32 protein-coding genes and 1 tRNA gene are annotated in these 42803 nt (G+C 48.7%); 14 read left to right on the top strand and 19 right to left on the bottom strand.

Going from position 1 to position 42803, the window contains the following annotated elements; all coding sequences use genetic code 11:
* Nucleotides 1-48: 48 nt before the first annotated feature.
* On the bottom strand, nt 49-423 hold the full coding sequence (locus OM95_RS14195) for a putative zinc-binding protein (protein WP_291516492.1): 375 nt from the start codon (nt 421-423) through the stop codon (nt 49-51).
* Nucleotides 411-1373: a PAS domain-containing protein gene (locus tag OM95_RS14190; protein ID WP_041875139.1), complete on the bottom strand. Its 963-nt coding sequence runs from the start codon at nt 1371-1373 to the stop codon at nt 411-413. Before OM95_RS14190 ends, OM95_RS14195 begins: the two co-directional genes overlap by 13 nt.
* Before the next feature lie 101 nt (nt 1374-1474).
* Here OM95_RS14190 and OM95_RS14185 point away from each other — a divergent pair, with 101 nt between their 5' ends.
* The 3 genes from OM95_RS14185 to OM95_RS14175 are packed head-to-tail and all read left to right on the top strand — an operon-like array spanning nt 1475 to nt 3248.
* Nucleotides 1475-2056, top strand: coding sequence for a cytochrome c oxidase subunit 3 (locus OM95_RS14185; RefSeq protein WP_041875137.1), 582 nt, complete (start codon nt 1475-1477; stop codon nt 2054-2056).
* A complete protein-coding gene (locus tag OM95_RS14180) occupies nt 2053-2265 on the top strand; it encodes a hypothetical protein (protein WP_041875135.1) in 213 nt (70 codons plus the stop codon). The genes OM95_RS14185 and OM95_RS14180 overlap by 4 nt, the downstream gene beginning before the upstream one ends.
* A gap of 8 nt (nt 2266-2273) precedes the next feature.
* A complete protein-coding gene (locus OM95_RS14175) occupies nt 2274-3248 on the top strand; it encodes a COX15/CtaA family protein (protein ID WP_291516490.1) in 975 nt (324 codons plus the stop codon).
* 39 nt (nt 3249-3287) lie between these two features.
* On the opposite strand, the gene OM95_RS14170 is transcribed toward OM95_RS14175, so the two are convergent.
* On the bottom strand, nt 3288-4070 hold the full coding sequence (locus OM95_RS14170) for a serine protease (protein WP_041875131.1): 783 nt from the start codon (nt 4068-4070) through the stop codon (nt 3288-3290).
* Nucleotides 4071-4297: 227 nt separating this feature from the next.
* On the opposite strand from OM95_RS14170, the gene OM95_RS14165 reads away from it, so the two are divergent.
* On the top strand, nt 4298-6973 hold the full coding sequence (locus OM95_RS14165) for a glycine-rich protein (protein ID WP_291516487.1): 2676 nt from the start codon (nt 4298-4300) through the stop codon (nt 6971-6973).
* Between the two features lie 21 nt (nt 6974-6994).
* On the opposite strand, the gene OM95_RS14160 is transcribed toward OM95_RS14165, so the two are convergent.
* The 9 genes from OM95_RS14160 to OM95_RS14120 all read right to left on the bottom strand — a co-directional run bounded on the left by OM95_RS14160 (nt 6995) and on the right by OM95_RS14120 (nt 18834).
* The gene (locus OM95_RS14160; RefSeq protein WP_041875126.1) at nt 6995-7666 is read right to left on the bottom strand and encodes an ABC transporter ATP-binding protein; all 672 of its coding nucleotides are present in this window, start codon (nt 7664-7666) and stop codon (nt 6995-6997) included.
* Nucleotides 7663-8907, bottom strand: a complete 1245-nt coding sequence (locus tag OM95_RS14155) for an FtsX-like permease family protein (RefSeq protein WP_041875124.1) — start codon at nt 8905-8907, stop codon at nt 7663-7665. The genes OM95_RS14160 and OM95_RS14155 overlap by 4 nt, the downstream gene beginning before the upstream one ends.
* Before the next feature lie 4 nt (nt 8908-8911).
* Entirely contained in the window at nt 8912-9691 is a 780-nt protein-coding gene (locus OM95_RS14150) for an efflux RND transporter periplasmic adaptor subunit (protein WP_291516485.1), read from the bottom strand.
* 159 nt (nt 9692-9850) lie between these two features.
* On the bottom strand, nt 9851-12451 hold the full coding sequence (locus tag OM95_RS14145; protein WP_041875122.1) for a delta-60 repeat domain-containing protein: 2601 nt from the start codon (nt 12449-12451) through the stop codon (nt 9851-9853).
* A 120-nt stretch (nt 12452-12571) separates the two neighbouring features.
* On the bottom strand, nt 12572-14839 hold the full coding sequence (locus OM95_RS14140; RefSeq protein WP_041875120.1) for a thiamine pyrophosphate-dependent enzyme: 2268 nt from the start codon (nt 14837-14839) through the stop codon (nt 12572-12574).
* A 3-nt stretch (nt 14840-14842) separates the two neighbouring features.
* Nucleotides 14843-15871 (bottom strand): 2-oxoacid:acceptor oxidoreductase family protein, encoded by a 1029-nt coding sequence (locus tag OM95_RS14135; protein WP_291516483.1) that lies wholly within the window; start codon nt 15869-15871, stop codon nt 14843-14845.
* Nucleotides 15872-15986: 115 nt separating this feature from the next.
* On the bottom strand, nt 15987-16898 hold the full coding sequence (locus tag OM95_RS14130) for an acyltransferase domain-containing protein (RefSeq protein ID WP_291516481.1): 912 nt from the start codon (nt 16896-16898) through the stop codon (nt 15987-15989).
* A complete protein-coding gene (locus tag OM95_RS14125; protein WP_291516479.1) occupies nt 16895-18175 on the bottom strand; it encodes a long-chain fatty aldehyde decarbonylase in 1281 nt (426 codons plus the stop codon). The genes OM95_RS14130 and OM95_RS14125 overlap by 4 nt, the downstream gene beginning before the upstream one ends.
* 254 nt (nt 18176-18429) lie before the next feature.
* Nucleotides 18430-18834, bottom strand: a complete 405-nt coding sequence (locus OM95_RS14120; protein ID WP_041875116.1) for a CBS domain-containing protein — start codon at nt 18832-18834, stop codon at nt 18430-18432.
* A gap of 414 nt (nt 18835-19248) precedes the next feature.
* Between OM95_RS14120 and OM95_RS14115 the strand changes: the two genes are divergently transcribed.
* A complete protein-coding gene (locus tag OM95_RS14115) occupies nt 19249-20247 on the top strand; it encodes a hypothetical protein (RefSeq protein WP_041875114.1) in 999 nt (332 codons plus the stop codon).
* Nucleotides 20248-20432: 185 nt separating this feature from the next.
* Entirely contained in the window at nt 20433-21662 is a 1230-nt protein-coding gene (locus tag OM95_RS17400; protein WP_291516477.1) for a PAS domain-containing protein, read from the top strand.
* Here OM95_RS17400 and OM95_RS14105 read toward each other — a convergent pair.
* From OM95_RS14105 to OM95_RS14095, 3 genes are all read right to left on the bottom strand, one after another.
* The gene (locus tag OM95_RS14105; RefSeq protein ID WP_291516475.1) at nt 21659-23089 is read right to left on the bottom strand and encodes a PQQ-binding-like beta-propeller repeat protein; all 1431 of its coding nucleotides are present in this window, start codon (nt 23087-23089) and stop codon (nt 21659-21661) included. The two genes, OM95_RS17400 and OM95_RS14105, sit on opposite strands and share 4 nt — an antisense overlap.
* The gene (locus tag OM95_RS14100; protein ID WP_041875108.1) at nt 23043-25382 is read right to left on the bottom strand and encodes a PEP/pyruvate-binding domain-containing protein; all 2340 of its coding nucleotides are present in this window, start codon (nt 25380-25382) and stop codon (nt 23043-23045) included. The genes OM95_RS14105 and OM95_RS14100 overlap by 47 nt, the downstream gene beginning before the upstream one ends.
* A gap of 90 nt (nt 25383-25472) precedes the next feature.
* Nucleotides 25473-26939 carry a methyl-accepting chemotaxis protein gene (locus tag OM95_RS14095; protein ID WP_041875105.1) on the bottom strand — a complete coding sequence of 489 codons (1467 nt, stop codon included), beginning with the start codon at nt 26937-26939 and terminating at the stop codon, nt 25473-25475.
* A 240-nt stretch (nt 26940-27179) separates the two neighbouring features.
* Here OM95_RS14095 and OM95_RS14090 point away from each other — a divergent pair, with 240 nt between their 5' ends.
* Nucleotides 27180-27617 carry a hypothetical protein gene (locus tag OM95_RS14090; protein WP_041875102.1) on the top strand — a complete coding sequence of 146 codons (438 nt, stop codon included), beginning with the start codon at nt 27180-27182 and terminating at the stop codon, nt 27615-27617.
* Between the two features lie 34 nt (nt 27618-27651).
* On the opposite strand, the gene OM95_RS14085 is transcribed toward OM95_RS14090, so the two are convergent.
* Nucleotides 27652-29388 carry a pyridoxal-dependent decarboxylase gene (locus OM95_RS14085; RefSeq protein WP_041875099.1) on the bottom strand — a complete coding sequence of 579 codons (1737 nt, stop codon included), beginning with the start codon at nt 29386-29388 and terminating at the stop codon, nt 27652-27654.
* 218 nt (nt 29389-29606) lie between these two features.
* Here OM95_RS14085 and OM95_RS14080 point away from each other — a divergent pair, with 218 nt between their 5' ends.
* From OM95_RS14080 to OM95_RS14050, 7 genes are all read left to right on the top strand, one after another.
* Nucleotides 29607-30368 carry a hypothetical protein gene (locus tag OM95_RS14080; RefSeq protein WP_041875097.1) on the top strand — a complete coding sequence of 254 codons (762 nt, stop codon included), beginning with the start codon at nt 29607-29609 and terminating at the stop codon, nt 30366-30368.
* 153 nt (nt 30369-30521) lie between these two features.
* Nucleotides 30522-32762 carry a hypothetical protein gene (locus tag OM95_RS14075; protein WP_291516473.1) on the top strand — a complete coding sequence of 747 codons (2241 nt, stop codon included), beginning with the start codon at nt 30522-30524 and terminating at the stop codon, nt 32760-32762.
* A gap of 186 nt (nt 32763-32948) precedes the next feature.
* Nucleotides 32949-36263: a tail fiber domain-containing protein gene (locus OM95_RS14070; protein ID WP_041875091.1), complete on the top strand. Its 3315-nt coding sequence runs from the start codon at nt 32949-32951 to the stop codon at nt 36261-36263.
* A gap of 37 nt (nt 36264-36300) precedes the next feature.
* Complete coding sequence (locus tag OM95_RS14065) at nt 36301-37209, top strand: hypothetical protein (protein WP_291516471.1); 909 nt, start codon at nt 36301-36303, stop codon at nt 37207-37209.
* 8 nt (nt 37210-37217) lie between these two features.
* Nucleotides 37218-37460 (top strand): hypothetical protein, encoded by a 243-nt coding sequence (locus OM95_RS14060; protein WP_041875086.1) that lies wholly within the window; start codon nt 37218-37220, stop codon nt 37458-37460.
* Between the two features lie 16 nt (nt 37461-37476).
* Entirely contained in the window at nt 37477-37704 is a 228-nt protein-coding gene (locus OM95_RS14055) for a cysteine rich repeat-containing protein (protein WP_291516469.1), read from the top strand.
* Between the two features lies 1 nt (nt 37705).
* On the top strand, nt 37706-38863 hold the full coding sequence (locus tag OM95_RS14050) for a hypothetical protein (protein WP_041875085.1): 1158 nt from the start codon (nt 37706-37708) through the stop codon (nt 38861-38863).
* Here OM95_RS14050 and OM95_RS14045 read toward each other — a convergent pair.
* The 3 genes from OM95_RS14045 to OM95_RS14035 form a co-directional block, all read right to left on the bottom strand.
* On the bottom strand, nt 38856-41033 hold the full coding sequence (locus OM95_RS14045) for a hypothetical protein (RefSeq protein ID WP_041875084.1): 2178 nt from the start codon (nt 41031-41033) through the stop codon (nt 38856-38858). The genes OM95_RS14050 and OM95_RS14045 overlap by 8 nt on opposite strands.
* Before the next feature lie 107 nt (nt 41034-41140).
* On the bottom strand, nt 41141-42481 hold the full coding sequence (locus tag OM95_RS14040; RefSeq protein ID WP_041875083.1) for a ferric reductase-like transmembrane domain-containing protein: 1341 nt from the start codon (nt 42479-42481) through the stop codon (nt 41141-41143).
* 189 nt (nt 42482-42670) lie between these two features.
* Nucleotides 42671-42746, bottom strand: a tRNA-Arg gene (locus tag OM95_RS14035).
* Between the last annotated feature and the right edge of the window lie 57 nt (nt 42747-42803).

Here is a 42803-nt window from a genome sequence, read left to right as displayed (position 1 = left end):
ACCAAATCCCCCGCGCTACAACCAGACTCCTGGATCAGTTTCTAAGTATCAGAAAGACTGCTTGATAAGCTCGACAACTTTCAGATAAGAAGCCTGCATCTCTTCTTCAGAAAAGTCCTGATGATATGTTTTAGCAACACCCCATTGAGAGAGTTCGATTTCCACTTTGGGTTTGAGATTCTGATTCTTTAGACAAGCAACGGAACACTTCAAGGGACAGCCATCGATGACGATGATGTCTTCGGTTGAGCCGGCTTTTTTTACCAAGGGCTTTACGCCCCCGCCGACGCCAGCGATACAGCTCATTTCAGCCAGGCCCGCACGATCCAGGCGCACTGCCAAGGCATTGGCCATCTGGGCCGCCGACGAGCAGCCCGAACAGGAATAGACCAGGGGAATCTTATCTTCCTTTACGCTTCCCACTCTAAAAGCCTTCTTTCACCCTGGATATTCTTAATATCCGTGATGTCCTGGGACAGCTCAATCACACCGCGATATTTCTTTTCGGCGTCGCGGACTGCGAAATATCGAATGTGAATTGTTTTGCCCCGATAGTTAATCCAAAATTCTGCCGTATTTTGGCGACCGGCTTTAAACTCTTCTAAAATCTTTAAAACCGTCCCGACGCTTTTAGGTGGATGACAGAAACGCACTTCGCGACCGATCACACCAGCACTGCGCGGGAAGACCCGTTCCTCGCCCCGATTGTAGAAAAGAACTTTGTCATTTTCGTCGACATAGGTTAGATCCAAGGGAACCACTTGCAAAAGCAAGTTGATCTGTTCCAAACTTAGATATCCTTCGTTCATTCGCAAAGAATCGCCCGCGGCGTTGACGGGTTTTGAAATGGGCGGCGGGGGGGGCGGCGTGGGCGCAACAGCAATCTTTTTGTGCATCCATCCGATTTCTTGTTCACCTTGCGCGGCCTGTTTCCAATCTTCTGCGTCGAGAATGTCCAGAGAAATGGGGAAAAGACGCATTTCTTCAATTTGTATCATGCGCGCCATTTCACTTATTAACATCGTCACATCGGGACGCAACTCTTTAAAATCTTTCTTTTCCAACTTCGCTCGAATATCACGAATCTGTTGGCGAATCTGATCGTGAAAGCTCCACATTCCATGACTGGGGCCCAACCACCCTTTTTTTTCCAAAAATGGAAACAACTGATTTTCTTTGCGCACATAGCGAATATCCACCTGCGCAACTTGATTAAATATGTTGAAGAAGGCTTGAAAGTCCTTTTCGGCGTCCGCTTCTGAAAGCTCGAACAAGATTTTTTTCAAATAATTATTTTCGTCAAGATAGACTCGGACGGGATGATCTACATCTAACTTCTGGGCATATTCGGGTAATTCATTTAAGTCTTGCATGACGCTATAATTAAACTCTCACGACAGAAGCAGTTATGATTTTTCTCATAAAAAGGGGGTCTATCTCTGTGCTAATTTCCGTTTCGACAAGGAAGTGGTGAATGAAAAAATACAATCCCGAGCGCCTGCCCGGCTCTGTTCTGATGTGGCTGATCGTAGTCAACGAGCTTTTAGTTTTTGTGGGAATACTGGGTGCTTTTATTCTTTATCAGACCAGAAATAGCGAAGAATTTATCAAGGGTCAGGCTTCTCTCAGCCTCTCCCACGGTGTGATCTCGACGGTCAGCTTGCTGGTCGCCGGTTTTTTCGCCGCCGAGGGCATCCGTCTTCTTCACGCGCAAAAAATTTCCATCGCAAGAATTCATTTTCTTTTGGCCGCACTTTTAGGAATCTATTTTCTTTTTCACAAGTGGCAAGACTTTGCACAAAAATGGTCGTTGGGGTTTGATTTCGTCGCGAACGACTTCTGGCAGTACTACTGGCTGACGATGGGTTTTCATTTTGTGCACGTCCTGGTGGGCGTAGGAATTCTATTTTATTTACTGGTAAGATCTTTTCCCTCTGCAAGCACATCAGAGGATCTTACCGTCAAAGACTACGAATCCGGCGTTCTTTTCTGGCATATGTGTGACCTCGCTTGGATTTTGATCTTCCCCGTTTTCTATTTCGGAGCCCAACAATGAATTACCTAGCTTTAGTTCTTTTGTTTTCTTCGCTAAGTCTGATGATGATTTATTCGAGCTTTCAAGCGGCTTTAGTGCTTAGTTTTACCAAAGCCTTGGTCATTTTGATTTACTTTATGGACTTACGGAAAGCCAAAGAATGGATTCTGCCGTCGTCGTTGGTGTTAGCCCTATTTTTCACATCTATCTATTTTCTTAAAGGGACTTAGTTTTAGTCATGGACCGAATGGAAAAACGCCTGCTTTTCGGGGGGATCATCGGAATCTTGCTGATCCTCACTATTGGCGGCACCACCCGCCTCACCCGCTCGGGACTTTCCATTGTGGAGTGGAATGTCGTGATGGGCACCCTGCCTCCTTTACACGAGACCCAGTGGCAATTGGAATTCGCTAAATATCAGCTCACGCCTGAATTTCAAATTATCAACAAACACTTCACGTTAAAAGACTACAAAAAGATTTACTTCTGGGAATGGTTTCATCGGCTTCTGGCGCGGGTGATATTTCTTTATTTTGCGGGCTTTGGCTTGATCTATTTGCTGAAAAGAAGATCCTTGAAGATAATTTCATTGGCAGCCTTGGTCTTGGTTCAGGGCATTGTGGGCTGGTTCATGGTGAAGTCGGGTCTAAGAGATTTGCCGCGGGTGCAGCCCTTGATGCTCTCGATTCATTTCTTTTTGGCTTTAGCAACGGTGTCCGTCGCTCTATTTTATCTGCTGGAAAAACGACGACGAAAGTGCTCAGAGATTTTATCCCGACATCGCCTAGAGATGGGCTTATTTGTGTTATTGGCCTTGCAGGTGTTTCTTGGCTGTCTGGTCAGCGGTTTTCGTGTGGGCTTTCTGGAAAACACTTTTCCGCACATGTCCGGAGGTTTTTTGCCCCAGGTCTCTTGGGACTTCGAGCTGTCATGGGGGGCCTTTTATCACAACCCCATCTATATCCAGTTTATTCATCGCTGGGTGGCTTTCGCGGTCATGCTGTACTTCTGGTTTCTGTTCTTCTATAAAAAAACAGTTCGTCATCCTGAATGGTCGACGTTTAATATTCTTTTGCATTCGCAGATCTTATTGGGAGTTTTGACTTTGATTCTGAAGGTTCCTGTGTTTTTGGGAATTCTTCATCAGTTGACAGCAGCGTGTCTGCTTTTATCGTGTCTATATGCTTTGTGGGTTTTGCCGGAGGAGCCCTAAGAAAAAAGGGAAAGGCGCAAACCTTTCCCTTTCTTTTTTTTAGCGAGCCGTTTGCTCAATCCAAGTCGTTTCGGCATTTACTTTGGCGTAAACTCCAGGCAGGTTCGCGCGAGCACAACCTTCACCCCAACTCACAACACCAATAAGAACACTCTGTCCCATCATACCTCCGCGAGCAACAAGAGGACCGCCGCTATCACCCTGACAGGAATCTTTCCCACCACGGGGATATCCAGCACACAACATCCGAGATGTGATAGTATTTTTATAGTTCTTACTGCAAAGATCGTGAGCTACCAATGGCACATCCACTTTTTGCAGGCGTGATGGAAGACTGTAAGAGTTCTCTCTGGTGGCACCCCAGCCGGCGACGGTGGCAACAATTTGTCCATTTGCACCGTCAGGAATTTCAATTTCTGACGTATTGATGGCAATGGGTTCGTAGGAAGAATCTTTTTGCAGTTCGATGAGCGCAAAATCGAAGTCCGCCGTGTTGTCGTTATAAAGGGGATGCGCGATGATGCGCTTTGGTTTGATCACTTCCGCTTTAGACAGGTTTTTCTGATCATGCAGTCCAATCACCACATTCTTGACAGAAGCGCCTTTTACACAATGAGCTGCTGTCAAAACCCAGTTGCTGCGAATCAATGAACCGCCACAGAAATGACCAGAAGATCCTTGCAAGGACACGATAAACGGAAACTCACCGGGAGTCGCCTCTGACCCTCCGACAATTTTTGCTTGAAGGTCTCCTGGCTTAGCAACGGAAACGGTAGACGCAAAAACAAGACCCACCATCACAAGATGATTTAAAAATTTCATTACTTTCCCCTCTATCGTAATGAGTATTCGACTGGATGTTATTTTCACAGCATCCCATGTACTCCGACAAAGGTTTGTATGAGAACCAGACCTTGGTAGAGCTCTGGACGTTTCCCCAAATTGCCCACACTTTATCCCAAATTTTTCTCGCAAACTCTTTTGGCATGCTCACCAAGAACCGATAAAAATACATGTTGGAACGTTGTGCGCCTCACTTTTGTCTCATTTTGAGCCTTTTCATTTTCACGGCTTGTGGAAATGTCGAGTTGGATTTGATGAGCTCTCGGCTTAAGAACTCGCTGAAAGTCGCGGAAGACCAAAGAAATGAACTGATCATCGGCGACACGCATCAGCTCAGTCCCACGGGCGGCTCGGGCGATTATGTTTTCACCATTGTTTCTGGTGGTGGCACGATTGATCCACAAACAGGCCTTTTCACCGCGCCAACTACTCCGGGCATTACGCGAATTGAGATCAAAGACGGTTCCGGTCACTCTATTATCTTTGAAGTCAGAGTGCAGCCGCCACTTTCATTTGCGGTCTCTGCGCCCGTCATCGCGGAAAACAATGTTTTTGATTTCGATGCCTCGGGAGGTGTCGCGCCGTTGACATACTCTCTCGTCTCTGGCGGCGGCTCTATTGATCCACAGACGGGTCTTTATAATCCAAATGGATATGTGGGTGCTGCCATCATCAAAACAACCGATGCGGTGGGAAATGTTTTGATTAATACCATCACCGTTCAACCCGCTCTAAAAATCACGCCCGCAACACATACGTTGTGGACTCTCACCACGCAGACATTTACAGGAGTCGATGGCGTTCCCCCTTATACTTATATCGTTCTTACGGGCCTTGGCAGCATTGGTTTAACCGACGGACTGTACCAGGCCCCGGCCACGGCAGGTTCAGCCATTTTGGTGGTGGCCGATTCTTTGGGAAACACCAGTCAGGCCACCGTGACGATTGATCTGGCGCTGTCATTGACCTCAGACTCTCTGATCATTGCGCAAAACAATAGTACAACCGTGACCGGTCAGGGCGGAGCACCTCCTTATACCTACGCAAAAGTTTCTGGGCCGGGGAGCATTGATGCGAGCACAGGAGTTTATACTCCAGGCGCCAGTGGTACGGGAGTTTTGCAAGTGACGGACTCGCTGGGAAATACAGCCACCTTGAATGTGACAGTCAACCCGGTCTTACAAATCAGCCCCGCAGCAAAAACCTTGGCTCTTGGGAATGAAACGACCTTCACGGCCTCCGGCGGTGTTTCGCCTTATATATTTTCAGCCAATGCAGGAAGCATCGGTGCGTTGTCAGGAGAATACATCGCCCCAGGGACAAGTGGCTCCGCCTTGGTGACTGTCACTGACAGCCTCGGGAATACAAGTTCAGCCACAGTGACCATCAATCCCGCCCTGCAAATCACACCTGCCAGTAAAATACTAGCTGTGAACAACACTTTTGCTTTTACCGCCTCCAACGGTGTGCCGCCCTATTCCTATACGGTCAACAATGGCGCCATCAATGCCTCCACAGGAAGCTATTCCGCTCCTGCGGCAAGTGGTGTCGCTACAGTCACAGTGGCAGATTCAGCAGGCAATGTCGCAACGGCTGCCGTTACGATCAATGCCTCTCTTTCTTTGAGTGCGAGTCTTTCTGTCATCGCTGCCAACAATACGACCACGATCAGCGCGACCGGCGGTGTCCCTCCCTATGTCTACTCGAAGGACTCGGGCCCTGGGTCGGTAAACTCCAGTTCCGGAATTTATACTCCAGGCTCTAGCGGAAGTGGTGTTTTAAAAGTCACCGATAGTTTAGCAAACACCGCGTCTGTGACGGTGACGGTGAATGCCGCTCTGGCCATTTCTCCGTCGACGGCAACGGTCAACATCAATACCACGAGGACCTTGAGCGCTTCCGGCGGTGTCAGCCCTTATACTTTTTCGCTCATCAGCGGTGGTGGAAGTATTGATGCTTCGTCGGGACTGTATTCGGCGCCCGCGACAACAGGAACTGCCGCCGCGCGGGTGACAGATGCATTGGGAAATACCAGCGATTCCACTCTGAACATCACAGACTGTGTTCCTGGAAAAATCGTCTTTACTTACACGGGGGCCGCGCAAACTTTTACACAACCAACCGGCTGTACAAAAGTGACGATTAAAGCTTGGGGTGCTGGCGGCGGCGGCGGTTGGTTCGGCGCCTTTGGAACCATAGGCTCTGCCGGTGGTGGGGGCGGTTATGCCACGGGCGACTTTGCTTTAGAGCCCGGAGGACAACTGGGCATCTATGTCGGCGGCGCTGCGGCTTCCGGTGTTCGCGGTTGGAATGGCGGAGGACTCGGCGGAAAATTTGATTCAACAATGTACAGCGGTTCAGGCGGAGGAGCTTCGGATGTTCGTCATCAGGGTGCGGCGCTAGCGAACCGAATCTTAGTCGCTGGCGGCGGCGGCGGCGGCAGTTATGGAGGCCTTATCATGTCACCGGGAGGTGGCGGCGGAGGTGCCGGCGGCGGCACGAGCGGCGCTTATCCAGACGTGTATCCCGCGACCGGTGGAAGTCAATCGGCGGGAGGGCTTGGCGAATCCTGCGCCCCTGGCGCCTGCCCCACACAAGGAAATCCGGGAACATGGGGTGTGGGAGGAGATTCTACGACCTGGTCTTCACTCACCGCTTATCCTGGCGGTGGCGGCGGATACTATGGCGGCGGAGGTGGCTATATGCTCTCTGCTGGTGGTGGTTCTTCGTATGTTGGTGGAGTTGCAAACGGAAGTACCACGGCGGCCTCAGGCTCTACGCCAGGAAACTCTGGCGATGCGGATCGTTCCAACGCGGGCTTGGGAGGCGCCATGAATGCCGTAGGCACCTCGGGTCGGATTGTGATCTACTATGGTTTTTAACCGCAAAAAAACTGCGGGCGATTATTTTTCGCGATTTCGATCGGCCAGACGTCCATCAATTAAATAGATCTCGCGTTCTGCCATAGCCGCGAAGTCAGGATCATGCGTGACCAGACAAATTGTGGTTCCCAGCTCTTTGTTAGTGCGCTTTAAAATCTGCATCACAATATCCGCATTGCGCGTGTCCAAATTTCCCGTGGGCTCGTCGGCAAAAATATAACGTGGCTGCATAATCAAAGCACGCGCGATGGCCACGCGCTGTTGTTCCCCCCCTGACATCTGTGAGGGAAATTTGTCCTTTTGTTTGATAACGTTCAGCTCTTCCAACAGCGATTCGGCCATAGTCCTTTTTTCAGACATGACCCCGGCATTGCGCGCGGGCAAAAGAACATTTTCCAAAGCAGTCAGTTCGGGCAATAAATAGTGAAACTGAAACACGAAACCGACGTGCAGGTTGCGAAATTGATGAACCTGTTCGACATTTAAAGTGGCAACATCCCGCCCATCAATCAGCACCTGTCCCCGCGTCGCTGAATCCAACGTGCTGATGATATATAATAACGTACTTTTGCCACTTCCCGATCTTCCTGAGATCGAGACAAACTCGCCATCTGCAATTGAAAAACTGAGGTCATGCAGAATCCGCTGCGGAGGTGTGCCAAATTCTTTGATAATTCCTCGACACTCAATCATGTTTCCGACCTTATAATATCAATAGGAGTCATGCGGCTGGCCTCCCAGGCGGGAATATAACTCGCGATTAAAGAAGCGACATTCGCCGTAATAAAGGCGGTGACGTAGATAGACCAGTCATAGCTCATCATCAGATTGTTGCTGCCGCCGATTTCAAAACCAAAATCAATGGAGCCAACCCATACGCACATTAGAAATCCAAGAAGAAGTCCAAGGAAACCGCCAGCAACACCCAACATCAGGCCTTGATAAAGAATCAATTGCAGAATGCGTTTCGGGGCATAGCCAATGGCTCTAAGAATCGCGATCTCGCGGCGTTTTTGATTAATCATAATCGTCAAAACATTGTAGATTCCGAACGCAGCGACAATCAAAATCGCTGTCGTGATAAAGTAGCGAGAGAAATCTTGCACCTGGATCATCTCCATGAATGCCTTGTTCGCCTCTTGCCAGTCTTCAACTTTGTCAGAACTAATCAACTGCCAAAAATCCGCCACCTGGGTTGACTTATCGATATCCAACAAAGCCACGGCGATCTCGGTAATTCGTCCGGGGCTTTTCGTCAAAGTCTGAACGTTCTTAAGATGGGCAAATGCGATGGACTCGTCCAACTGCTTATTTCCAAAGTGAACTATTCCTACGATTTTATAGGGACGGCTGCCGCCAGAGCCCACGCTGATATTGATGACCTGATTAAGACGCGCCCCCAGTTTGCCAGCGACGCCACTTCCCACTACCAGGTTGTTGCCACCACCGCGCAAAGCGGTGAACGAACCTTCTTTAAGATAATTTTCAATATTCGTTAATCGCGTGTGTCTTTCTGGAATCGTCCCCAACAGACCTACTGACACCGAAAACTTGCCATTGGTTAAAAGAGCGTTGGTATTTAATCGAGGTGAAAAATCAAAGACATCCGGATCTTGGGAAAGTCTTTGATACCATCCCTGATAATTTTGTAGACGAGCTTCGTCCCGCTTCCCTGCTGGTGGCACCCGCCAAAAAACTTTTTCTTGAGGGCCGTAAAGGGCCTCGGTCACGTCTTTGGCGAGAATATCTTGTTCCGCGCCCGAGATAAGAATATGCGCGGTATTATTAAGAAGCTGTTCAGAAATATACTGACGCATTCCCAACTGAATGCCAGAGATGCTGACAAATAAAAGTGTTCCAAAACTGATTCCTAAAAGAATCAGAAGAGTCTGTTTCTTCCTGGACATCAGTTGTCGCCATGAAAGAAAAAACATACGGCTACTCCTTAGGAACTAAAATTTCGTCAGTGGGCATTAAATCGCCGCTTTTTATTTCCGCGGAAAGTCCGTCGACCAAACCCACTTCCACTTTGATTTTCTGGATATGCCCGTCACGTTCGACAGACAGAGTGCCATTTCTTAATGCCTTCAAGGGGACCAGCGTTCCTTTGATTTTGCCAATTTCAATTGATACATCCGCCGTCATGCCTGGCAAAATGCTGGCGCCCAAGTTGGAAATCTCAACGTCGGCAATAAACTCGTCCCCTTTTGGAAAGATGGCTTTGACTTTGCCAACCAGAACCTCGCCCCGTAAAGACTCAAACGAGACGCGGGCCATCTGTCCTTTTTGCACACGCAGTGCGCCCTCTTGTTCGACCGAAAGTTCAATGAACCGATCTTTCAGGTCTTCCATACGCAAAATCACACTTTGGGGAAGAGCCGTTTCACCTTCGAAGTTGTTAATCATAGTGACCGTGCCATCAAAAGGCGCTTTAAACACGACATTGCTATCAATACGGACTAAATTTTGCCCCGCCTTAACAACATCACCTTCGTTCACATACAATTCGCGCACTGTTGAAATCACACCCAGCTTCACTTCATAGCGACGATTGGATTTCACCTTGCCTAAACCATAAACCGCTTCTGTCACTTCTCCCGTCTGCGGTCGAACTTTTGTATAGCGTTTACTTTGCAGGACTCGCTGAATCACAATTCCTGAAATCACAAGTCCAACCACCACTAAAGACAAAACCAACAGAACTTTCAGTCGTTTCACAAAAACCTCACCCCGAAAAGCATAACAAAAAAACAACAAGGTGCCTGTTTCTTTTTTTGGCCCACGCCGCATCAAAATGACCCAAGAAAGAGAACCTCGCGCAAAGGCAGGTTCCAAAGCGGTGAAACTTGAAGCCTCCGCTAAAGAGGCTTCGCTAATTTATTTATATAAGTTTATTTTAAAACTGCCTGCTTGCGCGTCAAACTCCGTACACAGAGCTCCAGACTGCGATGAAAAACTGCATTTATCCAGATAGGTGTCGCTCTGGGACGTGGCCAGATTTATTGGCGTGTCTAGGGTTACGCCATCTGCCGAAATCATTTGTAGGGTTGACGGGTCCCCCTGACCATTAAAGCTGATTACCACAATTTCTTCTTCAGACTCGTTGGGCATAAATTGCGCCCATTCATAGCCCGCGTAGGACAGGTCATGAGCAAAAGTAAGAGTCCCCGAGTTGCCGAAATTCGTGTTCAAACTTCCGTCACTGTCGAGTTTTGCTAAGGCCATCACTTCGGAATCAGCGTCGACAAGATAAATCGTCAGATACAAAGCACCTTTAAAAAAGAAAGCACCTTGCAGGAACGAATAGTCCGGAATATCAGCACCCAAACCAGACAGGGCCCGTTCCCCCGCACTGCCAAAAGAAGTCACTTTACTGAAATCCTGGTTGTACAGATAGAGCGAATTTTCATTCATGTTGTTCGAGTCAGGACCCAAAACATAGAACTGATCTGTCGCAGGTACACCCACTAACAGAGACTTTTGATATGAATCACAAGGGCCTACAATGGTAATATTCTGAAGCGTGGAAGGATTTGCCACGGCCTGACCAAGAGCATTCAATCGCCAAAGAGCGGTGAAAGCGTCATCGTTCGTGTCAGCAACCACTGTCGACACCGTCAAACTTCCGTCACTATGAAAGATACTCGCCACCGAGGGAAAGTGCGAAATAACGTGATAGCCCCCCAAAGGCACAACCGCTTTTCCGGCTACGCCAAAGCTGCTATTTACGGTCCCGTCGGTGTTGTACCCATAGATGGTCAGGGCGAAATTTTTAGTGACGACGTCATAATCATAACCAGAAACATAAAGTTTATCGTCCTGAATCGCCACTCCACCCAAAGCGAAATGAGGAATTTTTAGAACACCTGAAGAACCAAAGGCGCTATCAACACTTCCAGCGGAAAGATACTTGGAAATGCGCACAATGTCGCCAGAGTGCGCTCCGAAGAAGGAGCTGACAGAATAAAAATTTCCTTCCGTATCATTTAGAATTTCTTGGGCATTTTCTTTCAGGTCCGTTAAATAAGAGCGAACCTCGTCGTCTTCTTTGAGGCCCAGAGTGCCATAAGTGTTATCCAGATTCCCGGTCGGAAGAATCTTTGCAGTGACTAAATTAAAAAGATTGTCTCCCATGACTTCATGATAGGTCTCGTAAAAAGCCATGATAGATCCGTCAGATTTAACCAGACTGGTGCGAGTCATGCCGCCATAATTAGTGATGCCAGTGGCGTATAAATTAAAGCCGCTATTACCGTAACTGATGTCGAGCGCTCCCCCTGACGTCAACCTTGCCACGAAGAGTGAGATCGTCGGCACACCGCTTTCGGTACTTTGTCCTTGCACATAAATATTTCCTGAAGAATCAAACCCGGCAATGCTTCCCCCATCGTATGCCCCCGAGGCCCCAGACACGTTCGCAAAATTATAGTATCCCGTACCGTTAAAGGTCGTGTCCAAGGTTCCATCTATATCGTAGCGGTAGACTCTAAAGTCATCATCAGGATGGGACTTAATGGCAGAAACATAGAGCTTGCTATTGTAGATAAAAACTCCTGAAAAAGAGATTCTGTTGGGAAAACTTTGTATCTCCGAAACAATTCCCGCGGTCCCCCAGGTCGCATCGACGCTCCCTGATGGCAATACTTTGTAAATGTATCCTGCATCAGAGCCATCTTGGCTGATGGTCGTGGCAATGTATAAATCGCCGTTAGAATCCAAAGCAGCTCGCCCTGGCGACTGAAATTTATAAGTCGCAGCGGCAGGAGGCAGGGGCAGAGTGTACGTTCCACCACTTCCAAAAGAAGCGTCGCTACTTCCGTCATAAAGGAGGTGTGAAACAGAGGCGCGCCAGTCAAACGACCAACTAGAAGGTGTAAGCTGAGTGCCGGTTGAATCGGTGTTCACAAAATAATAGCCCGAAGAACTTTGTAAAATGAAAGAGGTCCGACGAACCAGAGTGTTGGTCTCAAGAACCAACTGCCCACCGTTGCCAAAAGAAGAATCCAGGCTGCCATCTAAGTTCAAACGATAGAGATATCGAGTCGAATTATTTCCGGTCTCGACAGGGCTGGTATTCAGAATCACCAGAATTTTATTATTAGAGTCTTCAAAGAGAGTGATTCGCTCATAGCTTTTTCCAGATTCCAAAGCTAGGTAAAGAAAGCCATCACGAGCGAATCCCGTGTTAATAGAAAAATCTGCATTGTACATCCAGACCGCGGGCTTATTATAAAGCAGACCAGCAACTAGATATTTATTATTCGCTAACAAGATCACCGAAGAGGCTTCTTCCGAGGCATCGAAGTCCTCATAAAAAGAAACAGCATTCTGCTTTTTCAATGTTCCTTGAAATGAGGACGGTGGAGGTGTGGAGGCATTTTCTAAAGGATTTAAATCAGCGATGTTCAGATCCATCTGACACGCCGTCAGCGCAAAGACCTGCAAAAGTAGAAACGCACCGAAAAGGATCTTGACCATACCTTTACTTTTCGGTTGATCTAAACGGGGCCTTAACCACACAAATCAAAATCTCAAATTAATACTGTTCTTCCTTCATACAAATCCACTAAAAAGCGCCGAAAAAAAATGCACTCCCATTCAAAGAAGCGGATGATCGGCCATGGCCTTCAGTCGCGCCCAACGCCGATCGACTTCATTTTGAAAGGCCCCGAGGGCTTCGGCATATTCCGGCTTTAAAAGATGTTTCGATTTTCCCATCATTCCCAACCAGGCTGTCAGAGGAAGCTTCCGTCCCTCTTTTTCCGGATCGTAACTAAGACGAGTCAGGCCATGCTCAATTTCATAGAGTGGGAAGAAGCAGGAATCCGCCGCCTTCTGCAAAATATCCTGACCGTATTTTTCTTCAGACGCCCAATTCAACGGACAACTGATCAGTATCTTGCCAAACACAAGACCTTCGTTTTTCGCGTACCACTGAGCTTTGGCCGCCTTGGCAACAAGATCTGTTCCATAGGATTCAATGGCAGTAAAAACATAGGGAATGCCTGTCGCAGCCATGATCGCGGCCGTATCCTTATGATGAAAGGTCTTACCAAAAGAGGCCTTACCCACATGACTGGTCACCGTCTCTTTTCCAAACGGGGTTGTGTAACTTAATTGCCCGCCCGTGTTCATGTAACCTTGGTTGTCGTATTCTAAGATAATCATCTTATGATTACGCAGGGCTGTTCCAATAGTTGGTCCCATCCCGATGTCCATGCCGCCGTCACCAGTGATCATCACGAAGGTGATATCTTCGCCGACAGCAATTTCCCCACGGCGTTTTTTCTCGTAAAAAACTTCAACCAATCCAGACAAGGTGGGAGCGCCATTTTGGAAAAGATTATGAAGGTACGTCACACGATGAGCGCTAAAGGGATAATCGGTAGTGACAACCATCGCACAACCGGTGTGATATAGAACCACAACGTCCCCTTCAATTCCTTTAAAGAACTGATCCAGTCCCGAAAAAATACCACAGCCCGGACAGGCCCCATGTCCCGGCGCGATTCTTTTGGGCCGCGCCACCAACAAACTGGGGTTCGCCACCGTCACCTTCAATGGAGAATTTTTGCCTTCACTTTTCACGACTTCAATTTGCGTCAACCCCTGACTCATCTCTTCCCGTGAAAGTGGTGGCAATACCTGTGGTGGAAGATTTTTTTTGCTACCCGCCTCTGTTCCCAAAAATCCAAAGGCCGCAACGGCCTGCGGGTCGGTAATCACTGATAAAGCTTCGTTAATGAAAACCGCGGCATCATCTTCACGAAAGTCTTTACCGCCCAAACCGTAAATACGGCTGAGCGTTTTAATTCTGCATGCCGAGTCCGCGAAAAGAGTTCCACGAACTTCGTGACTGAGGGGCCCCCCTAAAGAGCCCGGAGTGTCACTTCTTTCGCCGATCAAAATAGAGGACAGATTCTGTGCGGCCGCCTTCAGTGCTTCGGCAGGAAAAGGGCGAAGCAGATTGGGCCGAAGCACGCCGACTTTTTTTCCCTCGGCGCGGGCTTGATCAACAACATCTTTAGCGGTTTCGGCGGCGGAGTTAAGCAGGAACAAGGCCGCTTCGGCCTCGTCCATTTGATAAGCTTCCAACGCCGGATAACTTCGCCCACTCAGCGCTTCGTAATCACGCGCAATCTGCTGGTAAACCTTCGCCGCGGCTTCGTGCGCTTGATGCAATTGAAATTTATTGTTGATAAGATCCGGATCGTTCATGTACGGCCCGACGGTCACTGGTTGGCGAGGATTCAAAGTGGAAAAGCTCGAACTGCATTTTCCTAAAAAATCCTGCACTATCTTTTTGTCTTTAAAAATCTTCGCCGACTGGCGCTGATGACTGGTGAAGAACCCGTCACTGACAACCATGACCGGCAGACGCACGTCAGGATGTTCCCCCAACTTTACGGCGATGATATTCATGTCGTAGACAGCCTGAGGCGTGGACGCCATAAGAATAATCCAGCCCGTTTGCAAAGCGTACATTAAATCAGAGTGATCGCAGCGAATATCCAAAGGCCCACTGACCGATCGGGTAACCAGGTTTAAAACCATTGGCAGCCGACTGCCCGCCTGCACAGGAAGCTGTTCCAGACTGTAAAGAAATCCGTTGGCACTGGTGGCATTCAATACACGCGCGCCCGCCGTCGTGGCCCCAAAGCATGCTCCCGCAGCCCCATGCTCACCATCGGCAGGAAGAAGAACTGTTGAGATTTCGCCTTTCGCCTTCATTCGGTCAATGATTTGTGCGATCTCGGTAGAAGGTGTGATGGGATAGTAACCCATGAAATGGAACTCGATGGCTTTTGCCGCTTCGGCCGCCAACTCGTTTCCGGTCATAAAACAATTCAATTGTTCAGCGTTCATATTCTAATCTTTCTGATCTCTTTTATGGAGGTGCGGAAAAAGATGCTGGCTTCTTTCTTCCTTGGTCAAATCCCCCTCGGGAACGGTGACCAGGGCCTGCACCGGACAAGCCACCACACACTTCTGACAACCTTTGCAATACTGATAGTCAATACCCTTTAACTGTGGGGGCGGGTTCTTCGCCGGGTCGATCTCCCACACAAAACAATAGTCCGGACAAACCATGTCGCAGTACCCGCAATTAAAACAAATCTCGGGAAGGAAACGAGGCAGCAGCCCCTTACGACTGGCGCTGTTGTCCTTCAAAACCGTGTTGCCGGGATTCACAATCAAACCACCTAAGGGCGCGTTCTCCCAACCAAGCTTCGGCAGAATTTCCGCGGTCTTTTCCACGCTGGCCTGAGACTCATCAAAAAGATATTCTTTGGTCTTTTTTATTCCGGCTTCAAACCCTTCGGAATTATTCTTTTGCACTTGTTCGGGCAAATGAGCGAAGAAACGCAAAAAGGTTTTTAGCAGAAGATCCGCCGGCACCTCACTGCAAAATTTTGTGATGGCCCCTAGCATGACGGCATTCAATCCGCACTCATGCTTAAGTGCCAGTGAAGTCGCATCTACGGTGGCGAACTTTCGAACCTTGAACCCTTGCGGGAATTGAATCTCGTCAGGGCTTTTGGTAGAGTTGATAAGTAAGTCCGTGTGGGCGTCGATCCCGTCAAGACATTCAGGATGAGTTTGCAAAAGAGACTCATGAAAGATCACCAGAATGTCAGGGTGCTTGATGTAAGAAGCGGTACGGATGATTTTACCTTCCGTCGAAAAGCGCACGAAAGATTTGACCGGAGTGCCTTTTTTTTCAGAACCAAAACTTGAAAAGTGATTTCCCGTATAGCCTTTACCCAGGACCGCCGCTTCGGCGAAAATTTTTCCTGCAGAGTTTGCACCCTGGCCGCCGATGGCTTCCATTCTGATGCTGACAGTTTTCCGCGAATAAGCGGGCTCTTCTTTTGCTTTTCGACCAAAGATCCACATGATGGCCCCCACTCAATAACACCACCAGAGACCCTTATTGCCAAGAACTATCGCCACCCAACCTCAGCTGAAATTCAGACTAAATTTAGAAGGTGAAACCTGAGGCCGAATTTTATCAGACCAAATTGAAGGATTCCAACATTTCGACATGGACCGGAATGTCCTTCATCAACCCCGACAGGCTTCGGCAAGGCCCGATGTTGATAAATCGCGAAACCTCATGATCCTGCACAAGCTTGGTCACCGCACGATGCCAATGAATGGTTTTGGTCATACTCAATATAAACTCGGATTTAATCTCTTCACAGTCTGTCAAAGGCTTCACCGAGAAGCTTGAAAACATCGGCGTCTGTGGCGGCAGCATTCGCACCCGCAACATATCGGCCTCGACTTTATTTACATAGGGTACAATATATCTTGAGTGCGCCGGATAGTTTAAAATCTGCATAACGCCCCAGCCCCTTTGGCGAGCTCTTTCTTCGACCTTTTTCAGATCTTCAAAGCGCCCACCGATATTCAGAAATCTTGGGGTCAGTTGGGAAACATCGACCTCAATGGAATCAAACCAAAGATGGTCTTCGTCAGAAAAAGACTTGCCCTTACCGGCAAGCACACCGATGTTGCCACCAATCTTATCAATACCGTCAATCTTTTGCGTGAAATAAACATGATTGAAGATGGCGTCCTCAAAGGTATAAGCCTTCGCAAATACCGCCCGCGCTAAATCACCCAAGGAGCATCCCATAACCCAGTCGGGAGTCCCCAACTTTTGTCGCAAATGCTCGGCAACCCCACATTGAGTCGCCGTAATTGCGACTGCCGCCAAACTGATATTTTCGATAGCATAGATGTTTTCGGTGGAAGAATGCAAAAATTCCACCAGATTCACATTCATACCAAAATCATTTTTTAAGACACGCTCAGAGCGCGAAAAATAGGATTGCACTTCCGGATAGTCTATAAACCGCAAGCGATCCGCTTTACGCAACAAACCATTCAGACCGGGAAAGATGTAAACGGTCTTCATAAAACGGACGCCACTTCCCGCTGATCCTCAGCACCGCTTGCCAAAATGGCATCGGGCAAAAGACTCTTCAAATGCGGCATCATCGCAAACATAACTCGTTCAAAACATCTTCGTTCAAACTCACGCAACTCGGCAAAGTAGGCTTCATCGTAAGAGGGGTGTTGCACCAGATTGCGATGGAATAATTGAGCATGATCTTTTTCATCATCCAAAATGCGCCCCAGAACATGGGAAACAAGAATATCAGAGGTCGTCGCGGCCAGTTTGGAATAATGCTTAAAAACCCTCATTTCGATCAAAGTCGTCGAGTAGAAGTAAACCAGTTCAGGTTCGCTCACCTGCTGTTTTACTTTCGCAAATATCTTGTTTTGATATCGCAACATCTGCGTGCACATCTTTTCCTGCAAAAAGTTGTAAACCGGGTTGGCTCGCAAGGTGTAACGTCCCAAAGAGACCGATCGATGAAGAATCTTTTGATGTCTTATTTCATCTTGAAGATGTTGATCCATAAAGTCAGGTGCTTGGGCCTGGCATTCTTCAAAGTACTTGTAGGTCGCCAGCGCCGCGTGTTTCTCGGCGCAGCCGACGGCATAAACCCACGCCGTTCTGGATCGGACATCGCTGTCTAAAGATTGCAAAAATTCATCATGCAAATCACTGGACTCGGATGACGTCTCGTTGAAGATCGCCGTCAATCTTTGAAAAAGTCTTTTGCACATATCCTTTTCAATTCGATGCAGCTCTGGAAGATCCAACTTATTTTCTTCGGGAAGCTGATTCAGCATCGTTCTGCCGAAACGAATGTGGTCATGCTCATCCGCAACGATGGCATTTATGGTTTCGCGAACCCAGTCTAACTTCGTATGCGATAAATAAGCGGAATAAACCTGAAAAGGAAATTGTTCAATCGTCAAAGCGCCGTGAACATAGGCCACGTGTTTATTGACAGCTTCGATCAAGTGCGGATTGCTAAAATAGCCCACCACAAAGCTTCTCATGACTTCGTTGATCTTGTGCAGTTTATTCTTTTCCTGCAAACTTAGATCAGATCCCAGAATCTGAATTGCCAACTGCTCCAACTGACGGCCATGGCGATATTCATCTTCCGCATGGGCTTCAATCTCGGCCACCAGACCCGCTGGAGTTTTTGCGGAAATATTGGCCCTAATCTGATCCCCGGCCAATCTTTCGTGATCCGCCATAGATAAAAGAAAAATAGCCTCTAGGCGCTCTGAATGACAGATGGACTGAAAAAATGAATTCAACGTCTTAGTCATGCTTTCGGACATGTATAGCCTCGTAGTCAAAAATTAAGTTTGCCTATTTTTCGATATATTCTAAAAAATAAGTAAAACCCACCGACTCTGAGAAACAAAAATAGAGATCTAATTCTCAGTATTTATACATGTCTAAAAAATCCACTGACCAAGTATTGGACGCATTAACTTGCGGACTTTGCCAAGCTTTGTTGCAGCTCAAACTACAGCGGAGCTCAGGCGAGCGTGCAACAAAAGACTTAGAATAACCCTTCTTACTTCAATCTGGTCTCTAACAACTCTGTCAAGGCGGTCAGCGCATCCACCCAGGTAAAGATACCGACCAGTTTGCCATTATCGACAACCAAGGCCGATCCGAATTTCTTTGAAGCCATTTCGGCACAGACCTCGGCTAAGGACGCATTCGGAGAAACCGTATAAGGGTCTTCTGAAAAGGCCTCGGACACTCGCACCTTTTCTGGATCGACATCTTTGAAACTAGAGACAAGTTTAATATCCCGGTCAGACAAAATTCCCACCAGACGACTGGCATCTAAAACCGGCAAGTGGCGAATCTTCATGGCGAACATAAGCTCTTCGGCCTTCGCCAGTGTTTGATGCGCGCCAATTGTTTCAGGCGAAGTTGTCATATACTTCTGAATTGTAGGTGCTGCTTTCATCTAAAACCTCCCTTGGTATAAGTGAAATTCACAGGTCTATTCAGACTGCCCCTCTAAATTAACTTTTGTTAGACCGAAGGGGAAATAGAAAGCCGCTCAGCCCGGGGCAGAATCGCATGACGATTGGTGTCGCCAAGTTCAATCCGATCCAAATTCCGACTTTTTTACTTTCTGTTGTCTCAATTCAGGAAAACTCGCCGACCCCGGAAAACCCTTTTTTGGGGGAATTGCACTAAGAACTGTTCACCCATCAGACATTCTTATGTTATTCAAAGTCTTCTGAAGATTCCTTTGACAGAAATTTTTTGGAATCTGCGTTTTCTCTAAACACACAAAATTATATTTTTTTCCTCCCATTTTTATTTCCCGCAATTTCCTCTAATCTATTTTTGGATCTCACGAGGAGGGACCACCATGATCAAGCAAACTCTTGTTTCAGCATTGTTAGCAATTGGATTTCTTGCAGGATGCAACAACTCTATGTCAGGCATCGAGACCGCAAGCGAAAACAGCCCTCAGAGTGTACAAAACACTTCTGAGTCGCAAAAGATGCTTCAGCAACTTGAGGCCACCTTGCGAGCCACACAAACTTCAGAGGCCGCGACTCAGCAAAAACTGACAACCACAGGCTTGGCCCTGAATAACTCTCAGATCAGCACCATTCTGGGCATGGCAAGTTCCGCGTTGGGCGGTGCCGGACTTGGTAATAGCAATGACTTGAGTGCCATTCTTCCCGTGCTGATCGGTGGAGCCTCTCAAGGCGTTGGCAATTTGGGCTTACCGACAGCGCAAACCACAGATTTGTTAGCTCTGATTGGCAACGGTTCATTGGGTTCGATCATCGGTATTGGCTCTGCTTCAGGCTCTGGAGTTTCCACGGATCTTATTCAGACCCTCACGGGCTCTCTATTTCAGAATCTGCCTGCCGCGGGGATCTCTTCGGGAAATATTTCTCAGGTGGCGGGTTCGTTAATTGGTTCCCTTACCGGGAATTTGGGATCCACGGGCCTAGGTGCCGGTGATCTTGCCAGTGTCATTCAAAGTATTTCATCGGGAGCTGTCTTGGGCATCGGCGGCATCAATGGAAATGGCGGCATGAACTCGGCATTGTTTTCAAGCATTCTGTCGCAAATTGGTGCGGGCTCGGTGCAAGGAATTTCGGGAATCACACTTCCTGGAGGCATGAACACGTCAGTGCTGCAGACTTTGCTGGGCTCATTCACTTCGGGTTCGAATTTGGGTTTAGGACAACTCGCAGGATCGCAAGTGATAAACAACTCGGCAATTTCAACTTTGCTTGGCAGTTTGATGCAGGGACAAAATGCCGCTTTGCCGAACATCGGCTTGGGCTCGAACCAACAACAAACCATGGCGCTGTTTCTGCAAATGCTTCTTGCGAACATGGGCCGCTAACATGTGTTAGAGCGATGTCCGCCCCAGGGGGGTGAAATCATCCTCCCCTCTCTTAGAGACCTTCGCCGTGAATTGAAAACGAAGGTCTCTCTTTCGGCTTGATTCTGATCTTAATCATAAACAGCTCCCCCCCGAAGTCGATACACTTTTTAGATAAGACAACTTGAACGCGTCGGGGCGTGAGCATGGCAGAAATCAAAAGAAAAGTGAGTGAGTTCAGTTTTAATGAACTTTTCTATTCGCGCACGAATAAAAAAGGCCTCATTGCCTCTGGCAACCGCGTCTTCGAAAAAGTCTCTAAGTACAATCTGTCCGAAATGCTTGGCAAACCTCACAACATCGTTCGTCACCCCGATATGCCACGAGGAGTTTTTTACCTGTTGTGGGACTATCTGAAGGCGGAACGCCCTATCGGCGCTTACGTCGTAAATCTAGCGAAAGATCAAAGTGAATACTGGGTTTTCGCTTTGGCGCTGCCAATTCCGGAAGGTTATCTATCTATCCGCCTAAAACCTAGCAGTGCTTTTTTTACCTTGGTGAAAGACAAATACCAAGACCTGTTGGCGATCGAAACCCAACGACAGATTTCACCCAAAGAATCGTCAGAGATTCTTTTAAGCGTGATCGAGTCCCTTGGGTTTCCCAATTACGATGTTTTTGTTTCCGAGGCGCTGGCCCTGGAACTAGAGTCGCGGCATCGCGAACTTAAACTGCCGGAAATGGGTATTCTGGTTCTTTTGAAGAATTTCCTGGAAAAGGGTCAGATTCTTCAAGAAAAAGCGCAACAGATAGATCTGGCCTATCGAAAAAGTTCTTTGGTTTCGTTGAATCTGGATCTTCAATCCGCAAAAATCGGCAGCGAAGCTTTGGCTATTTCCGCTGTGTCAGTTCAGTACCGAAAGGTTTCTGACGAGATTCAAACCGAGATCGCGCAGTTTGTGGCTCTGACCAAACGAGTGATACAAAAAGTGCAACGCTGTCAGTTCGCTCTTTGTATCTTCTTGTTGCAATCTGAAATGACCGACCTTTTTTTAACGGAACGCCATTCGGAATCAATTGATCACGAGATCGAAAAAAAATATCTCAAAGATCTGACCACCGAGTCCATTCAATATGCCAAAGAGCAGCTTCAATCCGTCAAAGCTGAGCTGGAGGCCTACCGCATCTCATATGAAGAGGTCCGTAAACTGGCGATGGTTCTTGAAATCGTGGGTATCGTCGGCAAGATAGAAGTGGCTAAGCTAAAAACGGACATCCAAAGTCTGCTGCAATTGATGGACGATCTGAATCACTATAAAAACACCTTGAAGTTCACCCTGGCGGAAATCCAAAAAGCATGTACGGACTTAGGCGACATGACCAAGCAAATCTACGGCGAAATTGAGCTAAAAACGAAGGCGATGGTTGGTGTTTAATCGCGACGTGGTTTCAAGGCCCTGACAACTCCCTGGCGATCCGCCAATATCCAAAGATCTTTCTGTAGCACTACGTTGGTGAAAGCGCCCTTCCACCCCTCTTCTGGCCGCCACGTGAAAAGCAACTTCTGATCACCACGACTGTAAACATAAAGTCCTTCCGCTCCCGGAAGAATAACGTGATTGTCAGCGTCCACGACGACAGAGGCGTAGTTCATGCCCTTGGTGGGGACAGGCAAAATCCACTCTAATTTCTTCTCTTTCAGATTGAACTGATAAATCTGACCATGAAGATCCGCAATCAACAAATGATCCCCACGAACAACGGACTGACTGATAAGGGCGCCCGACGTGTTAAAGGTGAAGTAGTCTTTACCCGTGGTCTTTTCATAACAACTCAGTTGTCCGTAATGGGTGTTTTTATAAACATCGCCAACGCCAAAACAGACGACGTCTTGCCACAACGAAGGCACGCCCCAAGCGGAGGTCGGCAGAGTTTTTTCCCAAAGCACTTTGCCTGTTTCAATATCCAAGGCGTAGGCTTTGGTTTCTTTTTCTTCGTAGCCCATGTCTAAACCCGTGCCGATGTAGACACGTTCTGAATCCACCCGCGGATAGGAATCCACATGGCCCGCATTAAACTGCCATACTTTTTTGAAAGAGCGAGCGTCCACCGCATACAAGCCATCTTTGCCAGCCGGAACCAACAGCCGGGTCTGCCCGGCATGCGATGCCACGACCGCGGCCCTTTCAATATGCCCCTCGGTGTGAAAGGCATTGATAAATACACCTTCGCGCAAATCAAAGGCATAAAGCCGAGCATGATGGGTCAGGTGCACACCTTCACCCACGAAGATTTTGTTATCCCAGATGACGGGAGAAGTCATCACTGGCTGACCGATTTCGAATTGGCGAAGAGTCTTTCCCGTTTTTAGATCCAGCTCCAGCAAACGGCCTGCATTGGTGCCAAGAAACAGCGAAGCCCCGCCGAAAACGGGCGTCCCAAAAACAGCCGAATGAAGTCGGTTTTCCCACACCATCTCCAGTGCGGAAACTTTTTTAGCAGTTTCCACGATACTTTCGTCTTTGCCGGTGTAGTCCTGTCCAGAGGCTTGCACGTGTCGATTCTGAAACTTCACCCACCACAGCGGATAAGATCCGTTAGAAAGGTATTGCCCCCCCTTGATTACGCCAAAGACCAGAGCATTGGAAAGCAAGGCCCACAAAAGCACTTTTGGTTTCACCAGCACTTCAAAAAGCTTCTTCGGTCCCTCGGCCTTCAGTTCCACACCGAAGAACGCCGCGATCCACGTCGCCAGACTGGTCAAAATCATGCCCAGAATGGTGAAAGGCAGAACCACCGTGGGAATGATTGCAAGTTTAGTTGCTTCGTCTAATTGAACCGTGATTTCCATCAACCCAAACACGTTCGCCCTCCTTAAATATCTGACTGGCCGCACGGATTTCTCCGACGGCGGGAAGTCCCATTTCTCGTGCCACAATGGCACAGTGGGAAAGAACACCACCCCGCGATACGATCACGGCGCGCGCTCGTTGAAACAGCGGTGTCCAGCCTGGATCAGTGGCTTCCGCAACCAAAATATAATTTTCCGGCCAGGCTTCTAGATCCTCTTGTTCCGGATCGTTGACGATATGAACAATTCCGCTGGCGACCCCGGGAGATAACGAGACGCCCGTTAACAGCAAAGAATTCTTCTGAGGAGTTCCTTCGTCCAGAACCTCTCGCAATTCCTGCAGGGAAAAAAGCATTGGCAAATCCACCGACTTGAGATGATGGGCCGTCTGCTTTCTTTCTTTGGCCAGCGCTTTTAGTTTTTCCAAATCCTGATGTTCCCGCAACGACAGGACCTCATCCAACTTCAACCAAAAGATCTCTGCTTCCAGATTCATTCTTCCCGCAATGGCTAAAACCAGCCAGCGAATCTGCGCATAGGGTTTCATGAGCTCCATTTTGATTTCTTCACGAATCTGCATGAGCTTTTGCAAGTCCTGCCATTCCTGTTGAAACACCGGGCGGCGAATTGCCGAGATTTGCGCTAAAAGACTTTGGAAAATTTTTGACCCGGCCTCTGGGGATACCGGCTTTTTCGGATTGTTTTTTTGATGTGGCTGGGCGGTCTCAAGCCAACGCGGATGCGATAATTCCAACTCGCCGACACCGCGGTGGCCGTAGCGACTTAAGAAGCTTTTCCACTTATCCTGCGAGTCCCCGACCTGAGAAAGTTCCTGATACATGCGACTAGCGACGGTTTGCAAACCTTCGCCGGTCAAAAGATGAACCGTTTCCTTGGCCCGCTCTGGTCCCAAGTCTTTTTCCAAAAGAGCAAAAAGCCCCTGTGTCGTTGATTCAAGCAAAAGGGTGATTAAAAAAGTCCCCTGCAGATAGTCTTTACTAAAAGACTGGCAAAGGTCACTTAATTTTTTTTGCTGCTCTTGGAGAGAAAGGTCCCGGTATTGCTCAAAAAGAGAAAAAGAATCCGCCTTGGAAAAAGCCGGCGTCTTTACATAAGACAGCGCTTGTTGCGCCAATTCGCTGCGCCCGGTTTGAATCTTCCAGGCCACCTGCAACATCTTCGTCAATCCCAAAGGAGCTCGCAGCAGCATCGCGGGGCTTAACTTTTTCCAATCAAACTCGAGATGTGGTCGCGGCTGCGGAATCAAGCGATAAGGAGATCTGCCAAAATACACCGGCTCTAGAGACTTTAAATTTAAATAGGCTCTTCCATACACGCGATCCAAAAGACTGAATCCTGCTCGCTGCTGACCCAACCCCTCATACCCGAGGGACTTTAACGCCAGATCAAACGCCTGTCCTTCTTGAAACGTTTTTTGCCAAATATCGAAGGTCAATTCCGTCGGAATTCCGGTCCACTCGGCAAAAGTGTGCCCGTCCCAGACACTGTCTTCAGGAAAGTCTGTGCGCACTCTTTGCCACTCTTGATCCAGAATTTTCCGGCGCGCTGATGGGGCCGCATGCGCCGTGATAGGACGTGATTGCAGAATCCAGAAGCGGCCCTCCTGGTCAATCGCCCACTCCATATCCACCTTATAGCCGAAGGTCTTTTCAACCTCTTGCCCCCAGTGCACGACTTGTTGCAAATATTCTTTTTTCCATGCCGCAGGTACAGGGATTTCATCCGCGGCACTGAAGCGATACGGAGTCACTTGGCCCGAAACCAGTTGTTCACCCTGGCCCTCAACCACTTCCACCAGCCATGACGAATTTTCTTTGCGCGGATCAACAGAAAAGAACACACCTGAAAACTGCGAGTTGATCATTCTTTGAATCAGAACGTGCATGGGAACTTGCGCACGCTCGAAATGCGCGGCATAAGCGCGACTGGCGGTGCGATGGACCGCTTGAAAACAGGTTCTGATGGCGGCCGCCAAATCTTTGGCCGTAGCAATATGAAGAAGCGTGACGAACTGACCGGCATAACTGAAATCAGGGCTGTCTTCACCGGAAGCAGAACTTCGCACCGCGACCGGAAAAGCGCCCTGCTTTTCCCACCAGTCAGTGACGGCCTGCAAAGCGAGCGCGTCCGCAGGTTCATGAAAAAGAACAGCGCCCCCGGGGACCGGAAAACCTTTTTGCAAAAGAACAGCCAAAGTGGAGGCTTTTCCTCCCATCAGCTGCAATTCAGAAGGGGTGGCGTTGGTCAAATCCCGAAAAATGGGGATACTGGCATTGGTGTCCATGGAGCCTCTCGATCTAGAGAGACTCTGTTAACATTCTTTGCCACGTTGAGCAATTTGGAAGTGCTCCGCCCCCGCCGGTGGAGGTTGTTTTTAGGACGCTTGCGGGTGTCCTGTAATCAAATGTGACAGCTCCAAAACGGATTCATCAAGGTATTTCGCCTGTTGGGTCATTTCTTCAGAAGACGCCGCAACTTCCTCTGAGGCTGAAGCGTTTTGCTGAACTGACGTATCCAGTTCGTTCATGGCTTTGGAAATCTGAGATATTCCTTCGGCCTGATCCTTACTGGCGGCGGCGATCTCTTCGGTCAGACTGGTCATCTTGCGAATGGAAAGAAGGATTTTTTGTAAGTGCTCGCCACTTTCTTTGGCGGCATTTTCACCTTCATCAATTTTGCTGACGCTGGTTCGAATCAGATCCGAAATGTCTTTGGCCGCAACAGAACTTCTTTGCGAAAGACTGCGCACGGCTTCGGCCACGACGGCGAATCCCCGCCCGTGCTCCCCAGCCCTGGCGGCTTCCACCGACGCATTTAAAGCCAAAAGATTCGTCTGAAAGGCGATATCATCAATAATGGAAATGATCTCTTCGATTTTTTTGGAGCTGGCTGATATTTCGTACATCAACTCGATCATATGGTTGATCTCTTTTTCACCGTGCTCCCCTGACTTCAAACTGTCTTTGGAAAGATGCGACGCCGTCGAGGCGCTTTCTGCGTTGTTCTTCACCATGCTGGAAAGCTCTTCAACCGAAGCCACGGTTTCTTCCAATGAACTTGCCGCCTGAACGGCCCCGGAAGAAACCTGATGACTGGCCGCCGCTAATTGTTGGCTCACGGTCAACACCTGTTCTTCCGTCTGCTCAATACCTTTTAACACCCGGGTCAGTGACAGCGCCAGGGTCTGACCGATCCAAATTCCCACAAATACGATCCCCACAATTCCCAGCACACTTAAGCCGACGACAATACGTTCTCCCCAATTGGCGACGTTCTGGGAATCCTTCACTTCGGCGGCCACTTCGGTTTCGATAATGTCACTGGAGTCCATCGCCGCCTGAATCATCGCTTGCACATGCGGTACAAGAACCTCCAACATGATCTTACGTGCTTTCAATGCATTTGCGGGATCGTGAGCCTCCAGTAAGGTCATAATTTCGTTAAGCGGTTTATCTAAATTCTGAAGCTCATTAAGAACTATGGGAAACTTCTCCTTCAAATCCTCCGTCAAATATTTTTGCCCAAATTCATCGGTCAACTTTAGTAAAAGCGCATGGCGCTTGCGGACCTCTTCTAATTTTTCCTTGCGCACAACGGGATTGTCGACTTCCGCCTCTGCCGTCCACAGAAAACGCATCATCGCATTCCCATGCACGCGGATATTCATGATGATCTGGTTCTTGGGAAACAGCTGATTGGCTAAAGTCGCACTATTCGAAAACTGCGCCCGCAATGCCCAGATAGCCGTCAGACTTAAGACAATGAAAAGAGCACTGGGAATCAGAATTAAAACCAATAGTTTAAAGCGAACGCCTCGCAACCATGAACTGACCGCTGCCATAACCACCTCGTGACTGGATTGCAGATTTGCCAATCGAATCGGAGTTTATATGGCCACCCATAAGAGGCTGAATGCGAAGGCGAGGTTTATTTATCTTAAATACCTTCGGGGTGGAGTCTTAAGTGACAATTCTGGGAAACTGCTAAGGTCTTCGACACCCCGAAGGGGATTTAAAACCATTCAAGGCAATTCCGGAAGGCCCACGAATTGCTTTAAAAAGCCGCGTGCAGGGAGTTGCAAATGAAAAAAATGATTCTTCCGTTACTGATGCTTATGTTTTCTTCTCAGGCCTTCGCCTCCGCTTTTGATTCATTGAATGATCAAAAACTTCAAGGGGAAGCCTACTCAAAACTTTTAAGTGAAGCCCAGAATATCACGATCTCGGGTGACATTCATGAAGGTGAAAAATTAACGACGATTTTAAAAGCTGCCGAAGACTATCACGCGGAAATGCTGGATCTGCTGGAACGCGGTGAAAGTATTGAAGACATGAAATCCCCGGTTTCTTCCGTCGACACGCAATGCAAGATCAACGCGCAGAAGACAGGCGCCGAATGTATCGTCTTCATCAACTTCAAACCCTTGGGTGAAACAGCAATTATTTTCTCTGTCGAGTTGAATGAAAAACAAGAAGTGATCTCAATCAGCAACCGCGCGGAAATTTCGCGAGGCGCTTAAGACCACCGCACCCCGGTGAACTTCGCCGGGGTCTTTACGCATTTTCGTAAAGTTCTTTTTCCAGTTCCTGTAAGTACGAAATATTTGTCTCTTTCGTCACCAAAAACGGATTCATCAGTGTCAGCCGCAACAGCACCATTTGCTGCGTGTCCACGTTCAACTTCATGTTCTTGGCTTCCTGCTTAATAAGCTCCGCGTACTGCTCCATTTTCAAAGTGGTCTTAGACACCATAAACCGCCCATTGGCATTGATGCGTTCAATAAGTCTTTCCGTCAAAGCGTTGGTTTTCGCAAGACTGCCATCCGCAGAACAATTCACCAGACATAACAGATTCAGATTCTGATGACTTAAATATTTTAACTGCGTTCTTTTACTTAGAAGAGCTTCCAACTGGGCTCGAGCCGCAATGGTTTTCTCTAATATCTTTCCATACCCGTCTTCAGTCAGTCCGATATTTTCATTCGTCATCCAGGTCGCGGTCGCCCCAGAGGCCGCGCGCGATCCTTCCAGAGTTTTTAACCAGCGATCAATTCCTTGATGAGGTGACTGAATGTACTCGGCCTGAAAAGCGGAAACACGGTCATTGATAGGATCGGGTACCAGAAAAGCTCCGCAGGCATAGGGAATGTATCCCAGTTTGTGCGGGTCCACCGTCACTGAATTGACTCGGGCAATCCCCTTCAGTGACTCACAGGTTCTTTCATCCAACTTTTCCTTCAAGGTGCAGAAATATCCGCCATAAGCCGCATCGACATGGTGCCAGATATGATAGCCATGCTGAGCCATCTGTTGATCTAAAATATTTTGGACTTCATGAACCGGATCACATTTTCCAAGCTCCGTTGTCCCGGCAACACTGACAATCATAGCGATAGGGCGATTCTGACTTCGGAAGTGATCGATCTTTCTAGCCAGGTCCTTCGTGTCTAAGACACCTTGAGAATCCAGCTCAATAGGAATAAAAGACTCGTCACCAAAACCCAAAAGTGAAACAGCCTTCAACCAAGAATAGTGCTTCGAGTTGGGCACCAAGACGACGGCCCCCTGAAAGACATGACCAAAAGTCTGACCATACACAGTCTGCGCTCGCCAAGGTCCCAAAGCCACGATGCTGTGACCTCTTAAGTCCGGCTCATGTATGTGGTGCTTCTCAATAAGGTCATTATACTGCTTCCATCCCATGTGCGCGGCCGAGAAATAAGTAAATTCATAGCCGTGATGTTGATTCAAATAGGACCCTAAAGACAGAAAATGATCCATGCGATAACGAGCGCGCCACAGTCCCTCGATATTCGCCACGGTGCCACCGCTGGTGAAATGCCCGGTGCAGTCTTTACGGTCAAAACCAACCATCTCCCCTAAGGCTTTGATCGCCTCTTCTTCGACAAAAGAACCGACCTTCGCCGCTTCTGTAGAAATAATATTGGGATTTTGTAAAAGCGCAATGAAGTGCCCGATTAAAGCTGGAAGTGAAACCTCTGAATACATGTGGCCCACATAACGAGGCGAGAACTGCGGGATTTCGTTTTCAAAGCGAGACATCAGACTTTGAATGGCCGCATGCATTTTTTTTCGCTTATCTTGAAACTCGGGGGACTTCTGATCTTCGCGCGAAATGGCCTTACCATCCTCGGGAAAGTGATCCTGTCGCCAGGTAAACCAGTGGTCCAAGATTGAAAGAAACTCCGAACGCAACCAATCGGCATTTTCGGATTGAGGACCTAAAAAGAAACTTTTGATAGATAAATCTTGCGGAGCACAGTCTTTCATATGCTCGGCAGACTATCATTCTGCCATTTTATTGGCATGACTTTTCTCATAGGCTGGGGGCTTATCCGCGTTTCTTTCCCCCGCTTTAAAGCATGTCGCTCTGCAGTCATTCAGAGCGGATATTTCAATTTTGGGTAGAGGTTTTCGTGTCAGGATTCTGCGGACTCAAACAAGCCGTGTATCCTATTTTAAAAGACATCCATCCAAGGGAGAAGTAAATGAAATATCTGTTAGGCATTAGCGTGATCATTGCCATAAGCGCCGGCTGTTCAACGCGTGGACCTCAGAAGGGTCACAGAAACGTCGCCACTGTCTCGGACGTCTGCGCGAAGTTATCCGCGCAAATCTCGGATCCGACGGCGCTGAATAAGCTGGGCTGTAACAAAGAGGGCCGGCCCTCTGATATTTTTGTGGGAAAGTCCCTCTGGAAAAAAGGCTACAACGGCGGCACCTTCAACGAGACAGAAACTCTGGGAGTTATCATGGATGCCGTTCGCAAAGCCCACAGTGACTGCTCACGCCAGTACACTTTGTGTGTGGTCAAATCTGTGGGACAAGAATATGTAACACAGGCCCCTGACTATGGGCGAGAGGTCGCTTACAAAGTCATCATACAGGGAGTGGATTCAAAGTTAGACAACGGAGCTTTAAAGAAATTCGAAGGAAGCAGTTCGATCTCGCAACGCCGACAAAGCGCTCTTCATCTTCTTTCCGCAGAGTATGCCGCTTTAGCCCGCGCTCTGAATAGTTGTTATGAAGAAGGCTTCACTCTTTGCGCGGTCGCCGGTTTACCTCAAAGTGAGACAGGTTATAACTCTCAACGTGAATCGTATTATGCGAATGCGACGGCTGTTGTTATCGGCCTTGAAATCGCCCACCTGCGAAAGATGTCTGCACAACCTGCGGCGAACTTTAAAGTGGAGTATGGAGTGGCGGTCCCAACAGTTCACTTAGAGAGCGCTCTTGACGTTGACATCTGAACTTCTAAAAAAGACTTCAATGCCCTCGGGGGTTTCTATCTCTTTTAGAAACCCCAACAAACGTTCCAAGCCTCGCCCAAAGTCATGAAGCCTCTTGGTCCTGGATTCACAACCTCGACTCATGGGCTTTCTGAAGAATCCGATAATTTCCCGATGAAACAAAAAAATATAAAATACTCACTTATTTCTTGCCTGGCATGCTTCGCGTTGATGGCAACGTCTTGCGCACCTAAAGAGGAAGAAATTGGCGACGATCCTTCGACCGAGACTCCTGTCGATGGCACCCCGAGTGCACTTTATGTTGAAAATGCTCGCGACACCAAAGCCGATGTCACGGTGACTGTAGTGGGTGTCTTAAGTGGTCAGACGGTCGCGTTGTATTCGGATTCAAATTGTCAGACACAGCTCGCGCAGGGAGTCGCTTCAGGAAGCACGATCGATTTTGAGTTGACGGGACTTTCGAGTGGCGTTCACAACTTTTACGCAAAATCAGAAAGTGGCGCATGCTCCACGGCAACGATTTCATACGAATATGTTCAGTGCCCTGCTGGATATATAAGAATCCCCGGAGCCCCCAGCCGAGGTGTCGCACCTTTTTGTGTCATGCAGTTTGAAGCAAAAAATGTTTCTTCGGTGGCCACCTCTCAGGCCAACCTCGCCCCGTGGACCAACGTTTCCGCAGAAGAAGCCAAAAGTAATTGTCGCGCCTTGAATTCTGGCGGAAACACTTACTACGATCTTATCAGCAATCAAGAATGGATGACGATTGCTGATGACGCTTACGCCGTCGCTGACAATTGGCACAACGGAAACGTCAATTCTTATTTGAGTTACGGCAATAGTAATAATGAGAAAACGCCGATGGCCGTCAGCGATGAAAGTGATCCTTGGTCCGGTGTGACTTTAGCGGGAAATCCCACTACCAATCACGAATACCGTCGGACTCACGTTCTTTCCAATGCGGCCGTGCTCTGGGACTTTGCGGGTAACGCGGCGGAAATCGTCGACTATGGAACTCAATCAACCTACACGTCTCCACCTGCGTGTGTCGTCGGTGCAAATGCAGACCGGGACGCAAAAAGTATTTTAGACAATAACTATTGTCCCGCCCTAGGCACGACACATTATATGCCGACAAATCCCGGTAATTCTTACTCTCTTCAATACGTCGGGTCGTTCTATGGGAGTCTTGATTCCGGCCGCGCTTTGAGTCGCGGTGGCGGATACAACTTCATGAACCGCTCAGGTCTGTATGGTTTACGCTACTCGACTCAAGACACCGCGACCGCTTTAGGTTCGATCTTTGGCTTTCGTTGCGTGTATCGTCTAAATCCGCTTGTGCGAATGAGTCTTGATTGGGCAAAGGATTTTGATTCCACGCCTGACATCACGGTATCAGGAGTTCAGTACGGCCACACGGTTTCTTTATATTCTGATGCGAACTGTTCAACTCTAGTTGCCAGCAAAAAATCACAGGGAACGAGCGTCACGTTGACTACGTCCACATTGAGTGCTGGCAGTTACAACTTTTATTATAAAATAAAAGATCGCAACGATGTCACTTCGGCCTGTTCCGTCACCTCCATCGCCTACGAGGTGGCAAGTTGTCCTACCGACTATCTGCCCATCCCTGGTGATAAGGTCAAAAACGTAAGCCCCTTTTGCGTGATGGCCTATGAATCACGCATCAATGGAGGAACCACGGCAAGCAGCTATCCTTCCACGAATGTCTCGGGACGCTTTGCCAAAGATACATGCCTGGGCCTGAACTCGGGCGGCACAAAATACAATCTCATCAGCAACCTTGAATGGATGACTATTGCGGATCAGATCGCTTCTGTCGCTTCAAATTGGTCCTCAGGAGTTGTCGGCACAGGCGAAATGAACAAAGGCAACTGGAATGCCAACGACACTGTCCGCGCGATTTCAGATACCACGAATCACTGGGATGGCATGACCGCTGACCACGTCCCCACCACCGAGTTCAAATACCGTCGCACACACTATCTTCCTTCGGGGCAAGTTATCTGGGACTTTTCGGGCAACGCCGAAGAAGTCATTGATTATGACTCTGGCACCACGGGCGCAAGTTATCAATTGGCTCCCGCTTGTACAGTGGGAGACGGCACGACCTCTTATCAACTTGCTTCTGTGGCTGCGAATTCACAGTGCACGAATATTGATTCCTCTCACTATGTTCCGGCTCGATCCAGCGACAACAACACCCAAGGCACGGGTGTCTTTTTCCCGCACACCGCAAGTTCAGTGCTTCTGCGCGGCGGCTCTTACGCGATGGCTGATGACATCGGAATTTACACATTGAAAATGAAGAATGTCACAGCCACGACCAACTTGGGAACCGACGTCGGCTATCGCTGCGTCTATCGTCCTTAAAATAGTTCTTTGAGGTCGGAGAAAACTCCGGCCTCGAATCTGAGTCTGCTCACAATTCCCTTTCCCGCCTTATTTCTTTTTAAGCAAGAATCAAAGACACATCCGACACAACCGACACGGTTTCTATTTGAGATATCTTCATAAGGCTTATTAAAGAACCGTTAAAGAGACAGTAAGAGGTACTAAATGTATTCGGCTCGTCTCTTTAAAATACATGCTCTTTTAGCGCTTTTCGGAGCGACGATTTATTTATTCTCTTCTGTTGCCTGGTCTCAGCATAAAGGAATTGGATTTCAAGCGGTTATTAAAAAAACTGACGGCAGTTATCCCACCGCTTCCGGCCTCACCGTCACTTTGCAAGTGCTGTCCCCGACAGGCGCCTGCGTTCTTCGTGAAGAACAGTTTTCCAATGTCACAATCACAAATGGATATTTGAATTTGGTTTTAGGACAGGGAGATTTTTCGGCCCCTGCAAACTACAATCCTTCACCGACTTTGACTCTGGCTGAAGTCTTCGACAATAGCATCCCCAGAACAGGTTTAAAATGCGTGGATGCGGATAACAATATCTTGGACAACGCAGGTTCTTACGTTCCTAACTCTACGCACAGTCGCAAACTGCGTTTAAGAACTTCTTTGGCGGGAGACAATCTGGTTGTTGACCTGAACATGCGAGCTGTTCCTTATGCCGTGAACTCTGAAAAACTAAATGGCAAGGATGAAAATGACTTCATTCAGACAAATCCCGCAGCCCAAGTCACCCAGTCCCTGCTCGAGTCTTTTTTTTCCAGCTTAACGTCGGCAACTGGAGAAACCGTGCGCTGGAATGGAAGTGCGTTTGAAACTTACGATTCGCAGGACGGTTCTTCTTTGCACAATAACTCTGTGCCCGGCAGTGCGATCGCGGATCTGCCGTGGTCAAAAATCACTTCGATTCCCACACCGGTCGGCCAGCTTTCCGGATTAACCTGTGTGAACGGAAAGATTCTGAAGATGATCTCAGGAACTTGGGCCTGCGGCGACGAGTCCGGCGTCGGTGTTGAAAATGATCCCACTGTGCAAAACTTCGCAAAAGCGTCGGTCGGGACCGGCCTGCGCGTGAATGGTTCAAACAACCTTGAAGTAGATTCCGGAACTACTGCCGGCAAAATCGTTCAACTGGATGGCAGCGGAAAGATCAGTGCCTCGGTTCTTCCCCCGTTCGGAGTCAGCAATTTAGACTTTGCAGGAGCTATGGCCGTCAATAGTGGTGTGATCGTTTCTAATGGCACAAACTTCTACAACAAAGCCTGTGCCGCCGATCAGGTCTTGAGTTGGACGGTTGCAAATGGCTGGATCTGCTCGTCCGTAAGTACTCTGGTGACCGCCGCCGGGGGATTGAGCGGGAATACGCCGATATCTACAACAGCCACTATTTCCACAACTCAAAGTGTGACTGCGGGTTCTGGTGTGTTTTCACTGGTGCGAATTTATGATGGCATAGGAAAATATGCTTCCATCGCTGCCCCCTCTGCGGGCTTCAGCAATGACTATGTCCTTAAACTTCCTGTCGACAAAGGAGCTGCGGGACAGATGCTTAAGATCTCTGGTGTCAGCGGCGCCAATGTTGAACTGACCTGGGCAGATTCTGGAACGGTGACTAATGTCAGCTCAGCAAATACAGATATCACCGTCGCCAATGGTTCAACGACCCCGACGCTGACTTTGAATGCAGGAACCACAGGCGGCGTTGCGGACGCCAATAAAATTGCCAAAATGAACGCCAGCGGTCTTTTGCCCACCGCGATGATTCCCAGTTTAGACGTCGCAAAACTGACATCTGGAATTTTGCCGATCGCTCGGGGTGGTACAAATTCCACAACGGCGCTGAACAACAATCGAATCATGATTTCAAATTCAGGATCGATCGTTGAACACACGGCGCTCTCAGCTAACAAAGTGCTTGTTACTAATGCCACCGGACTTCCCGCAGCCGCCACGGTGACGGATACTGAGCTTGGATATCTCTCTGGTGTCACCGCCAACATTCAAACGCAACTTGCCGCCAAAATCTCGGGCACCGGATGGGGCACCAACAGTGTTATCACCGCAGACAGTTCCGGCGTCTTAACAGCTCTTGGGGGTTCGACGACGGGATCGCATTTGCAGTGGACCGTCACAGGCCCCGCTTGGACGACAGCCACTTTTCCTGCGACAACGACGATCAATCAATTGCTGTACTCATCGGGAACTAACGTCGTGACAGGCTTAGCCACAGCGAACAGTTCCGTGCTGACGACAAATGGTTCTGGTGTCCCGACCTGGAGTGCTTTGTCGAATGATACGTTTACTCAGTACGCGCGCCTTGCGGGACGTTCCGGGGGACAAACGCTGAGCGGTGGAACCGCTGCTTCGGAAAATTTAACTTTGGATTCCACGTCGCATGCCACGAAGGGCCCCATTATTCTGAACGGCTCGGGCGGAAGCGTCGGCATCGGGGTGACTTCGCCAGCCTCTAAACTTGACGTCGCCGGCCCGGCTGGAGTGACAAGTTTTATCGGCACAACGCCTTTGGGTGTGACACTGCGAGGACCGACATCCACCAATGATTTTTCGGGAATCGATTTCCGTGCCAATACCAGCACGGCCCCCTTGGCAAGAATTGGTGTGCTGTTCTCGGGTGCAGGTTCTTATATGCACTTTGGAACCTCCAACAACTATGCTTCTGGCATTACCAAAGCAGCGTTGACTGTCGACCCTGCTGGGCGCGTCGGTGTCAGCACGACCGCACCCACGGCGCCTCTGCAAGTAACAAGTGGAAGCTACGCTGCTCCGGCGACCTCGGGAACCACCCAGAGTGGGGCGTTTTTAAGATTGTCCGCCATCGGCACTACCACATTGGATTTTGGCTATGCCGGCACGGGCGGAGCCTGGATTCAAAATGCCATGTCGACCGATCTTTCTTCGAACTATCCCCTGTTTTTAAACCCTAACGGCGGTAACGTCGCTGTCGGAAAACTTGCGGCGACCTATGCTTTCAATGTCGATGGGGATATTCACACCACCACTTGCTATCGCGCCGGGGTCGGCGTCGTCGGCGGAACTTGTGCTTCAGATGAACGCTTAAAAACAGACATCCAGCCTTTTAAATTGGGCCTTGAGGCTTTGCAGGGAATCGCTCCCAAATACTATCGCTATAACGGTCTTGGCGGTCAGCCCTCTAGCGAAAATCTTGAACTTGGCGTGATCGCCCAGGATGTCGAAAAAACCGCCCCCGAATTGGTCACGAAGAAGTTCGTCAAGCTTCATTCCGAAGACCTCGATGAAACCGAGATCAAAATCGTGAATTACAACGGTCTGATTTATCTGGTCATTAACTCGGTCAAAGAACTTTATGACAAAGTCTTAGGAACGAATGCGCGAGTCAAAGTCCTGGAACAAGAAAATGCCGCCAAGACAAAAGAAATCGAAGAACTCAAAGCCCGCCTTGAGCGGATTGAGAATTCACTGAGCGAAAGATAATTGGAATTTGCCTTTTAAAGAAAAGGATATCGGTACGATGAAACCAGTTCGACAAATATCACACTTGCCGTTTCCAGAATTTGATGAGCGTGGTCAAGGCATCGTACAGCTTTTAATGGCCTTCGGCCTGCTTGGCTTTCTGGCGACGGTGTCAGCCTCGGTCGTCGTAAATCAACAGCGCGAGTTCCAATTTCTGGAACAAAAAGCGAACTCTTTGGATCTTAAAAATCAGTTGATGTTAACATTTCAAAATCCTGATCTTTGCACCTGTCAGCTCAATCCCGATTTGACCGTGGACAATTGGAACGACGCCAATCTGCGCTTCAATGCCAACCGAGAAGATGGCAGCGAGTCTTTAAATCTGCGACGCATTCGAGCGGGTTGCAGTCCCACTGACGGAATCATCGTTCGGGAGAATCAAGTGCTCTCTTCGGGGCTCATCATCGACAAAGTGCAAGTGACTGATCTGCGTCCCACAAGTTATGTGGATCTTGCCGGAAATAAGCTTGAGTGGATGGCGAAGCTCACGGTGTCTTTTAAACCCGAATCCAGCCGACGGGCTTTGAAGCCGATCTCGTTTGAATTTCCCGTCCAAGTCGACACGTCAAAGCCTAAAGTGGCCCGCACTGTCAGCAGCTGTGTTTCTGCGAACGCCAGCGTGGTTGGGTATGTCGTTCAGATCTCGACACTGAATCAATATATGCCGGCCTCCTCGCCGGCGATCAGCTGTCCCGAAGTAGCCAATGGACCTCACTACTTTTTTGCTAATACCGCCTGCTCGCGGTGGTGCCGACAGGATTGTTCCGCCGAGATGTCAGCCAGTGGCGCTTGCCGCGCCACCAATGCCGGGCCCGAATATCCGATGTTTCGTTTCACCACGGGGGTCTTGTCAGAGTGCAACGCTGTCAGCGGCCCCCCCTCAATTCGTTGTACGTGTTTTAAATAAGGGAACATATGAAAGAACTTTTTCTTTTAATCGCATTTCTAGGACTGACTGCCTGCTCAATGGAAGCACACATCTTTAGCGGCGACTCGCAAACTTTTGCGCTGGAACCTCGTCTGACACCGGATTTAGTTGTCGCGGAAATTGCGACAAGTCATTCCGGCAAATATCAAGTGCAAGCTGCTTTTGGAGAGATCACAGAAAATAAAAGTCTGGCGAATGACTACGAAATACAGGCCGTTTTTTACCAATAGAATCAAAGGGGGAACAATGAAGAAAAAAATCCTATTACTTGCCTTGATCAATTTATTAACCACAGGAGTCGCTCTCGCGCAAGGCGACGGCCCATGCCAAGAAGATGTAAAAAAGCTCTGTCCCGACGTCCAACCTGGAGATGGCCGGATAAAAAAATGTCTTAAAGACAATCGAGAAAATTTATCGCAAGCCTGTAAAGAAAAAATCATTCAAGCAATGAAAAAGAAAAAAGGTGTGGGGTAAGATGAACTTGCAAAAATGGAGAGGCTGCGCCCTCTCCGTTCTTATTCTGAATTTTTTGATGGTGGGTTTCACCAACTGCTCTTCCGGCGGCTTCACCACCGTCATGGAAAGCCCACCCTCTTCTGGGGGCAAGGACCCGGTCCCGGAACAACCGGTGACAGATGATGAAAATCCTCCCGCAGATAGTGGCAGTGAGCCAGTACCACCGTCTGAAAACGCATTCTATGTGCAACCTTCCGCGACGATTTGTGATGTCGCCAAAGCCGGGCTTTATGGTCTTTTCTGCGCCATCAAACCCAGTCGCATCGATCCCTCCGCCCGTGATATTTATGGTACGGGAACACTTGCCGATCAGCGGTTTGGCTTTGGTTATCACGCCATCGGCTTTCCGCCCACGGGGACTGAAATTCAAGGAACCTATCTTCATTTTGTGGGCTCTTACGGACGTCCCTACAATCCTTGGACAGCTAAGTTTGACAATGACATTTTACTGGAAGAGGGCATGAAGAAAGGCTTCATCGTCGTGCAACTTGCCTATGATAATCGTTTTATGGTCAATGAAGATGTCTGCATGACCTACAAAAATTTTAATAACTGTGCGGGTCTTCTGCGCAAAGAAAAAATCACGGGGCAGGATGTTTTTCCCTACGCCGACACACCACTTGCCGATAGCATTGAACAGCGTCTTCGTAAATTAAGCGCCCATCTGATTTCTGCAAATGTCTTTTTGCCAATTCCCTTAACCAAGGCCGGTGCCATCAACTATTCCGCATTGAACATCGGTGGCCATTCGCAAGGTTCAGGCCATGCTTACTTTATTGCTTTATGGGTGCAAGTCCGTCGCGCCTGTTTTCTGGGCGGCCCCTACGACATCGCCGACTTGGTTTCCCCTGTCGCGCCGATCGCCGACTGGTTCACAGAAAGAGCCCACCCGGCAACCCCCATCACCAATATGAAGGCCGCTTTGTCTATCGACGATAGTGCCTACAGCAACTTCATCACCAGCTTTCAATACATGGGCCTGGTTAAAAACACCCATTGGGTCGAAGTCTCAGGGGCCCCCTATCGCGACCGCGAAGGCACCGAAATCAACGGCCACGGCGCTATTATCCAAGACCCCCGCTTTGAGTCCGTGCGCGCGAATGCTTGTTTTAATTAATCACCACTCCATCAAACTTCACGTAAGAAACACCTTGAGTGTAGACGCGAGTTTCGAATAAATGCGTATCTCTTCCCGCCGTCGAAAAGGACAAAGAGAAAGCCCCATAGATATAAGGCCCTGGAAATTCTTTGCGACGAATTTCTTTTCGCGCCAGCACTTCGCCTGTCGTCGCATCCCGAATATCAATGACGACGACCACCAGATTGTCCGCGCTGTTGTTATCCACTAAAAGATAAAAATCGGCGCGGCTTTTTCCCGCCAAAGTCGCATAAGGTCCATAGGCAAGGTATCCCGAACGCGGACTTGAAGCGGTGTTTGCCGACCAGCCATTGCCATCAGCATAACCCAACTGATGCTGAAAAACACCTGTCCCCTCGCCTTCAAAGACAATCTTCTCCGAAGGCGCAGGCGGTGGCGGCTCGACAGGTGTTGGACTTGGCGAAGGTGTCGGTATCACACTGGCTGGGGAACTAAAAATCACTCCGTCAATATTCAGATACGAAACACCATGACTGTAGGTGCGAGCTTCAAGCAGATGGTTTTCCCGCCCTTGTAAAGAGACTGGAACAGAGAACTTCTGATATTGGCGGGGCGCCAAAAACTCTTTTCGAGTGATGTCTTTTTTTCCCAGAATCTGCCCCGCCGTCGCATCATGCACATCGAGAGAAGCGACCACCGCGTTGTCAGCACTGTTATTATCGACCATCAAATAAAAATCCACCGAGCTCACTGTTGCCGGAAAAGATTTGTAGGGACCATAACTGAGATAACCCTTCCGCGGATTGGAGGCCGTATTCACAGCCCATCCCAAACCATCCAGATAGCCGATCTGATGATTTAATTCCGTTTCTGCTTGAAAGGTGGTTTGCGAACCTGCACTGCCACCGGAAGAAGGCGGTCCGCCAGAACCAGAACCGGTATTGGTACCGCCGCCCGAGATATCAACACCCAGAAAACGAATGCGCGTCAGTTCATTTAAAGAAGGAATGTCTTGAAGAGGCGTTCCATTCCACTCCAACTTATAGAGTCCATAAGGATACCAATCGCCTGTATCGGTATAGTAGCTCACGCCCAAATAAATTTCCGCACCATCTTTAAACAGATGCGCGTATTGAAGATGACATCCTATGGGCCCCGGCAGCGAATTTTCGATAAAGGCTTTGTTCGCCAAGGTCTGCCACGTCACTGACTGCGCATAGAGATTCGCAGTTCGAGTCAAAAGAAACGGCCATCGCTGCCCCTGGGTACACGCCAGACTGACCGTTGGCGTTTCAATCAATTGATAGTTGTAAGAGCCCTCACTCAAAATAGAGGCATAACCCGCACCAATACAACCAGGCACCGCTCCCTGACAATGGCTGGCCTTAAACAACGGTCCCCGCGAAAGATCTGCGTCCGTCGTCACCCACGTCGAAAAATCTTGGGTCTTCGCCATCCCTCGATATCCCATTCCATCTTTAAACCCATGGAAGGTGACATAAAACCACCCATTGGAACGACTCACGATTTGCGGAGTTCCCTCTTCACTTGTCGTGGTTGGACAGGCTCCGGAACTTCTGCAGATCTGCGACCAAAGATCCTGACTTTTCACAACGGGATTACGCGAACTGGCTTGCCAACTGCCCATTGGATCTGCGGCGTTGCGCGTGTATAAACAAAGATCCCAGCGTCTTTTGAGGGAAAGACACTGGCCTAGATAGTACCAGGTTTTTTCCGCAGCCTCGTAATAGATCGAGCCATCCACGTGCGCGCACATCGAAGACTGGTTGCCCGGATCGGCGACCACCTGTCTTTGCGACCACGTGATTCCTTTGTCGTAAGAGGCGTATAAAACAGAAGCAATGCGCGTCCCGCAAGTGGAGTTTGAAGTATGATACTGACTGCGAACCACGGCATACCAAACGCCGTCTTTTACAAAAACTTTTGAGGGATCCCCATCTGCGAATTCAGAGTTCGAACTAAAAACCGTCTTTCTGTAGGGCCGAAAGTAAGCCTCCCCCTTCCACAAGTTATCCAACGTGGGCGCGGCCGAAGAAGCCATGCTCCGATACGCTTCACTTGCAGAGTCGGCACTCTCGAAAGAAGTTGAATCCATCGAACTCTGACCACAGTTCTGAAAAGACATCGTCAAACCAGCAATGGCCAAAAATAACAAAGATATTCTCATGATGATCCCCTTCCTGAATTTATCGGCTCACCTTAAATCCAGAATAAGAGAACTCTTGAGAATTCTGAGTCGCCCAAAGCGACACAGAGGTCGACCCGCTTGGCGACCTATCGCATGTTGAAGAGTTCCTGATGGAAGCGACTATCGATGGCTTCTCCTGCCGTCGCAAAATCTGCTTTCAATGCATTCCCAAGTCCCACGGGACCACAGAACCAGAAGCTCGACTCCCGCCAGTTTTTTACGAGTTCGCGGATTTTTTCGCCAGTCAGACGATCACCCCGGACATCAACGAAGATATGCAGGTGAACCCCGGCCGCTTTTGCATCAGCCGTCAGCTTGGCCAGGGCACTTTCGTCTGCCTGGCCCGTTGAGTGAAACAGATAAATGGTTTGAGGAAAAGAAGCTTTGTTTTCAGCAAGAAATTTCATCCGTGCGACAAAGGGGGTGATGCCGATGCCTCCCCCAATCCACACTTGCGTAGAGCGATCGTCATCGAAAGTAAAGCAGCCATAGGGGCCCTCTATCCGCATCTTTTGTCCGACATGAAGTGCCTCCTTGAGGCTTGCCGTGTAGTCACCCAACTCTTTCACGATGAAAGTAATCTTGGCGTCGCTCTCTCGCCACGAGGAGGCTATCGTAAACGGGTGTGCACCTTCAGCCGCATCCGAGGTCACAAAAGCAAATTGGCCAGGTTGATGCCCCCTCCATCCCTGAAGATCTTTGATACCAACTTCGAGTGTATTGACGCCTGGATAATATTCGATGTGCTCGATGATTCCGTGCCCTTGGCGACTGAAGCCGATTTTTTTGAAGAGCGAAAGAACGGCGGCAACGACACCTCCCATTAAAAGCGGCAACAGGATTAGACCCACGGGCGAAGTCCAATACGAAAATTTCGTCAGGATAACAGTATGAAAAACGAGGCCAAGATAGACGAGAGCAAAGAGGCGATGGGTTTTATAAAACGACCGATAAGAGATCTTTTTTACGAGCGCAATCAGGATGAGGATCAGCGTTCCATAAAACATCCATTCACCGATAGACTCTGCCAAACCACGATACCCGGAAAACCATTGTTCGATCTGATTCGCGGCTTCGGGGCGAGGACCTCTTTGACGACGCTCAAGGAGTCCGAGAGCCACCGCCCACTTCGGTGCTTTGCTCATAAACCAGTGGAAGACACTGATCACGGCGACGCTTATTCCTAGCCACTTGTGAAAGCGATACATCTTATCAAGACCGCCGAACCAAGCTTCAGCAAACTTCGGCCGTGCCGCCAGCAGCATGGCCAAACTCATCCAGCCCATCGCAAGAGCACCACTATATTGAACTAACAGATTTCTTAGGGGAATGAATTCGTTGGTGGTGAAAACGCCAGGTTCAACCATGAGCCAAGCGGTACTTAGAACAAGAAGGCTCAACCACCATGCTATTTTAATACTTTTCATCGGCATCCTCTCAGCACAGATGCATTATTGCACCCCGCAATGATAGTGCCGCCCCTTAATCCATGTCCATGCAAAAGAGGTGGAAGTATTCAGCGTGATTGAAGCCCAATTCAATCCAGCATTCGCCCGTTATTTTATTTACATTGATATTGGTTTGCTATTTAGAAAAACTAGAATCGCGATAAAAAATGGTGCAGTCGGCAGGACTCGAACCTGCAACCCCTTGGTTCGAAGCCAAGTGCTCTATCCATTGAACTACGACTGCAATGGTGTCTAACAGTATCAAGCAAGAACCGAAAAAAGCAAGCAGTCTGCTTTTAGT

Origin of the sequence: Bdellovibrio sp. ArHS (assembly GCF_000786105.1) — a bacterium.
Classification (GTDB): Bacteria; Bdellovibrionota; Bdellovibrionia; order Bdellovibrionales; family Bdellovibrionaceae; genus Bdellovibrio.
This window is presented reverse-complemented; position numbering and strand designations above follow the sequence as displayed.

Coding starts and splice junctions, on each gene's coding strand:
- OM95_RS14190 (WP_041875139.1), bottom strand. CDS start 1,373: ATGCAAGACTTAAATGAATTACCCGAATATGCCCAGAAGTTAGATGTA.
- OM95_RS14185 (WP_041875137.1), top strand. CDS start 1,475: ATGAAAAAATACAATCCCGAGCGCCTGCCCGGCTCTGTTCTGATGTGG.
- OM95_RS14180 (WP_041875135.1), top strand. CDS start 2,053: ATGAATTACCTAGCTTTAGTTCTTTTGTTTTCTTCGCTAAGTCTGATG.
- OM95_RS14175 (WP_291516490.1), top strand. CDS start 2,274: ATGGACCGAATGGAAAAACGCCTGCTTTTCGGGGGGATCATCGGAATC.
- OM95_RS14170 (WP_041875131.1), bottom strand. CDS start 4,070: ATGAAATTTTTAAATCATCTTGTGATGGTGGGTCTTGTTTTTGCGTCT.
- OM95_RS14160 (WP_041875126.1), bottom strand. CDS start 7,666: ATGATTGAGTGTCGAGGAATTATCAAAGAATTTGGCACACCTCCGCAG.
- OM95_RS14155 (WP_041875124.1), bottom strand. CDS start 8,907: ATGTTTTTTCTTTCATGGCGACAACTGATGTCCAGGAAGAAACAGACT.
- OM95_RS14145 (WP_041875122.1), bottom strand. CDS start 12,451: ATGGTCAAGATCCTTTTCGGTGCGTTTCTACTTTTGCAGGTCTTTGCG.
- OM95_RS14140 (WP_041875120.1), bottom strand. CDS start 14,839: ATGAACGCTGAACAATTGAATTGTTTTATGACCGGAAACGAGTTGGCG.
- OM95_RS14135 (WP_291516483.1), bottom strand. CDS start 15,871: ATGTGGATCTTTGGTCGAAAAGCAAAAGAAGAGCCCGCTTATTCGCGG.
- OM95_RS14130 (WP_291516481.1), bottom strand. CDS start 16,898: ATGAAGACCGTTTACATCTTTCCCGGTCTGAATGGTTTGTTGCGTAAA.
- OM95_RS14125 (WP_291516479.1), bottom strand. CDS start 18,175: ATGACTAAGACGTTGAATTCATTTTTTCAGTCCATCTGTCATTCAGAG.
- OM95_RS14120 (WP_041875116.1), bottom strand. CDS start 18,834: ATGAAAGCAGCACCTACAATTCAGAAGTATATGACAACTTCGCCTGAA.
- OM95_RS14115 (WP_041875114.1), top strand. CDS start 19,249: ATGATCAAGCAAACTCTTGTTTCAGCATTGTTAGCAATTGGATTTCTT.
- OM95_RS17400 (WP_291516477.1), top strand. CDS start 20,433: ATGGCAGAAATCAAAAGAAAAGTGAGTGAGTTCAGTTTTAATGAACTT.
- OM95_RS14100 (WP_041875108.1), bottom strand. CDS start 25,382: ATGGACACCAATGCCAGTATCCCCATTTTTCGGGATTTGACCAACGCC.
- OM95_RS14095 (WP_041875105.1), bottom strand. CDS start 26,939: ATGGCAGCGGTCAGTTCATGGTTGCGAGGCGTTCGCTTTAAACTATTG.
- OM95_RS14090 (WP_041875102.1), top strand. CDS start 27,180: ATGAAAAAAATGATTCTTCCGTTACTGATGCTTATGTTTTCTTCTCAG.
- OM95_RS14085 (WP_041875099.1), bottom strand. CDS start 29,388: ATGAAAGACTGTGCTCCGCAAGATTTATCTATCAAAAGTTTCTTTTTA.
- OM95_RS14080 (WP_041875097.1), top strand. CDS start 29,607: ATGAAATATCTGTTAGGCATTAGCGTGATCATTGCCATAAGCGCCGGC.
- OM95_RS14075 (WP_291516473.1), top strand. CDS start 30,522: ATGAAACAAAAAAATATAAAATACTCACTTATTTCTTGCCTGGCATGC.
- OM95_RS14070 (WP_041875091.1), top strand. CDS start 32,949: ATGTATTCGGCTCGTCTCTTTAAAATACATGCTCTTTTAGCGCTTTTC.
- OM95_RS14065 (WP_291516471.1), top strand. CDS start 36,301: ATGAAACCAGTTCGACAAATATCACACTTGCCGTTTCCAGAATTTGAT.
- OM95_RS14060 (WP_041875086.1), top strand. CDS start 37,218: ATGAAAGAACTTTTTCTTTTAATCGCATTTCTAGGACTGACTGCCTGC.
- OM95_RS14055 (WP_291516469.1), top strand. CDS start 37,477: ATGAAGAAAAAAATCCTATTACTTGCCTTGATCAATTTATTAACCACA.
- OM95_RS14050 (WP_041875085.1), top strand. CDS start 37,706: ATGAACTTGCAAAAATGGAGAGGCTGCGCCCTCTCCGTTCTTATTCTG.
- OM95_RS14045 (WP_041875084.1), bottom strand. CDS start 41,033: ATGAGAATATCTTTGTTATTTTTGGCCATTGCTGGTTTGACGATGTCT.
- OM95_RS14040 (WP_041875083.1), bottom strand. CDS start 42,481: ATGAAAAGTATTAAAATAGCATGGTGGTTGAGCCTTCTTGTTCTAAGT.